Source organism: Massilia sp. CCM 8734 (genome assembly GCF_011682155.1).
GTDB lineage: Bacteria > Pseudomonadota > Gammaproteobacteria > Burkholderiales > Burkholderiaceae_D > Telluria_A > Telluria_A rubra.
This window is the reverse complement of sequence record NZ_WHJI01000023.1, coordinates 52,911-109,737: the sequence shown is the minus strand read 5'-3', so window position 1 is coordinate 109,737 and position 56,827 is coordinate 52,911. Positions and strand designations below refer to the sequence as shown.

Annotated in this window: 51 protein-coding genes (2 of these 51 only partly in view); 21 read left to right on the top strand and 30 right to left on the bottom strand. The window is 64.3% G+C overall.

Features of this window, described 5'->3' with window-relative positions; genetic code table 11:
- From F2P46_RS21000 to F2P46_RS20955, 10 genes are all read right to left on the bottom strand, one after another.
- Positions 1–578 carry the start of a peptidylprolyl isomerase gene (locus F2P46_RS21000; protein WP_166893761.1) on the bottom strand. 769 nt of this gene lie to the left of the window's left edge, so 578 of the gene's 1,347 nt are visible here — the first part of the coding sequence; it begins with the start codon at positions 576–578; its stop codon lies off the left edge, out of view.
- A gap of 13 nt (positions 579–591) precedes the next feature.
- Entirely contained in the window at positions 592–1,644 is a 1,053-nt protein-coding gene (locus F2P46_RS20995) for a hypothetical protein (RefSeq protein ID WP_229509379.1), read from the bottom strand.
- 158 nt (positions 1,645–1,802) lie between these two features.
- On the bottom strand, positions 1,803–3,344 hold the full coding sequence (nagZ, locus tag F2P46_RS20990) for a beta-N-acetylhexosaminidase (protein ID WP_166893759.1): 1,542 nt from the start codon (positions 3,342–3,344) through the stop codon (positions 1,803–1,805).
- Between the two features lie 30 nt (positions 3,345–3,374).
- A complete protein-coding gene (locus tag F2P46_RS20985) occupies positions 3,375–4,346 on the bottom strand; it encodes a phytanoyl-CoA dioxygenase family protein (protein ID WP_166893757.1) in 972 nt (323 codons plus the stop codon).
- The gene (locus tag F2P46_RS20980) at positions 4,343–4,951 is read right to left on the bottom strand and encodes a GNAT family N-acetyltransferase (protein WP_166893755.1); all 609 of its coding nucleotides are present in this window, start codon (positions 4,949–4,951) and stop codon (positions 4,343–4,345) included. Before F2P46_RS20980 ends, F2P46_RS20985 begins: the two co-directional genes overlap by 4 nt.
- Positions 4,935–6,407, bottom strand: a complete 1,473-nt coding sequence (locus tag F2P46_RS20975; protein ID WP_166893753.1) for a glycosyltransferase — start codon at positions 6,405–6,407, stop codon at positions 4,935–4,937. The genes F2P46_RS20980 and F2P46_RS20975 overlap by 17 nt, the downstream gene beginning before the upstream one ends.
- Positions 6,408–6,433: 26 nt before the next feature.
- A complete protein-coding gene (locus tag F2P46_RS20970) occupies positions 6,434–7,651 on the bottom strand; it encodes an MFS transporter (RefSeq protein WP_166893751.1) in 1,218 nt (405 codons plus the stop codon).
- Between the two features lie 446 nt (positions 7,652–8,097).
- Positions 8,098–10,254 (bottom strand): S46 family peptidase, encoded by a 2,157-nt coding sequence (locus tag F2P46_RS20965; protein ID WP_166893749.1) that lies wholly within the window; start codon positions 10,252–10,254, stop codon positions 8,098–8,100.
- A 146-nt stretch (positions 10,255–10,400) separates the two neighbouring features.
- On the bottom strand, positions 10,401–11,678 hold the full coding sequence (gene cls / locus F2P46_RS20960) for a cardiolipin synthase (RefSeq protein WP_166893747.1): 1,278 nt from the start codon (positions 11,676–11,678) through the stop codon (positions 10,401–10,403).
- A gap of 61 nt (positions 11,679–11,739) precedes the next feature.
- Positions 11,740–12,009 (bottom strand): GlsB/YeaQ/YmgE family stress response membrane protein, encoded by a 270-nt coding sequence (locus F2P46_RS20955; protein ID WP_166893745.1) that lies wholly within the window; start codon positions 12,007–12,009, stop codon positions 11,740–11,742.
- A 756-nt stretch (positions 12,010–12,765) separates the two neighbouring features.
- On the opposite strand from F2P46_RS20955, the gene F2P46_RS20950 reads away from it, so the two are divergent.
- Entirely contained in the window at positions 12,766–13,908 is a 1,143-nt protein-coding gene (locus F2P46_RS20950; RefSeq protein WP_166893743.1) for a hypothetical protein, read from the top strand.
- Positions 13,909–13,988: 80 nt separating this feature from the next.
- Here F2P46_RS20950 and F2P46_RS20945 read toward each other — a convergent pair whose 3' ends face one another.
- From F2P46_RS20945 to F2P46_RS20935, 3 genes are all read right to left on the bottom strand, one after another.
- Entirely contained in the window at positions 13,989–14,558 is a 570-nt protein-coding gene (locus F2P46_RS20945) for a YceI family protein (RefSeq protein WP_166893741.1), read from the bottom strand.
- A gap of 92 nt (positions 14,559–14,650) precedes the next feature.
- A complete protein-coding gene (locus F2P46_RS20940; protein WP_166893739.1) occupies positions 14,651–15,205 on the bottom strand; it encodes a YceI family protein in 555 nt (184 codons plus the stop codon).
- A gap of 28 nt (positions 15,206–15,233) precedes the next feature.
- Positions 15,234–15,761, bottom strand: coding sequence for a cytochrome b/b6 domain-containing protein (locus F2P46_RS20935; protein ID WP_166893737.1), 528 nt, complete (start codon positions 15,759–15,761; stop codon positions 15,234–15,236).
- Positions 15,762–15,946: 185 nt separating this feature from the next.
- Here F2P46_RS20935 and F2P46_RS20930 point away from each other — a divergent pair, with 185 nt between their 5' ends.
- Positions 15,947–17,869, top strand: a complete 1,923-nt coding sequence (locus tag F2P46_RS20930) for a TonB-dependent receptor (RefSeq protein ID WP_166893736.1) — start codon at positions 15,947–15,949, stop codon at positions 17,867–17,869.
- Complete coding sequence (locus F2P46_RS20925; protein WP_208296711.1) at positions 17,857–18,300, top strand: zinc-ribbon domain containing protein; 444 nt, start codon at positions 17,857–17,859, stop codon at positions 18,298–18,300. Before F2P46_RS20930 ends, F2P46_RS20925 begins: the two co-directional genes overlap by 13 nt.
- Before the next feature lie 170 nt (positions 18,301–18,470).
- Here F2P46_RS20925 and F2P46_RS20920 read toward each other — a convergent pair whose 3' ends face one another.
- Together F2P46_RS20920 and purB are read right to left on the bottom strand one after the other, a co-directional pair.
- Positions 18,471–19,052 carry a glycine zipper 2TM domain-containing protein gene (locus F2P46_RS20920; RefSeq protein WP_166893732.1) on the bottom strand — a complete coding sequence of 194 codons (582 nt, stop codon included), beginning with the start codon at positions 19,050–19,052 and terminating at the stop codon, positions 18,471–18,473.
- 142 nt (positions 19,053–19,194) lie between these two features.
- A complete protein-coding gene (purB, locus tag F2P46_RS20915) occupies positions 19,195–20,574 on the bottom strand; it encodes an adenylosuccinate lyase (protein ID WP_166893730.1) in 1,380 nt (459 codons plus the stop codon).
- 177 nt (positions 20,575–20,751) lie between these two features.
- Here purB and F2P46_RS20910 point away from each other — a divergent pair, with 177 nt between their 5' ends.
- The 7 genes from F2P46_RS20910 (at position 20,752) to F2P46_RS20880 (ending at position 30,136) form a co-directional block, all read left to right on the top strand.
- Complete coding sequence (locus F2P46_RS20910; protein WP_166893728.1) at positions 20,752–21,360, top strand: glutathione S-transferase C-terminal domain-containing protein; 609 nt, start codon at positions 20,752–20,754, stop codon at positions 21,358–21,360.
- A 17-nt stretch (positions 21,361–21,377) separates the two neighbouring features.
- Entirely contained in the window at positions 21,378–22,424 is a 1,047-nt protein-coding gene (locus F2P46_RS20905; protein ID WP_229509378.1) for a LacI family DNA-binding transcriptional regulator, read from the top strand.
- Between the two features lie 204 nt (positions 22,425–22,628).
- A complete protein-coding gene (locus F2P46_RS20900) occupies positions 22,629–24,911 on the top strand; it encodes a TonB-dependent receptor (protein ID WP_166893726.1) in 2,283 nt (760 codons plus the stop codon).
- Between the two features lie 58 nt (positions 24,912–24,969).
- On the top strand, positions 24,970–26,814 hold the full coding sequence (locus F2P46_RS20895) for an alpha-amylase family glycosyl hydrolase (RefSeq protein ID WP_229509377.1): 1,845 nt from the start codon (positions 24,970–24,972) through the stop codon (positions 26,812–26,814).
- 34 nt (positions 26,815–26,848) lie between these two features.
- Positions 26,849–27,802, top strand: coding sequence for a PfkB family carbohydrate kinase (locus tag F2P46_RS20890; RefSeq protein ID WP_229509376.1), 954 nt, complete (start codon positions 26,849–26,851; stop codon positions 27,800–27,802).
- A gap of 17 nt (positions 27,803–27,819) precedes the next feature.
- Positions 27,820–29,175, top strand: coding sequence for an MFS transporter (locus tag F2P46_RS20885; RefSeq protein WP_166893724.1), 1,356 nt, complete (start codon positions 27,820–27,822; stop codon positions 29,173–29,175).
- A 37-nt stretch (positions 29,176–29,212) separates the two neighbouring features.
- Entirely contained in the window at positions 29,213–30,136 is a 924-nt protein-coding gene (locus F2P46_RS20880; protein WP_166893722.1) for a PfkB family carbohydrate kinase, read from the top strand.
- 99 nt (positions 30,137–30,235) lie between these two features.
- Here F2P46_RS20880 and bfr read toward each other — a convergent pair whose 3' ends face one another.
- From bfr to F2P46_RS20865, 3 genes are all read right to left on the bottom strand, one after another.
- On the bottom strand, positions 30,236–30,712 hold the full coding sequence (bfr, locus tag F2P46_RS20875) for a bacterioferritin (RefSeq protein WP_166893720.1): 477 nt from the start codon (positions 30,710–30,712) through the stop codon (positions 30,236–30,238).
- A gap of 104 nt (positions 30,713–30,816) precedes the next feature.
- The gene (locus F2P46_RS20870) at positions 30,817–31,518 is read right to left on the bottom strand and encodes an energy transducer TonB (RefSeq protein WP_229509375.1); all 702 of its coding nucleotides are present in this window, start codon (positions 31,516–31,518) and stop codon (positions 30,817–30,819) included.
- A 7-nt stretch (positions 31,519–31,525) separates the two neighbouring features.
- Positions 31,526–31,741 (bottom strand): (2Fe-2S)-binding protein, encoded by a 216-nt coding sequence (locus F2P46_RS20865; protein WP_166893718.1) that lies wholly within the window; start codon positions 31,739–31,741, stop codon positions 31,526–31,528.
- A gap of 225 nt (positions 31,742–31,966) precedes the next feature.
- On the opposite strand from F2P46_RS20865, the gene F2P46_RS20860 reads away from it, so the two are divergent.
- The 3 genes from F2P46_RS20860 (at position 31,967) to F2P46_RS20850 (ending at position 34,436) form a co-directional block, all read left to right on the top strand.
- Positions 31,967–32,233 carry a FeoA family protein gene (locus F2P46_RS20860; RefSeq protein ID WP_166893716.1) on the top strand — a complete coding sequence of 89 codons (267 nt, stop codon included), beginning with the start codon at positions 31,967–31,969 and terminating at the stop codon, positions 32,231–32,233.
- Positions 32,234–32,299: 66 nt separating this feature from the next.
- Positions 32,300–34,204, top strand: a complete 1,905-nt coding sequence (locus tag F2P46_RS20855; protein WP_166893714.1) for a ferrous iron transporter B — start codon at positions 32,300–32,302, stop codon at positions 34,202–34,204.
- A 1-nt stretch (position 34,205) separates the two neighbouring features.
- Positions 34,206–34,436, top strand: coding sequence for a FeoB-associated Cys-rich membrane protein (locus tag F2P46_RS20850; protein WP_166893555.1), 231 nt, complete (start codon positions 34,206–34,208; stop codon positions 34,434–34,436).
- A 41-nt stretch (positions 34,437–34,477) separates the two neighbouring features.
- On the opposite strand, the gene F2P46_RS20845 is transcribed toward F2P46_RS20850, so the two are convergent.
- The 3 genes from F2P46_RS20845 to F2P46_RS20835 all read right to left on the bottom strand — a co-directional run bounded on the left by F2P46_RS20845 (position 34,478) and on the right by F2P46_RS20835 (position 40,196).
- Positions 34,478–36,376 carry an alpha/beta fold hydrolase gene (locus F2P46_RS20845; protein WP_166893712.1) on the bottom strand — a complete coding sequence of 633 codons (1,899 nt, stop codon included), beginning with the start codon at positions 36,374–36,376 and terminating at the stop codon, positions 34,478–34,480.
- Between the two features lie 76 nt (positions 36,377–36,452).
- Positions 36,453–38,375 carry a CocE/NonD family hydrolase gene (locus F2P46_RS20840; RefSeq protein WP_166893710.1) on the bottom strand — a complete coding sequence of 641 codons (1,923 nt, stop codon included), beginning with the start codon at positions 38,373–38,375 and terminating at the stop codon, positions 36,453–36,455.
- 195 nt (positions 38,376–38,570) lie between these two features.
- Positions 38,571–40,196 carry an FMN-binding glutamate synthase family protein gene (locus F2P46_RS20835; protein ID WP_166893708.1) on the bottom strand — a complete coding sequence of 542 codons (1,626 nt, stop codon included), beginning with the start codon at positions 40,194–40,196 and terminating at the stop codon, positions 38,571–38,573.
- 70 nt (positions 40,197–40,266) lie between these two features.
- Here F2P46_RS20835 and F2P46_RS20830 point away from each other — a divergent pair, with 70 nt between their 5' ends.
- Genes F2P46_RS20830 through F2P46_RS20820 form a run of 3 tightly spaced genes read left to right on the top strand, consistent with a single transcriptional unit; the run spans position 40,267 to position 42,123 of the window.
- Positions 40,267–40,938 (top strand): glutathione S-transferase, encoded by a 672-nt coding sequence (locus tag F2P46_RS20830; protein ID WP_166893706.1) that lies wholly within the window; start codon positions 40,267–40,269, stop codon positions 40,936–40,938.
- Positions 40,939–40,942: 4 nt separating this feature from the next.
- Positions 40,943–41,719, top strand: coding sequence for a 5'-3' exonuclease H3TH domain-containing protein (locus F2P46_RS20825; protein WP_166893704.1), 777 nt, complete (start codon positions 40,943–40,945; stop codon positions 41,717–41,719).
- Positions 41,720–41,739: 20 nt separating this feature from the next.
- Positions 41,740–42,123: an ANTAR domain-containing response regulator gene (locus F2P46_RS20820; RefSeq protein WP_166893702.1), complete on the top strand. Its 384-nt coding sequence runs from the start codon at positions 41,740–41,742 to the stop codon at positions 42,121–42,123.
- A gap of 161 nt (positions 42,124–42,284) precedes the next feature.
- Here the strand turns inward: F2P46_RS20820 and mnmA are convergent, their stop codons facing one another.
- The gene (gene mnmA / locus F2P46_RS20815) at positions 42,285–43,400 is read right to left on the bottom strand and encodes a tRNA 2-thiouridine(34) synthase MnmA (RefSeq protein ID WP_166893700.1); all 1,116 of its coding nucleotides are present in this window, start codon (positions 43,398–43,400) and stop codon (positions 42,285–42,287) included.
- Positions 43,401–43,415: 15 nt separating this feature from the next.
- Positions 43,416–43,901, bottom strand: a complete 486-nt coding sequence (locus F2P46_RS20810) for an NUDIX hydrolase (protein WP_166893698.1) — start codon at positions 43,899–43,901, stop codon at positions 43,416–43,418.
- Positions 43,902–44,146: 245 nt separating this feature from the next.
- Between F2P46_RS20810 and F2P46_RS20805 the strand changes: the two genes are divergently transcribed.
- The 3 genes from F2P46_RS20805 to F2P46_RS20795 all read left to right on the top strand — a co-directional run bounded on the left by F2P46_RS20805 (position 44,147) and on the right by F2P46_RS20795 (position 47,143).
- Entirely contained in the window at positions 44,147–45,259 is a 1,113-nt protein-coding gene (locus F2P46_RS20805) for a Re/Si-specific NAD(P)(+) transhydrogenase subunit alpha (protein ID WP_166893696.1), read from the top strand.
- 94 nt (positions 45,260–45,353) lie between these two features.
- Entirely contained in the window at positions 45,354–45,686 is a 333-nt protein-coding gene (locus F2P46_RS20800; protein ID WP_166893695.1) for a proton-translocating transhydrogenase family protein, read from the top strand.
- Positions 45,683–47,143: an NAD(P)(+) transhydrogenase (Re/Si-specific) subunit beta gene (locus F2P46_RS20795; protein WP_166893693.1), complete on the top strand. Its 1,461-nt coding sequence runs from the start codon at positions 45,683–45,685 to the stop codon at positions 47,141–47,143. Before F2P46_RS20800 ends, F2P46_RS20795 begins: the two co-directional genes overlap by 4 nt.
- 168 nt (positions 47,144–47,311) lie before the next feature.
- Here F2P46_RS20795 and F2P46_RS20790 read toward each other — a convergent pair whose 3' ends face one another.
- The 3 genes from F2P46_RS20790 to F2P46_RS20780 all read right to left on the bottom strand — a co-directional run bounded on the left by F2P46_RS20790 (position 47,312) and on the right by F2P46_RS20780 (position 49,946).
- On the bottom strand, positions 47,312–47,767 hold the full coding sequence (locus tag F2P46_RS20790) for an Hsp20 family protein (RefSeq protein WP_166893691.1): 456 nt from the start codon (positions 47,765–47,767) through the stop codon (positions 47,312–47,314).
- 482 nt (positions 47,768–48,249) lie between these two features.
- Entirely contained in the window at positions 48,250–48,807 is a 558-nt protein-coding gene (locus F2P46_RS20785) for a hypothetical protein (protein WP_166893689.1), read from the bottom strand.
- Positions 48,808–49,028: 221 nt separating this feature from the next.
- Positions 49,029–49,946 (bottom strand): sensor domain-containing diguanylate cyclase, encoded by a 918-nt coding sequence (locus F2P46_RS20780; RefSeq protein ID WP_166893687.1) that lies wholly within the window; start codon positions 49,944–49,946, stop codon positions 49,029–49,031.
- Positions 49,947–50,250: 304 nt separating this feature from the next.
- Here F2P46_RS20780 and F2P46_RS38580 point away from each other — a divergent pair, with 304 nt between their 5' ends.
- Positions 50,251–51,915: a methyl-accepting chemotaxis protein gene (locus tag F2P46_RS38580; RefSeq protein ID WP_166893685.1), complete on the top strand. Its 1,665-nt coding sequence runs from the start codon at positions 50,251–50,253 to the stop codon at positions 51,913–51,915.
- Positions 51,916–52,056: 141 nt separating this feature from the next.
- On the opposite strand, the gene F2P46_RS20770 is transcribed toward F2P46_RS38580, so the two are convergent.
- The 4 genes from F2P46_RS20770 to F2P46_RS20755 are packed head-to-tail and all read right to left on the bottom strand — an operon-like array spanning position 52,057 to position 56,342.
- Complete coding sequence (locus F2P46_RS20770) at positions 52,057–53,205, bottom strand: FAD-dependent monooxygenase (RefSeq protein WP_166893683.1); 1,149 nt, start codon at positions 53,203–53,205, stop codon at positions 52,057–52,059.
- The gene (pepP, locus tag F2P46_RS20765; RefSeq protein WP_166893681.1) at positions 53,205–54,554 is read right to left on the bottom strand and encodes a Xaa-Pro aminopeptidase; all 1,350 of its coding nucleotides are present in this window, start codon (positions 54,552–54,554) and stop codon (positions 53,205–53,207) included. The genes F2P46_RS20770 and pepP overlap by 1 nt, the downstream gene beginning before the upstream one ends.
- Entirely contained in the window at positions 54,551–55,273 is a 723-nt protein-coding gene (murU, locus tag F2P46_RS20760; protein ID WP_166893679.1) for an N-acetylmuramate alpha-1-phosphate uridylyltransferase MurU, read from the bottom strand. The genes pepP and murU overlap by 4 nt, the downstream gene beginning before the upstream one ends.
- Positions 55,274–55,286: 13 nt before the next feature.
- Entirely contained in the window at positions 55,287–56,342 is a 1,056-nt protein-coding gene (locus F2P46_RS20755; RefSeq protein WP_166893677.1) for a phosphotransferase, read from the bottom strand.
- A 97-nt stretch (positions 56,343–56,439) separates the two neighbouring features.
- On the opposite strand from F2P46_RS20755, the gene F2P46_RS20750 reads away from it, so the two are divergent.
- Positions 56,440–56,827 carry the 5' end (the start) of an LPS-assembly protein LptD gene (locus F2P46_RS20750; RefSeq protein ID WP_166893675.1) on the top strand. The gene runs 1,838 nt beyond the window's last position, so only the first 388 of its 2,226 coding nucleotides appear in the window; the start codon lies at positions 56,440–56,442; the stop codon falls past the right edge of the window.

The following is a 56,827-nucleotide window of genomic DNA, read 5'->3' as shown; positions in this document are numbered from 1 at the left end:
AACACGTCCAGCACGCTCAGGATGACCGGCTCTGTCTTGCCCAGGCGATAGCGCAGCAGCGGCGTGCGGGCCGCCAGCGCAGCTTGGTCGGGCGTGAAGTCGTAGCCCAGCCGCAGTGCGCCGGGCGCACCGAACAGGCGTTCGAGCATTGCCGGCGCCAGCGGGTAGCTGGCCTCGATCGCGCCGGCCAGGGCGCCGCCGGGCAGGGCGCGCAGGGCCGCTTCCAGTTCGCTGGCGTACATGCTGCGCAGCAAGCCAACCACGCGATCGTCGACTCCCACGCCCGGCGCGAAGCCCACTGTGCTGGCGGGGTACAACTGCGCCGCGCTGAAACGCTCGCGCGCCCAGCGCGCTTGCAGGCGGTCGGCGACGATCCCGGCCAGCACCGCATCGGCGGACGGGCGGCCCGGCTGGTCCCGGGCCTGGTGCAGCAGCGCGCGCAAGGTGAGCGCGTGCACGGGCGCGCCGTTGATGTGCGCCGCCGGCACGGCATCGTCCGGCGCCGCCGCCTGCGCACGGCACAGGATGCTTGCCAGGAGCAGCAGGGCGGCCAATTGCCGGCGTGGGGTCGGGATCATGGATGCTTTCGTGTCAGGCGAGGATGGCCACGCCGTGGTCGGTGCGGTCGGTGAGGATTTCGAAGGCGGCGCCATGGCGCGAGTTATACCTGCGTGGCGGCTCCCCGCGCAGGGTGACGGTCATGCTGCACGAGGCCAGCTTGGAATTGAGGCAAGTCTTGATGCCGCCGGGAGGATTCGGATAATGCAAACCGGCAAACGCGTCGCGCGGCGCCGCGATCTGGATCTCCACCCGCACACCGTCGGCGCGGGCATCGATGTCCCAGGTAAAACCGTCGATCCGGGCGCGCGTGCGCAGCGCTTGCGTAATGCTGTTGAGCGACAATTCCAGGGTGCCGATGCGCAGCACCACCAGGCTCATCTGCGGTGACCGGAGCGGACCCCATCTCAGGCGCGCCGTCGAGCATTCCAGGAACACCTCGGGCGCATCGTCGAAGCCGGCCACCTGGCCCCAGGCATAGGTATCGGTGTGGCGGCTGCCCCAGTTGTGGTTCTGGCTGCCGCGCCATTGGTTCACCGTCACGGTCTCGCCATCGATGTCGAGCTGGCCCGAAAACAGCGCGCCTGGCGCTCCCACCAGCGCTTTCGCTGACGGAAAGCGTCCGCCATACAGCGACGCCGGCATCAGCAGCAGCGGCGGATGCGGCGCGTCGTAGCCGAGCGCCCAGGCGATGCTGTGGCCAAGTCCGCTGGCGCTGCCAGCCAGGCAACTGGCGCTCAGGTGCGTATGGCCGATCAGCAGGTCCGGCGCGCCCGCCCCGATGACGCAGTCCGCCAGCGCGAACTGGTTTTTAAGCGCCACGATGCGGCGCTGTTCGCCGTCGAACCACACCGCCCAGACTTCGCCGAGCGCCAGCTGCGGCTGGCCGGCCGGGCTGAAGAAAGTGTAGCGAATCCAGAAGGCGCGCGCGCGGCCGGCCTCGTTGGCGCGCAGGAAGTAGCTTTCGTAATGCCCGGCGCGGCTACCGGGGACGAAGCGGCAGCGGTTGGCGTCGGCGCGGCTGGCGCCTGTGGCCAGGCTGCCCGGTGCTGCCATAAGATGACGACGCTTGATGCTGTCCGGCATGGTGGCTCCTCCGTGGGATGGAGCAGCCAATGTACCGGGCCGGTATGTACAGCGTCTTGTTGGAATGCGACAGGCAATGGCGCAGTTACGCCAAAGCCGCTATCGCTCACCGATCCCTGACAGTCGCCCGGTCGCCCGGCGCGTCGGGCGGCCGGGGGCTATGCCGCCTGGGTCAAGCGTTCGACTACCGGTTCCAGCGCGGCCGGACGGCAGCCGAAGGCGGCCAGGCGGCCTTGCGCTTGCGGCGCCAGGTCGAGGTCGTACGGCAGGCGGCCGGCGACGACCCACAGCTTGTCCACCGGCATGGCCGCCAGCAGGCGGCGCTGGTTTTCGACCAGCATCGCATTGTAGGTCTGCACCACAATCTGCTGCGCGCCGTCGGCGAAGGCGATCGCCGCCGCCACTTCGGCATCGGACGCCTCGGCCGACATGGCATATTCCGTCACGTCGAGCCCGGCCTGGCGCAGCGCCGGCAGCATCGAACTGCGTGCTTCGTTGTTGCGCCCGTTCGCCACTTCATCGACTTCGCTGCGCGAGCGCACCTCGACCGTGATCAGGCGCACCGGCAATGCCGGGTCGAGCGGGCGGAAAGCGCCCTGCACCAGCAGCGCCGCTTTCTGCACTTTTTTCGCCAGCGCCATCGACCCGGCTGTCATCAGGCCGCCTGGGATAGCGGCGCGCTCGCGCCAGCCGCCCACCGCGCGCGCCTGCTTCAGGCGGCGCACGCGCGCCAGCGCTTCCTCGATCCGCTGCGCAGCGATCGTCCCCTGCGCCACGGCGGCCGACACGGCCGCCAACGCCGCGCGCTGCTGCTCTTCGCGGTGCGAAATGAGCACGATGTCGCAGCCCGCCTGCAAGGTCGCCACCGCGCCCGGCGCCACGCCCACGCCGTCGGCGATCGCGCCCATTTCCAGGCAGTCCGAAATGATCGCGCCCTGGTAAGCCATCTCCTCGCGCAACAGACCGGTCAGCACGGCCCTGGACAAGGTGGCCGGCACCGCTGGATCGGGTTCGATCGCGGGAAACGCCACGTGCGCCGTCATGATGGCGTCCACGCCGGCGGCGATGGCGGCGCGGAACGGCGCCAGCTCGACCGCGCGCAGGCGCTCCAGGTCGTGCGGCACCAGCGCCATGGAATAATGCGAGTCGACCGCCGTGTCGCCATGGCCGGGGAAATGCTTGGCGGTGACGATCACGCCCGCTTCTTGCTGCCCGCGCAAGGCCGCCATGCCGTAGCGCACCACGGTGTCGGCATCTTCGCCGTAGGCGCGCACGCCGATGATCGGGTTCAGGCGGTTGTTGTTCACATCGAGTACGGGCGCGAGCAGCATGTTGATGCCGATCTGGCGCATCTCGTCGCCATTGATGAAGTTCACTTGCCGGCAGTCGTCCACCGACCCTGCCGCCTGGAAAGCCATGGCGGCGGGAATCGGCGTGACGCCCTGTTCGATGCGCATCACCATGCCGCCTTCCTGGTCGAGCGCGATCAGCAGGGGCTGGTCGCTCACTTCGGCGTTAATCTCTTGCAGCCTCTGGCACAGCCTGGACACTTGCGCCGGCGTGTGGACGTTGCGCCGGAACAGGATCACGCCGCCGATGCGGCGCTCCCGGATCAGGCCGATAATATGCTCGTTCGGCTCCAGGGCGTCGAAGCCGACCATGAATAACTGCCCGATGTTGTGCTGCATAGTCGCTTGCATCTTGAAAATCCTCGCTATCCGTAAGAAAATCTAGTCCGTATCCTGCCATGGCCGCAGGCCCAGCAGTTGTTCGCCCAGCGGGGATAATTGCGCCCGCGGGTATTTTGTTTGTTCCCATTTGCGCGGATCGCCGTGCAGGCTGTATCCGGCCGGCGCTTCGCGCTCGCGCCAGGAGCGGATGCGCCATTGTTTCAACGCCTCGTCATGCTCCCGCGCCGGCATCATCGACATATACTGCGCCATCCTCACTTTGCCGGCCGAGACATTCTGGCGGATGCCGTGGCACAGGCGGCTGTTAAAAATGAGCAGATCGCCCTTTTTCAACAATACCGGCACGTGCGGCAAGGCCGAGACATCCGGCCGGTACCAGTCCCAATCGGCCGGCTGGGTGCGGCGCCAAGCGTCGAAATCGCGGAACAGCGACGGCACGCAGACAAAGCCGCCCACCTCGATATCGGTCTGGTCGCCGATCGACAGCACGCCCTGCACATTTGGCGGCGCATTTTCGGGGTCGTAATCCCAGTGCATGAAGCTCTTGAATGCGAATCCCGGCTCGGGCGGCAGGTTCAGGTTGACGCGGTCGATCGACACCCACAGCTTGCGCGTGCCCCAGATATCGGTAAAAGCGTCGTGCACCCGCGGCATCTGGCGCGTATCCCACAGATACTGGTGGTGGTATAACTCTATCATCCCCGCGTTGAAGCTCAGCTCTGTTTTTCTCAGGCGCGATTTTTCGGGCGGATACCAGGTGCCCGGGTCGTGCGGATCGAGTTCCTCGAATTCCCAGATCAGCTGTTCCAGGCGCGCCAGTTGATCCGGGGCGACCGCGTCGGGAATGACGATATAGCCGTTTTGTATCCAGAAGTCCCAATCCGCTTCCGACAGCACGCGCAGCGGCGCGCCGTTGGAACGGTCGTTCAGGCGCGCCGTGGCGCTCGCCAGGGTCGATTGATTGCGCGTGCCGACGCTATGCTTGCCGATGGCCTCGATATTGGCGTTCATTGCGATCCTCCAGGTAGCACCAGTTCCATGAAATGCAGGCGGTCGAAAAACAGCTCGGCCGCGTAATCGAACACGGCGCACGAGCGCCATCCCTTGTGCAGGTAAATGCCGAAGGCGGCGCTGTTTTCCCACACGGTGAGCACGATGCGCGCGCTGCCCTTGCTGCGCGCCAGGGCCTCGATATGCTCCAGCATCAGGTTAAGGAGGCCGCGTCCGCGACAGCGCTCCTCCACCGCCAGGCTGGCCACGAACAGGTCGTCGGCGCGCGCGTGCAGGGCGATAAAGGCGTCGTAGGCGGCATCCATGGCGCGCATCTCGTCGCGGTAGTACGACACGGCGTTCACCCGGCCGAATTCGGCGATGGTGGCGGCCGTGTAAAAGCCGCTGAAGCGGCCGGCGCCATCGAACAGGCCACGCGCATGAGCGATATACGGATCGATATTCTGGCGCCGCTGCAAAGCGACCAGGGGCAGGCGCAGGCGATTACCGAACGAGCAGTATTCGAGATAACTGGTGGCGAACAGCAGCGCCGCCATGCGGTCGCGCTGCGCCTCGCCGATCTGCGCACCGGGCACGAAAGCGTAGGGTTCAGCGTTCGTTGGCATGGGCGCCGCGCAGTCGTGTGGTGAGGTTGGCATGGACCTTGGCATAGTTGCGCTGGTCCGGCATGGCGTGGCCGTGTGTCGTGTGCCAGAAGTTCCCGCGCCGGATGCGCTCGGCATTGATGGCCATCAGATAGGCGCCGAACAGATCGTTGACCCGGTCCAGTTGCCGGTCTTGCGACAGGAACGAATAATAGTGGCAGCCCGGCGCCGATGCGCGCAGTTGCGAGGCGTACGCCATGCGCGGCACTTCCGTGCTGGACAGGACCACGGCCACCTCGGCGAGCTCACGGACGTCGTCCAGGCGCCAGCCGCGTTGCTCGAGCGCGGCGATGCAACTGTCGTAGCCGGCCTGTTCCGACGGCGTGAGCGGCGCCGGCTGGTGCGTGAGGGCGTCGACCCGCAGGCGCATGCCGTGCAGGCCGCTGACGATGGTTTCCGGCGTATCGTCATGCAGCACGCCGTGGCGCGCCACCAGGTCGTGGTAGGCCGTCAGCGAGCGTCCGATGGTGTCGTGCCAGGCGCCGTAGGTGGCCTGGTGCAGGGTGGCGGCGTAGCGTGCGCCGTGCGGCTTGTCCTTATCGGGCACGGCTGGGCCCATCGCGTCCAGATTCGCATCGATCCGCGCGATCAGTTGCGCGATGGCCGGATTGGCCTTGCGCGCGACCAGCATGCCGTTTTCATCGTTGAACAGATTCATCCAGCAGACGAAACTGGCGTCGAGACGGTTGCTCTCCCGGTTCACCGCGAAGCTGACGTAATCGGGCACTTCCGGCTTGCACAGGAACACCGTGGCGGGGCGGTACGGCATGGTGTCCGCATCGAGATAGATGCCGCCGCAGCGGTGCAGGATCAGCAGCCTGAAATAATCGGCCAGGTTCACGAAATAGCGCTGGCGGTGCAATTGCGCCAGCAAGGCGGCGATGCCGGGGCCGCATTCGCGCGCCAGGGCGTCGAGCGCATGGACGGTGAGCAGGCGCGTGCCGCAAAGATACGTGCCGATCGCATGGTGCGCGCCCGGCGCCGGGTGAAAGCACGGATCGTCGCGCAATTGCGCGCCATTCCAGACCCACAGCGCCAGGCGGTATGGCCCGCTGTCCGGCGGGCCGATGGCGTCGAGTGCGCAATCCCACTGGCGTACCGATTCGCGCGCCATGGCCGGCAGCGTCCCGCCCAGCCAGATCCGGTGCATGATCAACTCGTCCGGCGCGAGCGGCTGGGTGGGAATGGCCAGCAGCGACGAGGCCCTGCGCGCATCGAAGTCGCTGCCATGGCGGCGCACCAGGCGCCGTAATTCGCGCAGGTGGACGTGGTAGGACGACTGCGCCGCGTGCAGGCGCGTCCGGGCATCGGCGCCGCCATGCGCATCCTGCCGGCAAAACGCTTCCCACTGTTTATACGCAAGGAATTCGGCTTTCAGATCCTTGATCAGCACTTCATACGCCAGATCGACATGCATGCTGCCTCCGTTCCGTATCCGATTGCTTATTCGGCCTGGGGCGATTGCGCCAGGGCCGGCTCTTGTCCATCGTGGTTCCTGGCAAAGCGCATCAGGCAGATGCCGAGCACCACGCCCAATGGCACGTTAAACAGCGCATACGACGCCAGCGAATAGTCAAAATACGCGCCCACCAGGTTATAGATCTCGACGCCGGCGGCGATATACACGCAATAGAGCAGGCTCATGGCGGACGAGGTGAGGTTCATCGACACGCCGGTGGCGGTCAGCGACAGGCGGATCAGGGCGCCGTTAAACAGGCCGAAGCCGGCCGAGAAGATAAACATGCAGACAATGAACAAATGCCCGTGCCGGTACACCAGCCCGGCGCCCAGCATGCCGATGACGGCCAGGGCCGCGCCCTGGCGAATCAGGCGGGTGAGCGAAAAGCCGTCACCGAGTTGTTGAATCGCCATGGTGCTGAGGATAAATCCGGAGAAAATCACGAGCTGGTACAGGATATAGGTGCCATAGGACTGGCCCATGTGCTCCATGATGATGAGCGGCGACAAGCCGATCCAGGCCGTCAGCGGCGTAATCGCCATGGCCGCGATCAGGATCCCGGACATGAATTTTTTATTCCGCACGATGGTCAGGTAACTGGCGCGGATGGCGGCCAGGTCGGCGGGCGGTTTGAGCGTTTCCGTGCGCGGCATGAATGTAAACAGGCCGAGCCAGGCGATACAGCCGAGCACAAAGCCAATCCCGAAAATCGATTGCCACGGAAACATGCTGATCACGGCGCTGCCGACCACCGGGCCGATCAGCGGCGCGAAGACGGTGGTATTGGACAGCATGGCGGTCAGCTTGACGGCGTCGGCATCATTGAACAGTTCGTGGATGGCGGCGTAGCCGATGAAAATGAAGCAAGAGCCCATGCCCTGGAAGAAGCGGGCGGTGAGGAACTGGCCGATGGTGGCCGAGAACGGCACCAGCAAGGTCGCCACCAGATACAGCGCCACGCCGGCCAGCATGACCTTGCGCTTGCCGACGCGCTCGGCGACAGGGCCGAGAAAGATCTGCAGCATGCTGCCGCCGAGGATGAACAGGCTCAACGACAGTCCGATATGCCGGTTCGACGCCTGGAATTCGCGCACGACCTGCGGCATGGCCGGCATGATCATATCGTTCGACAAATAGACGGTCAGCTCGTAGAGGATGAAAAACAGGGAAAAGTAGAGCAGATGTGTGCGTTTCTCGAACATGTTTTCCACCTGAAAAAATTTTCCGACATTCCTACGGCTGAGTTCCAAAACCCTACAACCGGGGTCAGAGCCTTAATTAGCAACAAACGCCTTGTCGATCGGTCCCCGCCGCCTCCTCATTCCCGTCTACGCGAAATGGCAGAACTGCATTGGGGCCTGACCCCGGTTTTGCACGGTTTTGCAACGAATCGGGGTCTGACTCCGGTTTTGTAACTAGCTGTTTTGCAACTGTTTCAAGTTAAAGCTCTGACCCCGGTTGGGGAATGTGGTCTTAGATTGGAATGTATAGTAACTCTACTGGTCGTAGATTGGTATTAAAAAATTGTAGAATTTTGTCATCGCTTCGCGTGTTGTTCACGCCGCCCGCAAGCGATGGACGAAAAAAATGCCTGCGTCCCGGAGGAGGCAGGCATCGGAGAAGGGCGGGCCGATAGCCCCGCCTTAGCTTATTCCACGTTCATTTCTTTGAGCAGGTTGTCGGCTTTGTCGACATGCTTCATGTTCCACAGCATGTAGCGCACGTCGACCTGGATGTCGCGCGTGTTGGCTTTGTTGAAGTCCCAGTCGGAAATGATCGAGTCCAGGGTGCCGTCGAATGCCAAGCCGATGAACTCGGCCTTGCTGTTGAGCGCCGCCGAACCGGAGTTGCCGCCGGTGATGTCCAACGTCGCCAGGTAGTTCACCGGCACGGTCTTGAGCTTCGGATCGACATATTTGCCGAAATCCTTGGCCTGGATCGCCGCCAGTTGCGCCGCAGGGGCGTTGAACTCGCCTTCGCCGGTCGCTTTCGCTACCACGCCCTTGACGGTCGTGAAGGCGGACCACGATCCGGTGCCGTCGGCGCCATGGTCGCGGCCGGCAATCTTGCCGAAGGTGACGCGCAGGGTGCCGTTGGCGTCAGGATAGACCGGCTGGCCCTTGCTGGTCATGTAGGCGATCTTGGCCTTCATGTAGGTGGCGTAGGCTTGCTGGATCTTGCCTGCCAGCTCTTCTTCTTCGGCTTCGCGCTTCATGCCGGCGTCGTACATGGCTACCGCAGCCTTGATGAAGCTGTCGTTGCTGGCTTTGAAGTCGGCCGGGGTCTTGCCGACCCAGGCTGCGCGCTCTTCCTTGGCGCCGAGTTTGGAACCGGCGTACATGGTGTCGAGCACGGCTTTGAGCTGGGGTTCGCTCATGCCGTCGTTGACGCCGACAGCGGCGTCGAAGCTGGCGTTGCGCTCGGCTTTCGGCTGGGCCGCATATTGCTTCAGGAAGTTCAGGACCAGCGCCTTGTCGACTTTTTCGTCGTAGCTGCGCTCGATTGCCGCTACGCTCGCGGTCAATGTCGGCAGGTCGCGTTCCTGGTAACCCGTTTTGCGCTCGGCGTTCGGCTTGGTGCTTTCGTTCGACAGGCGGTACAGGCGGCGCGCCACGGTCAGCAGTTGCGGCGTGGCGCGCGGCAGCAAGAAGTTGCGCTTGGTTTCGGCGTCGCGCTGGGCAATGAGCTTCTCGACCAGCTCGATGTCGGCCGCGTATTCTTTCTGGCGCGCCGGGTTGGCATTGACCCAGGCTTTCATATCAGCATGTTCGCGCGTCTTGCGGGCCAAAATGTCGCTACCTTCGTAGCTGTTCATCATGCCCTTGCGGTTCTTGTAGTAGTTGTTGACGTTGGCGACCTGGCCGGCGTATTTCAGCTTGGCGTCTTCATTGGTCTTGGTCTCGCGCGCGATAATGGCCAGCGTTTCAGCCGATACTCTCACGAAGGTCGGATAGTCCCAATCGAAGGCAGCCACCACTTCCGACGGCAGACGGTGACGGCTGGTGCGGCCCGGATAGCCGAGCGCCATGATGAAGTCGCCTTCCTTGACGCCTTCGCGGGCGATCTTCAGGTGCGTTTTCGGCACGTACGGCACGTTGTCCTTGGCGTAGGCGGCGGACTTGCCGTCCTTGCTCACGTAGGCGCGGTAAAAGCCGTAATCGCCGGTGTGGCGCGGCCACATCCAGTTGTCGGTGTCGCCGCCGAATTTGCCCACGCCGGCCGGTGGCGCGTGCACCAGGCGCACGTCGCGAATGTCGAGCTGCTTGATCAGGTAAAACTCGAGTCCGCCGTAGTAGCTGGACACGGTGCAACGGTGGCCGGCGTCTTTTTCGCACTCGGCAACCATCGACTTCATGTTCTTTTCCATCGCATCGACGCGCGCCTTGCCGGCCAGCTTGGCGACCTCAGGGCTGATGATCTTGTCGCTGACGTTGGCGACGTCCTTGGTGACGAAGATGTGGCTGCCCGGCGCGGCCGGCAGTTCTTCCGCATGGGTCTTGGCCAGGAAACCGTTGGCCAGCAGGTCGCGCTCAGGCGTCGAGTTGACCGCCACGCTGTTGTACACGCAGTGGTGGTTGGTCGCTACCAAGCCCTGCGGCGAGACGAACGATGCGGAGCAGCCGCCCAGGCTGACGATCGCATTCATCGGAAATTCGGTGAGCTTGGTCAGGCTGGCCGGATCGAGCTTGAGGCCGGCGGCTTTGAGTTGCTTGGCTACTTGTGGCAGCTGCTGCGGCATCCACATGCCTTCGTCGGCTTGTGCAACGGTGCTGAGGATGGCTAGCGTTAGGAAGGTCTTTTTCATTCGCATTTCGTCTCTTTTTGGTCAATCGGAACAGGCTTGGCTCGCTGAGCGCCCTAGAGTATCCGTATCGCCAAAATAATAGTCAATCAAATTCTGACTGGCCGCCGGCCGCGCCGGCCGCGCCGTCCTCCGCTATGCGCCGCCCCTTACAACTGCCCGCCCACCAGCGAGGCCACTTCGCCCGCCACTTTTTCGGTCCACGAACGCTGCTGCCATGCCTGCAGGGTAATCGGGCGCGACAGTTTCCAGTCCTTCTCGAAGATGGCCACCTGTTCGGCCGCGAAGGCGTGGTCGATGATGTTCAGGTTGGCCTCGTCGTTGAGGCTGAACGAGCGGTTGTCGAAGTTGGTCGAGCCGACCGAGACCATCAGCGTATCGACCACCAGCGCCTTGACGTGGAACATGGTCGGCTGGTACTCGGCGATGTCGACACCGGCTTCGAGCAGCGCGCCCCAGCGTTCGCGCGAGGCGATGCGCACCACGTCCGAATCGATGTCGTCGCCGGGCGTGATGATTTTCACCTTGACCCCGCGCTTGGCGGCCGCGACCAGGGCGTTGATGGTCAGCTCATCCGGCACGAAATACGAACTCGACAGGTGAATGGTGTCGCGCGCCGAGGTGATCGCCATCAGGTACATCAGCAGCATGCTTTCGCTGCCGCCGCTGGGCGAACTGCTGAACATCTGGGCCGCGTGGCCGCCCACGGGTTTGAGTGGAGGAAAGTAAGTCGGGCCATCGAGGACGGTGCCGGTGGCCTTGGTCCAGTTGTCGGCGAACACCGCCTGCATTTGCCCGACCACCGGGCCTTCGACCCGGAAGTGGGTGTCGCGCCAGTGCTTCTTGTCCTGGCCGGCACCGCGCCACTGGTCGGCGATGCCGACCCCGCCGGTAAAGCCGATGTGGCCGTCCACCACCAGCACCTTGCGGTGGGTACGGTTGTTCAGGCGCGTGAATTTCCACCAGACCGGCTTGTGGTAGCGCTGCAGCTGGATGCCGGCCTGTTTCATCTGGTCCATGGCGGCATTGTCCATTTTCATGCTGCCGATAAAGTCGAGCATGACGTGGACCTTGACGCCGGCACGCGCGCGTTCGATCAGCGCGTCGGAAAATTCCTTGCCGATCGATTCGGACCAGTAAATATACGTTTCCAGGGTGATCGTGTGCTTGGCTTCGCGGATGGCCTTGAGCATGGACGGGAAGATCTGGTCGCCGTTGAGCTGGACCTCGACCTGGTTACCTTCGAGAATGGGGGGACCCAGCAGCACGCCCATGGAGCGGCGGAATTGCGGGTCGTCGGTGTCGTACAGGCGATGCAGTTGCCGCTCGATTTTTTTCTCGCTCGGCATGAAATTGAAAACCAAAAACACTCCCAGCAAGGTAAGCGCACAGCTGATCAATGCTACGTAGAGGGGTTTTTTGGTCATCGGGACATCCAGGCAAAAAAAAACCAACGCCCGCAGGCGTTGGTCATGGGGAGGACTGCATTTAGCGTACTTTACCGCGACGCAGCAGGTTGACAATGGCCAGCAGGATCACGGCGCCCAGGAAGGACACGAGCAGCGACGGGACGCTGAAGTCATCGTAATTGATGGTGCCGGTGCCGAACAATGGGGCGAGCAGCCAGCCGCCCAGGGCCGCGCCGATGATGCCGACGATCACGTTCAGGATGATGCCTTGTTGCGCGTCCGTTTTCATGACCATGCTTGCGAGCCAACCCAAGATACCGCCGATGATGATCCAGATGATGAATAACATGTTGATTCCTCCAGTTGGTTAAGTGATCTACCCGGCCACGTGCAATCGCCGGGCCATGGAAAAAGAATAATGCCGGCCATCTGCACGGTCGGTGCGGCAACGAACGTAATGGACGATTCAACATCTTTTTGGATGCGGACGTTGTGAAAATGCATGCTGCGCAATGTGCCGTCTTCCAGCGCCGCCCATGCATCACCACCGGCGTCCCCGCGCCACCAGCACCGTCCCCGCGCCACCACCGCCGTCCCCGCGCCACCACCACCGTCCCCGCGCCACCACCGCCGTCCCCGCGCCACCAGCACCGTCGTCCCCGCGCAGGCGGGGACCCAAGGTCGTGCCGTAGTTACGGGCTGAACTACAGCCTTGGATCCCCGCCTTCGCGAGGATGACGTGATGGCGTGCGGGGATGACGGTGGTGGCGTGCGGGGATGACGGTGGGGCGTGCGGGCGTAACGGTGCTGTATGCAGGAATAACAGTGCTATATGCAGCAATAACGGCGCTGTATGCGGGGATGACCGTGCCGTCGCCGTCGCCGTCGGCCCCATCCATGCCTGCTGTCAGCGCGCTGCCGCGTGCGCGTCGCGAACCCACCTGCAAGCTGCGGCAGCGCATTTTCCATGCCATTTGGAAACACCGTTGTTGAGTGCGGCAACGTACGGAAGCATTGTTCAAGCGGGCTTATCGTTTCGTCACTGGCATTGATTTCCAGGTTTGCGTGCGAGCCCCGCACATCAAAAATTCGAAAGGAAATTGAAATGAGCAATTACGACACCACGACCCAAAAAAATTCCCGTATGGTCACCGGTCTGTTCCGTGACCGCGACAGTGCCGAGCGGGCTTACAACTCCCTCTCCGACCGCGGCTACAGCAAGGACGACGTCACCTTGATGATGTCGGACGATACCCGGAAAACCTATTTCAACGATACCGATACTGAACTCGGCAGCAAAGCGGCTGAAGGCGCGGGCGTTGGCGCCGGCATCGGCGGCACCATCGGCGCTGTACTGGCTGGCATTGCCGCCGTCGGCACCACCCTGGTCCTGCCTGGCATTGGCCTGGTCGTCGCCGGTCCTATCGCAGCGGCATTGGCCGGTGCTGGCGCTGGCGGTATCGCCGGCGGCCTGGTCGGCGCACTGATCGGCGCGGGCATCCCTGAAGAGCGCGTCGTGCACTACGAAGAAGGCATCAAGAACGGCGGCATACTGATGGGCGTGAACCCACGCAACGACGACGACGCCACCCACATCGAGCGCAGCTGGACTGAAAACAAAGGTGAGCACATCATCGGTACCGGCGTCGGCGCTGGCGCTGGCGCACTCACCGGCGCCGGTATCGGCGCAGCAGCCGGCCCGATCGGCATGGCCGCTGGTGCTGCCATCGGCGGTATCGCCGGCGGCCTGGCTGGCAAGGGCGCAGCCGAAGTGATCAACCCGAAAGCCGGTGACGAGCTCCATGAGCATCACTTTGCCAAGGGCATGGGCGCCGGTAGCGGCGCAGCGATGGGCGCTGCCGCTGGTGCGGTCGGTGGCCCGGTCGGCATGGCAGCCGGCGCCGCGATCGGCGCACTGGCGGGCGGCATGGCCGGTAAAGCAGCTGGCCAACTGGTCAATCCGGAAGAAGAAGCGGCCTACTGGCGCAGCTCGTACCAGACCGCTCCTTACTATTCGCCGGGCTATACCTACGACGACTACGGTCCTGCGTACGAACTCGGCTACAACAGCCGCGGCCGTTATGCCGGCACCAGCTTCGATTCGGTAGAGAACAACCTGTCGGACGAGTGGGATACCGTCAAAGGCAAGTCGCGCCTGAACTGGCAGCAAGCCAAGTCGGCTACCCGCGCAGCGTGGGATAAAGTCGAGCGCGCCATGCCGGGCGACTTCGACCGCGATGGCCGTTAATCCGGGCGTCTCAAGCTGGTGAGCACGTAAAAAAGCCTCGCTTCCGTCACCGGAAGCGAGGCTTTTTCACGTTTGCGGACTTAGTTCTTGACCGCTTCGACCTGGATAGCCAGTTTGACTTCCGGTGCGAACGGCGGCACGGCGTAGCTGATGCCGAAATCGGTGCGCAGGAATTGAGCCGATGCATCGGCGCCGCAGACTTCCTTCTTGTGCATCGGGTGGATGATGCACTTGAACTTGTTGATCGTCAGCGTCACAGGTTTGCTCACGCCGTGCAAGGTCAGGGTGCCTTCGGCCGATACCGGCACGTCGCCCTTGAAGGTGATCGATTTCGACTTGTAGGTCACGTCCTTGAACTTGGCGACGTCGAACATGTCTTCGTTCTTGGCGTGCTTGTTCAGTTTTTCGTTACCGAAATCGAGCGAATCGGCATCGATGGTGATGTCGATCGAGCCGGTTTTGGCAGCGCGGTCGAGCACGACGGTGCCTTCGGTCCTGGTGAACTTGCCGCGCAGGATGGAGATACCCATGTGATCGGCTTCGAAGCTCGGGAAGGTGTGGGTCGGGTCGATCTTGTAGGTGTCGGCGGCGAAGCTGGCGGTGGCGGTCGCGGCGGCGGCCATGGCGATGATCAGGTGCTTGATTTTCATGTTGTGTCCCTTGAATGACGTTTAAGTTTCGTTTGAATTACGTTTGAATTACGTTTGAATTAAGTGCTTCTCAATGCGTAACGGTACTGCGTTTACTGCGCCGCGCTGACGCGGAATTTGATGATGACTTCATCGGCGACCATGCTCGTGTCTTTCCATTCGCCATCGCCAATGTTGTAAGTGAGGCGCTTGATGGGCAGGGCGCCATCGAAGGTGTGCTTGCCGGCCTCGCTCTTCACGGTCAGCGGAAAGCTGACATCGGTGGTCTTGCCCTTGATCGACAGCTTGCCGGTGACCGTCATCTTGCCCGGGCCGGCAGCCTTGATTCCCGAAGAGACAAACGTCGCTTTGGGAAACTGTGCGGAATTGAACCAATCCTTCTTGGCCACTTCCTTGTTCATCAGCGGATCGCCCAGGTCCAGGCTGGCCGTGTCGATGTCGACGGTGGCCTTGGCGGCGTCCGGCTTGGCCGCGTCGTAATCGATGCTGGCCGCAAACTTGGTGAACTTGGCGTCGACCGGCACGTTCATCTGCTTGAACGAGGCCGACACCATGCTCTTGGCCGGATCGGTCTTCAGCGGGGCGGCGACGGCAACGACCGCCACGGCCAGCAGGGAGGCAAGCAAAGTGCCATTGGTAAACTTCATACAATCTCCTTGGAATCGATAGGGTGACTTACGGCAGCATGCGCTTGAGCACGCCGTCGCGCTCGATGAACTGGTGTTTCAGGGCGGCCGCCAGGTGCAGGGCGACGGCGCCGGCCAGGCCCATGTTGAGCCAGTAGTGGACGGCTTTCAGGACCGGCTTGAGGTCGGGATCGGCGGCGATGATGACCGGCAACTGGAACAGGCCGAAGTACACCACGGGAATACCGGCCGACAAGGTGTAGAAGTAGCCCGACAGCGGCACCGCGAACATCAGCAGGTACAGCAGGCCGTGCAGGCCGTGCGCCGCGCCTTTTTGCCAGGCTGGCATCGCGGCCGCATAGGGCGGGGCGGCGTGGGTCAGGCGCCACAGCAGGCGCAGGGCGGCCAGCGCCAGCACCGTCACGCCGGCCCATTTATGCCAGGAATAGTATTTGAGTTTGGTGGGCGTGATGCCAGCAATGTCGGTCATCACCAGGCCCATGATGAAGGCGCCCACGATCAGCACGGCGATGAGCCAGTGGAAAACGATCGCGGTGATGGTATAGCGTTCCTGCATGGACCTGCTCCTGGAAATAGTACTGATTAGGACTAATATACCAAATAAACAGCATTGTCGCTTGCGAAGGGCAGATTACCATAGTGCGCGCCTTGTGCAGACGTATCCGTATTGTAAAATTGCTTGAGGCCCAGTTCATTCATTGAGCATGGGAATGGCCGCTGCATTGATTAGCCTGGAATGCCATGAAGATGACCCCGTTACGCTGGATCGCCCTTGCTGCGCTGTTGCTGGCCCTGCCTGCGGCCGCCCAGCTGTCGGTCGTCGCGGCCAAGGCCATGGCCGACATGTCGATCGAGGAACTGGCCAATATCGAGGTGACGTCGGTGTCGAAAAAGCCGGAACGCCTGGCCGCCGCTGCCGCTTCCGTGTTCGTGATCACCGCCGACGATATCCGCCGCTCCGGCGCGGCCACCTTGCCCGAAGCGTTGCGCCTGGCGCCCAACCTGCAAGTGGCGCAAAGCAGCGGCTACGGCTACGCCATCAGCGCGCGCGGTTTTAACAGCAGCCGCAACACCGTTCCCAACAAGTTGCTGGTGCTGATCGACGGGCGCTCGGTGTACTCGCCCTTCTTTTCCGGCGTGACCTGGGACGCCCAGCAAGTCATGCTCGAAGACATCGAGCGGATCGAAGTCATCAGCGGGCCCGGCGGCACGTTGTGGGGTGTCAATGCCGTCAACGGCGTCATCAACATCAGCACGCGCGCCGCCGGCGCCACCCGGAGCAGCCTGGTGGCGCTGCGCGCCGGCCAGCGCGGCAATCATGTGGCGGTGCGCCAGGGTGCGGGCGACTGGCGGGTGCAGGCCAGCTATCTCAACGAGCGCCATACCGCGCTGGCCAGCGGCGCGCCCGTCAACGATGCGCGCCACCAGTGGCAGGCCGGGATGCGGCGCGACTGGGGCGCCGGCGCCGACCTGTTCAGCGTGGTCGGCAACGCGTATCGCGGCGCACTGGACCAGCCGGAACCGGGCGCCATTACCACCGGTACCAAGCTCGACCTGGGCACGGTGCAGTCGTCCGGCGCCAGCCTGACGGCGCAATGGACCCATGCCCTGGCCGGCGGCGGCAGCCTGATGCTGCAAGGCTACATCGACCACAGCGAGCGCGACGTGCCGCCGACGTATGCCGAGCGCATCCAGGTGGCCGACCTGCAATTCCAGCACAGTTTACCCGCCGGCAGTGTGGGGCAACTGGTGTGGGGCGCCAATGTGCGCCACACCTGGGATGCGGTGACCAACAGCCCAACGGTCGCCTTCTTGCCGGCCAAGGTCGAGCAGGACTGGTACAGCCTGTTCGCGCAGGATGAGCTTGCCTTGCGCGAGAACCTGCGCCTGGTCCTCGGCGCGCGGGTCGAGCACAATGATTACACCGGCGTCGAGTTTTTGCCCAGCATGCGCCTGGCGTGGCAGGTGGCGCCGCAGCATGCGCTGTGGAGCGGCATCTCGCGCACGGTGCGCGCGCCATCGCGGCTCGACGCCGACACCTTTGTTCCCGGCAAGCCTCCGTATCTCCTGCGCGGCGGGCCGCAGGTGCGCTCCGAAGTGGCCAAGGTGTTCGAGCTCGGCTATCGCGGCCAGCCGCTGGCGCAGCTGTCGTACTCGGCCACCGTGTTTCACAACCGCTACGACTATTTGCGTACCCAGGAATACAACGTGGCCGGCGGTTTTTTGACCTTCGACAGCAAAATGGAAGGCAAGTCGAGCGGCATCGAGATGTGGGGCAGCTACCAGGCCACGCCCTGGTGGCGCTTGAATGCCGGCTGGATGGCGCTGCACCAGCGCTTTGCCCTCAAGGCGGGCAGCAACGACGCGCCCGCGCCGCGCACCAGCGGACGCGATCCGTCGCACACGGCGCAACTGCGATCGACCTTCACCTTACCGGGCGACAAGGAACTGGAAGTGGCGGTGCGCAAGGTGGCGCGGCTCGCCAGCGACAAGGTGCCCGGCTACCGCGCGCTCGACGCACGCTTGGCCTGGCGCATGCGGCGCGATATGGAGCTGTCGGTGTCGGGGAATAACCTGAACGGCGCGCATGCCGAATACGGGCCGCTGGCCACCCGCAGCGAAGTGCCGCGCGAAATCGCCGTCAAGCTGGTGTGGATGAATTGAAGAAGAAAAAAGTGGCGTTGCCGCCAGCGACCGCGCCGGCCGCTCCGCGCCAGTGGTCGGAAAAAAGCCAGGGATCGGTGGCGGCGTCGTTCCGCACGCACTATACCGATCGGGCTTACCGTTGCCATACCTGCCGCAAGGATGTCGTGTTCACGGCGGCCGAGCAGAAAATCGCGTACGAAGTCAAGAAGACCCACATCGCCGTGCGGCGCGTGCTGTGCGAAGCGTGCTGGAACGAGAGCCATGTGGTGGCGCAGAAAATTGCCGCATGCGAGGTGCGCTGGGCTGGGTCGAAGCAAGTGTTGGCGCGCGATACGGAATTTCTGTCGGCGTGGAGCGGGTTGCTGCTGGAACATCAGCACTACGGCGCCAGGGAGAACAGCGCGGCAAAAAATATGTTGCGCAAATTACTCGACCGGGCCGTCGGCTAGGTCGCGCAGAATGAATAACGCGCCCCCGGTGTCAGGTCTGACATTCAGACACGAGCTAAGCTGTAAGTGCCGTTTTTACAGCCGAGGTCGTGTCCGAATGTCAGACCTGACACCGGCTTCGACACCGGCTTCTGCTGACACCGGTTGGAGATGCTTGAGGCGCCGCCGGATTACTTGTTGCGGTTGGCGATTTCGTTGCCCAGGAAGCCGCCACCGATCACACCGGCCACCGTGGCAATTTTCTTGCCTTTGCCGCCGCCAATCTGGTTACCGATCAGGCCGCCGATGACCGCGCCGGTGCCGATGCCCACGTAGTTAGGGCCGCTGGCTTGCTGGACCGGTTCGCGATAGGCCGGCTGGGCGCGGTAGGTCGGCTCCTGGCGCTGGGCGACGCGGGTGTGCTGCGGCGCGCGGTGCACCACTTTCTTCACGGCCGGTTTCTGGTACACCCGCTCCGGTTCAGGCTGCGCCTGTGCGACCGGCGGCGAGTATTTCGCTACTAGCATTTGCGCATCGGCCAGTTGCTGCGCGGTCGGCGCCGGCTGGGCCACCAGCACCGCTGGTGCGACCGGCGCCGCCAGCGCTTGCGGAGCGACCAGTGCTTGCGGCGCCGTCGCCACGCTGCTGTCGGCCTTGGAACTTGGAAGCAGGCCGGTGATTGCCGCCGTGCCCGCCACGCTGACCGCGATGACCGACAGCGCCGCTGCCGCCATTAATGGATGAATACGCGAGAGAGTGTTGACCTGTTCCATGATAGTGCTCCTGTTCGTTTGATCTTGAGTAAAAGATTAACGCAGGGAAGCTCCGCCAGATAGACGGAAACCCGTATCAATCGTAAGTGAATGTAAAACGGGCCCGCAGGCCCGTTTTGCAACTTAGCGTGAAACGCGGCGCTTAAATGGCCTTGGCCAGCTTGGCGGCAATGCCCACGTAGTTCGATGGCGTCATCGCCAGCAGCAAGTCTTTGGCGTCTTGCGGAATCGCCAGGGTCAGCACGAATTCACGCAGCGCCATTTTCGAAATGCCCTTGCCGCGCGTCAGTTCCTTGAGCTGCTCGTACGGGTTTTCGATGCCATAGCGACGCATCACGGTCTGCACCGGCTCGGCCAGCACTTCCCAGTTCGCGTCCAGATCCTGCTCCAGGCGCGCCGCGTTTACTTCCAGCTTGTTCAGGCCGCGCAGGCAGCTGTCGTAGGCCAGCAGGGCGTAACCGAAACCGACGCCGATATTGCGCAGCACGGTCGAGTCGGTCAGGTCGCGCTGCATGCGCGAGACCGGCAGCTTTTCCGCCATGTGCTTGAGCACGGCATTGGCCAGGCCCAGGTTGCCTTCGGAGTTTTCGAAGTCGATCGGGTTGACCTTGTGCGGCATGGTCGACGAACCGATCTCGCCAGCCTTGGTGGTTTGCTTGAAGTAACCGAGCGAAATGTAGGCCCAGATATCGCGGTTCAGGTCCAGCAAAATGGTGTTGGTGCGCGCGATTGCATCGAACAGCTCGGCCATGTAGTCGTGCGGCTCGATCTGGATGGTGTACGGGTTGAAGGTCAAGCCGAGGCGCTGCTCGATCACGTTCTTCGAGAAAGTTTCCCAGTCAAAATCAGGATAGGCCGCCAGGTGGGCGTTGTAATTGCCGACGGCGCCGTTCATCTTGCCCAGGATTTCCACGTCGGCGATGCGCTGCACTGCGCGTTTCAGGCGTGCGACGACGTTCGCCATTTCCTTGCCCAGGGTGGTCGGGCTGGCCGTCTGGCCGTGCGTGCGCGAGAGCATCGGCAGCTCGGCGTTGGCATGCGCGATCTGGGTCAGCCTGCCGATCAGGCCCTGCAGCGCCGGCAGCATCACGCCGTCGCGCGCGGCCTTGAGCATCATCCCGTGCGAGGTGTTGTTGATATCTTCCGAGGTGCACGCAAAGTGGATGAACTCGGTCGCCGCGACCAGTTCCGGCACGTCCTTGACCTGGGCCTTGAGCCAGTACTCGACCGCCTTGACGTCATGGTTGGTGACCGCTTCCTCTTTCTTGATGGCGGCCGCGTCGGCTTCGCTGAAATCGCTGGCCAGCTTGTCGAGCAAGGCCGTCGCCTCAAGCGAGAACGGCTTGAGTTCGGCGAAGCCCGCTTGCGACAGTGCTTGCAACCAGGAAATTTCAACCTTGACCCGGTGGTGCATGAAGCCGGCTTCGGACAGGATCGGGCGCAGTTTGTCGGTCTTGGCGGCGTAGCGGCCGTCCAGCGGGGACAGGGCCGACAGCGTGGAGTAAGGAGCGGTAGAGGTCATGGGAGAGGGCGCTTATGGCGGAGTAGAGGAGTGGTGTGCATTGCAGCAAAGACCGTCATTTTACCACTGGCGGCCTTGTCAAGCCGGTGTTGCTGGCATGTTGCCGGGCCGGTTTGGAGGCCATCGCAGGGCGGGCGCGATGCTATACTGTCAGCCAATCGTTCACTCTAAGCATCTATGAAACTCATCGGTTCCACCGCCAGTCCGTTTGTCCGCAAGGTTCGTGTCGTCATGGCCGAGAAAAAGCTCGACTATGATTTCGAGCTCGAAAACGTCTGGACGGCCGAAACCCGGATTCATCTGTCCAATCCGCTGGGCAAGGTGCCGTGCCTGATCATGGAAGACGGCAGCTCGATGTACGATTCGCGCGTCATTGTCGAGTACATCGACACCCTCACGCCGGTCTGCAAGCTGCTCCCGCCGAACGGGCGCGACCGCTCCGACATCAAGGTCTGGGAAGCGCTGGCCGACGGCGTGCTCGATGCGGCCGTGCTGGTGCGCCTGGAAAAAACCCTGCGCCCGGAAGCGCAGCAGAGCGCGGCCTGGATCGAACGCCAGATGGGCAAGGTGCATGCCGGCCTGGCGATGCTCTCGACCAACCTGGGCGAGTCGCCTTTCTGCAAGGGCAACCATTACACCCTGGCCGACGTCGCCGTTGGCTGCGCGCTCGGCTGGATCGCCTTCCGCTTCCCCGAGATCGACTGGCGCACCGACTACCCGAACCTGGCCAAGCTGTTCGACAAGCTCTCCGAGCGCCAGTCGTTCAAAGACACGGTGCCGTTCTAAACGCGCACTGCGGGGCAATGGGTACTTCTCCACCGGACCACGCTGCAGGCAGCGCGGCACAAAAGCGTTTGCAGATGGCCGACATCGCGCGCCTTGCCGGCGTGTCGAAAGCGACCGTGTCGCGCGCGTTGAACCGCAGCCCGCTGGTCAACGAGGAAACCCGCACCCGCATCCTGGAGCTGGCCAGTTCCCTCAAGTACACCATCAATATCGGCGCGCAGAACCTGCGGCTCAAGCAGAACCGCACGATCGGCGTGGTGGTTCCCTACGATTCGGCGACGCGCCAGCATTTGTCCGATCCGTTTTTCCTGAGCATGCTCGGCAGCCTGGCCGATGCACTGACCGAGCGCGGTTTCGACATGCTGCTCTCGCGCGTGGACGCCGAGCAGCTCGACGCGGCCGCCATGCCTTTCGATACCGGGCGCGTGATCGGCCTGATCCTGATCGGCCAGTGGCGCCATCACGACCAGCTCAACGGGCTGGCGGCGCGTCACGTGCCGATCGTCGTGTGGGGCGCGCAGCTGCCGCAGCAGCTCTACACCACCGTCGGCGGCGACAACCTCAGCGGCGGCATGCTGGCCACCGAACACTTGATCGCGGCGGGGCGCAGGCGCATCGCGTTTTTTGGCGATATCAAGCTGCCTGAAGTCGCGCAGCGCTACAGCGGCTATTGCAACGCGCTGGCCAGGCATGGCTTGCCGCTTGACCCGCAACTGCGGGTGTCGGTGTCGTTCCTGCCCGAGGGCGGCGACCAGGCGGTGCGCGAGATCGAGCGCCGCGCCGTGCCGTACGATGCAGCGTTCGCCTGCAGCGACTTGCTGGCGATGACCGCGATTAACACCCTGCGCGCGCTCGGCAAGCAGGTGCCCGATGATGTCGCCGTGGTCGGTTATGACGACATCGAACTGTCCACTTACTTCCATCCACCGCTGACTACGATCCGCCAGCCGATCCGCGCCGCCGGACAGGCCTTGGTGGGGGCGCTGCTGGCGATCATCGACAGCAAGCCGGCCGGCTCCTTGCAATTGCCGACCGAGCTGATCGTCCGCGCGACATCCGCCTGATCTTCCATTCGCATCTTCCCTGCAGCGCCTGTCCGAGGAAGATGTAATCGGTTGCATTAATCCGCAATATTGTGGAAAAAATGCCTCATTTCTTTGCATTGAACAGAAATGCAATCGATTGCATTAAAAAATTGCATGAGTCATAATCTGCTCGCACACACCAATAAGCGCCGGTCTACGGCGCATCCCCTACCGGAGGAGACTATGAAATTCCAGACCACCCGCATGGCCGCGGCCGTGTCCATCGCGGTGCTTCATATCGGCGCCGCCGCCCAGCAAACCCCGTCCACCGAGGCGCTCGCCACCGATGGCCTGAACATGGAGCGCGTCGTCGTCACCGGCACCAGCGGCGGCGCGTCGAAAATGAAGTCGAGCGTTTCGGTCAGCACCATGGAGCTCGACGCCGTCCTCAAGACCGCGCCCACCAGCGCGGCTGACGTGCTGCGCTCGATCCCTGGCGTGCGCTCGGAGTCATCCGGGGGCGAAGGCAATGCCAACATCTCGGTGCGCGGCGTGCCGGTGTCGGCCGGCGGCGCGCGCTACGTGCAGATCCAGGAAGACGGCCTGCCGGTGCTGCAATCGGGCGACTTCAACTTCATCACGCCCGACAGCTACGTCAAGATCGACGGCGGCCTCGATCACCTGGAAGTGGTGCGCGGCGGTTCCGCATCGACCCTGGCCAGCAACGCGCCGGGCGGCATCATCAACTTCATCAGCAAGACCGGGGTGGAGAAGGGCGGCAGCGTCGCCCTGACCAAGGGCCTCGATTACGACACCACCCGGGTCGACTTCGACTACGGCGCGCCCTTGTCGGACAAGACGCGCTTCTTCGTGGGCGGCTTTTACCGGTACGGCGAAGGCATCCGCAAGACCGGCATGCACACCGAGCAGGGTGGCCAGATCCGCGCCAATGTCACCCATGAACTCGAGCATGGCTTCATCCGCTTGTCGTTCAAGCACGTCAACGACAAGACGCCGGCCGGCATGCCTGTGCCGGTCCAGGTGAGCAACAAGGTCATCTCCGAGATCCCCGGCATCGATCCGCGCGAGGTGAGCTTCTATTCGCCGCACTGGGTGCGCGACGTCACGCTTGCCAAGGATAACGGCAAGGTAGCTAGCGATGTGAACGATGGCCTGGCGGTCAAGAGCACCGCCATCGGCCTGGAAGCGCGCTTCACCCTGGGCGACGCCTGGAGCCTGAGCGAAAACCTGCGCTGGTCGGATAACACGGGCCGCTTTATCGGCGTCTTCGCAGGCAACAACGGCAGCATTGGCGACTACACTTTCGCCACCGGGCCGAACGCCGGCAAGGCCTACAGCGGCCGGGCCTTTTCCGCGGTGGTATTGAATACCTCGATCGACGACGCCGGCGCCGTGTTCAACGACACCCGGCTGTCGAAGACCTTTACCCTGGACCAGGGCACCAGGCTGACCGCCACGGGCGGCCTTTACTTATCCGTGCAAAACCTCGGGCTGACCTGGAACTTCAACGAGTACCTGATGCAGGCCAGCGGCGACCAGCCGGCGCTGCTGGGCACCGCCAGCGCCACCCCGGGCCTGGTCGGACCGGCGTTCGGCGCCTGTTGTTCGCGCGCGGTCGACATGCAATACAAGCTGACCTCTCCCTACGTGAACCTGGGCCTCGAGCGCGGCGCATTGAATGTCGACGCCAGCCTGCGGCGCGACATGCAAAGCGCCAGCGGCAGCGCCAACATCGCCACCGGCGCCGCGCGCTACGACCCGGCGACGGCGCAGCGGGTCGACTATGACGTTGCGCGCACCTCGTATTCGGTGGGCGGCAACTACAAGCTGGGCACCGGCCTGGCGGTGTTCGCGCGCGCCAGCGACGGCGTCGCCTTCAATGCCGACCGCATCCTGTTCGGCTCTCCGCTGGACGGCAGCGCGCCGGTCAGCATCAACACGGTCAAGCAGCTCGAAGGCGGCGTCAAATGGCGCAAGGGCGGCATCAGTACCTTCGCCACGGTGTTCCAGGCAAAGACGCGCGAATCGAATTACGAGGCGACGACGCAGCGCAGCACCGCCAACAGCTACGACGCCAAGGGCGTCGAGCTGGAAGCGGCTTACAACGGCGGCGCGCTGCGCGTGGCCGGCGGCCTGACCTACACCCATGCCAGGATCACCGCCACCGCGCCCGGCGCCGAGGCCATTATCGGCAATACCCCGCGGCGCCAGGCCAAGGTGGTGTACCAGCTCACGCCGAGCTACGCCATGGGGGACGCCAGCTTCGGCGTGAGCGCGATCGGCACCGGAAAATCGTGGGCCGACGACGCGCACACCATCATCATGCCAGCCTATGCGGTCGTGCATGGCTTTTTCAATTACCAGTTGGGCGAGCGTACCCAGCTCGCGCTGAGCGCGAACAACCTGTTCAACAAGATCGGCTACACCGAAGTCGAAGGCGACGGCCATGCCGCCCGTTCGATCAGCGGCCGTGCGATCAAGGCCAGCATCAGGTACGCATTCTAAGCCCCGCCGCGGCCGGCGCGTCCACCCTGCGCCGGCCGCGGCCTTTTTTTTGGCCACCATGACCACTTTCTCACCGCAGCAGCGCATGCTCGACGCGCTGCCTCTTCACCTGCGCGAGCAGGCGGCGCAGCGCTACGCCCGGCACGAACCGGTACTGCTGGACCGCCTGCAGCGGCTGTACGGCCATCGCGCCGATTTTCACGCGTGGTACGCGGACCTGATGGGCGCCGTCGGCGCGCTGCACGGCGCGCGTTCGCCGGAACTGCTGGCGCAAGATGCCCGGCGCGCCGCCGATCCCGCCTGGTTCACCAGCGAGCACATGCTCGGCTACAGCGCCTACGTGCGGCAGTTCGGCGGCAGCCTGCGCGGCGTGATCGGGCGCATCGCCCACCTGCGCGAGATGGGTGTGACTTACCTGCACCTGCTGCCGTTCCTGCGCCCGCGCGCCGGCGACAGCGACGGCGGCTTTGCCGTGGCCAGCTTCGACGAGGTCGATCCGGCCCTCGGCAGCGCGGCCGACCTGCTGGACCTGACGGCGGCGCTGCGCGGCGCCGGCATCAGCCTGTGCTGCGACCTGGTGCTCAATCACGTGGCCGACGATCACGCCTGGGCGCTTGGCGCCAAGGATGGCGACGCGGCGTTGCGCGACTACTTCCATGTTTTCCCCGGGCGCGAACAGCCGGACCGCTACGAACAGACGGTAGGCCAGATTTTCCCGGAGACGGCGCCCGGCAACTTCACCTGGGTCGATCCGATGCAGGCTTGGGTCTGGACCACCTTCTATCCCTTCCAGTGGGACCTGAACTATGCCAATCCGCACGTGCTGGCGGCGATGGTCCGCAGCCTGCTGGGCCTTGCCAACCGTGGCGTGGAAGTGTTCCGGCTCGATTCGACCGCCTTCCTGTGGAAGCGCGAGGGCAGCGACTGCATGAACCAGCCGGAGGCGCACGAACTGCTGCAGGTGCTGCGCGCGATCGTGGAGATCGCGGCGCCCGGGGTGCTGCTCAAGGCCGAAGCCATCGTACCCACGCGCGACCTGCCCGCCTACTTCGGCGACGCCGGCGGCGCGGCGCGCGAATGCCACCTGGCCTACCACAGCACCTTGATGGCGGCCGGCTGGGCCGCGCTGGCCGAGCAGGACGCCGGCCTGCTGCGCGCCGTCGCCGCCGCCACGCCGGCACTGCCGCCGGCCGCCAGCTGGCTGACCTATGTGCGCTGCCACGACGACATCGGCTGGAACGTGCTGCGCGCGGAGGCCCAGTCGCCGCGGCGGCTGGCCGCGATCGCCCATTTTTACGGGGGCGGCGACAGTGCCAGCTTCGCCGCCGGCGTGGCGTTCCAGACCAGCGCCGGGCGCGCCGTGCATGGCACCAATGGCAGCGCCGCCGCGCTGGCGGGCCTGGAGACGGCCCGCAGCCCGCAGCAGGAGGCATGCGCGCTGCGCCGCCTGATGCTGCTGCATGGCCTGGCGCTGGTCTTCGGCGGCATGCCGATGCTGTACATGGGCGATGAACTGGGCATGGAAAACGATTACGCGTATCTCGACGATACCGAGCGCGCGCGCGACACGCGCTGGGTGCAGCGCGCACCGTTCGACCAGCTGCGTTACGCGCAGCGCCACGATCCATCGACACCAGCCGGGCGTGTGTTTGGCGCCTTGCGCGCGCTGCTTGAACGGCGGCGCAGCTTGCCGGTGCTGGCCGCCGATGCGCCGCGCGCGCTGCTCGACACACAATACCCCGCCTTGCTGGCGCTGGCGCGCGGTGAGCGTTTTTTGAGCCTGTCGAATTTTTCGGCGCAGCCGCTTTCGCTGCGCCTGTCCGATATCGGCGCGGGGCAGTGGCCGGGCGCGGGCGACGTCATCGCGCTGGCGCCCTGGGACATGCTGTGGCTGGAGCGCTGAGCGTAGTATGATTTTTAACGATGGATCAAGTTCAATGAGGGCGGCGGACATGGAGCTGGCGACAGGATCGACCGTGCTGTTCGGGGAGGCGCTGGTGGACGACTTCGTTACCGGGCAAGTGGTGGGCGGCGCGCCCTTCAACGTGGCGCGCCACCTGGCGGCGTTCGGCAGCGCGCCCTTGATGATCACGCGGATCGGCGACGACCAGGCTGGCGCGCTGCTGCGCGCGCAATTCGAACGTTTCGGCCTGGCGCAGCAGGGTTTGCAGCGCGACCCCACCGAGCCGACCGGACGCGTGCTGGTCGAACGCGGCGACAACGGTCATCGCTTCACCATCCTGCCCGAGCAGGCCTATGACCGCATCGACAGCGCCGCCGCGCTGGCCGCGGTAGGAGGATGCACCCCATCGACCGTGTATTTCGGCACGCTGGCGCAGCGCCGCCCGACCTCGCGCGCGGCGCTGCGCGCGCTGTTGCACTCCTGCGACGCAGTGCGCTACCTGGACCTGAATGTGCGCGAAGGCCAGGTCAGCGAGCGCTGCGTGTTCGAGTCGCTGCACGAGGCCGACATCGTCAAGGTCAATGAAGAGGAACTGCGCGACCTGTTCGGCTGGTATACCCACACGCGCCAGGACACCGGCGACATGGGCGGCAGCGGCGTGCGCGGCGCCTGCGCGGCCCTGATCCGCATCTTCGCGCTCGAAGCCCTGATCGTCACGCTCGGGCCGCGCGGCTCGGTGTACTTCGGCGCCGACGGCGCCATCGTGGTCCATGCCGATACCGTCAAGCCGGCGCGCATGGTCGACACGGTCGGCGCCGGCGACGCCTTTTCCGCGCTCTTCTTGCTGGGGCGCGAGCGCGGCTGGCCGCTCGAGCTCACCCTGGCGCGCGCCAACGAGTTTGCCGGCGCCGTCTGCGCCATTGCCGGCGCGGTGCCGGCCGAACGCGCCTTTTACGCGCCCTACGTCGCGCGCTGGCGCGCCGACTGACCCCACGAAAGAGCACCATGTCGACCACCAAACCCACCTTGTCGTTCTGGCAGATCGTGAACATGAATGTCGGATTCTTCGGCATCCAGTTCAGCTTCGGCCTGCAGCAAAGCAGCATGAGCCCGATCTACAACTACCTCGGCGCCGACGAGGCCAGCCTGCCCTATCTGTGGCTGGCCGGCCCGGTGACGGGGCTGATCGTCCAACCCATCGTGGGCGCCATGAGCGACCGCACCGTCACGCGCTGGGGGCGGCGCACGCCGTACTTCCTGCTCGGCGCGATCCTGTGCAGTATCGGCCTGCTGTGCATGCCGTTCAGTCCCACCCTGTGGATGGCCGCCAGCCTGCTGTGGATTCTCGACGCGGCCAACAATGTGACGATGGAACCGTACCGCGCTTTTGTGAGCGACAAGCTCGATCCCGCCCAGCATTCGCTGGGCTTCATGACCCAGAGCGCGTTCACGGGACTGGGGCAGACCCTGGCCTACCTCACGCCGTCGCTGCTGGTGCTGGCGGGGATGAACAAGGATGCCGTCAACGCCAGCCAGATCCCGCACATCGTCATCGCCGCGTTCTTGATCGGCGCGGTGTTTTCGATCGCGTCGGTGCTGTGGACGGTCAAGACCACCGGGGAGCATCCCTTGAGCGCGCGCGAGGTGATGGCGCTGCGCGACCGGCCGCGTGGCTTCATGCATACCCTGCGCGAGATCGGCAGCGCAATGCGCGAGATGCCGCCGACGATGAAGCAGCTGGCGCTGGTCAAGCTGTTCCAGTGGTACGCCATGTTTTGCTACTGGCAATACATCACGCTGTCGCTGGCCACCACCCTCTACGGCACCACCGACCCGGCCTCGCAGGGCTTTCGCGACGCCGGGCTACTCAATGGCAAGGTCGGCGCGTTCTATAACTTCGTTGCCTTTATCGGCGCCTTCGCACTGGTGCCGTACACGCGCCGCTACGGACCGAAGGCTACGCATTGCGTGTGCCTGGCGCTGGCCGGGATCGGCATGCTGGCGATTCCCCAGATTCAGTCGCCGGCGCTGCTGTTGATACCGATGGTGGGCATTGGCCTGGCCTGGGCCAGTATCATGGGCAACCCGTACATCATGCTGGCCGGGAGCATTCCGCCCGAGCGCACCGGCGTCTACATGGGCATCTTTAACATGTTCATCGTGATCCCGATGATCATCCAGATTGTCACGCTGCCGCTGTACTACCGCAGTTGGCTTGGCGGCAATCCCGAGAACGTTATAATGCTGGCCGGCGCCCTCATGCTGTGCGCGGCGGCGGCTGTGCTGCGCGTGAAGGTCGATCGAGCGGGGCGCGCCGGTGTGCCGCCCGCGCCATCCGCGCTCGCCGGCGCCAAGCCATAGGCGTTGCCGGCGCCGCAACGCGCAAGGAACGAAGAAGATGACAACCGTAGTGTATGGCGAGGCGCTGGTCGACGACTTCCTCAGCGAGCAGGCGGTAGGTGGCGCGCCGTTCAACGTGGCGCGCCACCTGGCGGCCTTCATGTCGCCGCAACTGGCGATCACCCGCATCGGCGACGACAGGAACGGCGCCATCGTGCGCGCAGAATTCGAGCGCTTCGCCATGTCCGACGCCGGTTTGCAGTTCGATCCGATCGAAGAAACCGGGCGCGTGGTGGCCGAGCGCAACGTGCGCGGCCACCGTTTCGTGATCCTGCCGGGCCAGGCGTACGACTACATCAATCCCGAGCAAGCCTTGGGCGCGCTGGAATCGGTGGAGGCGTCGGCGATCTATTTCGGCACCCTGGCGCAGCGCTGCCCGCGTTCGCGCGACACCCTGTATGCGCTGCTCGACGCCAGCAACGCCACGCGCTACCTCGACTTGAACCTGCGCGAAGGCCAGTTCGACGAGCGCTGCGTGTTCCACTCCCTGCACGCGGCCGATATCGTCAAGGTCAACGAGGAAGAATTGCAGTCGCTGTTCGCGTGGTATGTGGATATCCATCCGACCGCGCCGCCGCTTGATGGCGACGAGGTGCGCGCGGCGTGCGCGGTGCTGGTGCAGATGTTTGGCCTGGAAGCGCTGATCGTGACCCTGGGTCATCGCGGTTCGGTGTACTTCGGCGCCGATGGCGCGGTGATCGTCCATCGCGACAATCCGCTGCCGCCGTTCGTGATCGATTCGGTGGGGGCGGGGGACGCGTTTTCGGCGCTGTTCCTGCTCGGCCGCGTGCGCGGCTGGGCGCTGGAAACGACCCTGGCGCGCGCCAATGAATTCGCCGGCGCGCTGTGCGCGATTCCGGGGGCGATACCGAGGAGCCTCGGCTTTTACGACAAATGGGTGGCGCGCTGGCGCAGTGGGTAACGCTCCGCCCTGTTCGTCTACTTGGGCTCCGTCATTCACGCGCCGAGAGCCGCCTTGGCGCGGGAATGACGGAGCTTAAGCGAAAGCCTTAGTACTTGATCAAGCGTGCTCGCCCATCTGGCTCTGCAGGTAGTTCTGAATCCCGACCTTGACGATCAGGTCCAGCTGCGTTTCCAGCCAGTCGATGTGTTCCTCGGTGTCTTCCAGGATCATCAAAAACAAATCGCGGGTGACGTAATCGGCTGCCAGTTCGGCTGCGGCGATGCCTTCCTTGACCGTCACGTGCGCGGCTTGCTCAAGTTTCAGGTCGCATTCGATCATTTCCTGGGTCGATTCGCCGATCAGCAGCTTGTGCAGCGCTTGCAGGTTCGGCAAGCCGTCGAGCATCAGGATGCGGTCGATCAGCTTGTCGGCGTGCTTCATTTCGCCGATCGATTCTTCGTATTCTTTCTTGGCCAGCTTCTCCAGGCCCCAGTGGCGGTACATGCGCGCATGCAGGAAATACTGGTTGATCGCGGACAGCTCATTGGTCAGCTGCGCATTGAGCAGCCGGATGACATTCTTGTCGCCCTTCATGGGAGGCTTTCTTTAGTGATGGAGAGTTTCTCCATGATAGCAAAAATCGCGCTACAACGACGAAAAGGGCCGCGTGGCCCTTGCTTTTGTTGCGCGCAAACCGATCAGCTGGCGAGCTGGAAGGTCAGCGGAACGATCACATACACCGACACCGGGTGGCCATCTTCCACGTGCGGCTTGAATACCGCGCGCAGGGCCGCCTGGCGGCCGGCTTCGTCAAGCCGCGACGAACCGGACGAGGATTGCACCTTGACCTGGTCGGGCATGCCTTTTTCATTGACCAAAATCAGCAGTACGACCTTGCCCTGTTCGCCCATGCGCTTGGACATGGTCGGGTACACCGGCTGCGGCGCCTGGATGTATTCCACGCCCGAGCTGATGGTCTTGGGACCGGTCGCCGGCGGCGCCGGCGGCGCGGCCACGACCACCGGGGCGGCCGGCGCTTCGCTCACCACCGGCGCCGACGGGGGCGAGGCGGTAATGGTGTTCTGGACTGGCACCTGCACGATCGGCGTGGGCGGCACCACCACCCGCGGGGGCGGGCGCAACGTGGCCACGGAAACGATTTTCGGCGCGCTCGGGGCGGCCGGCTTGGGCGGCGGCGGCGGGGCCACGAAGGTGACCATGATCGCCTGCGGCAGCGCCACTTCGGCCATGCGGTGCAGCAGGCCGCTCGAAATCAGGTAGAACAGTGCGGCGTGAATGGCGATGACGACCGCGAAGGGGCCGAACTTGGCGCGCAGCTTCGCCACCACGGCAGTGGGATCGCCCATGCCGGGGTCGGTGGAAAAGGTCATTGCGCTCATAGTGGACTCAGGCTGTTTGCGCCGAGCGGAACGACAACTCGGTGGCGTGGATGGTTTTGCTCTCAAGGTGCTGGTTCAGGACTTGCTTGGCGCAACTGGCGCATTTGCCGCAGCAGGTGGCCACGCCCAGGTCGCGGCGCAGCTCGGCCATCGACGACAAGCCGAGATCGACCGCCTGACGAATTTCGCGGTCGGAAATGTTATTGCAAACACAGACGATCATCGAAGCACCTTCCTTTAATCAGGGTCGGCGGACAAAATTGCCGCTTTCACCATAATGAGAATCATTATCATTAAGATTTGTATTCTGTCGGAACTCCAGATCGATTGCAAGTGGTTTACGCAAAAAAGGCCCAACTCCAAATGGAAATAGTTCGCATTTACGTTTATGATGCTAGTATCCAACACGATGTAGCGCGAATTCCACTTATCTTAGTGAACTGACAATATGACTCTTGCCCCCACCTTGATCACGCTCGATGCCCTCGTCCCCGGCCAGAGCGGCACTGTGATCCATATCGCGCCCTGCGCGGCGGACGCGGGTGCCGGCGTGGATGTCACGCGCCGCCTGATGGAGCTCGGCTTCGTGCCGGGCGAATCGATCCGCATGCTCAAGCGCTTGCCGGGCGGCGATCCGGTCGCGGTCAAGGTGGGCGACTCCACCTTCGCGCTGCGCCGCTTCGAGGCGTCGCTGGTGTCGGTCAAACCGGATTAAACGACAACACGACGACAACACGACGACAACACGACGACAACACGACGGAAACAACGGAAGCGGAAAATGGGTGCTGTAGAACCACAAGTCCAGGCAGTGACGCGCACGCCGCTCATTGCGCTGTTGGGCAATCCGAACTGCGGCAAGACTGCCCTGTTCAACCGTCTCACCGGCGCGCGCCAGAAGGTCGCCAACTACGCCGGCGTGACCATCGAGCGCAAGGAAGGCAGCTTCACTTCTCCCCTCGGGCGCGTCTTTAAAGTACTCGACCTGCCGGGCGCCTACAGCCTGTCGGCCACCACGCCCGACGAAGCGATCACGCGCGACGTCGTTGGCGGCCTGCGCGCCGGCGAACAGGCGCCCGACGCCATCGTCTGCGTGGTCAACGCCACCAACCTGCGCCTGAACCTGCGCCTGGTCCTCGAAATCCGCCGCCTCGGCCTGCCGATGGTGCTGGCGCTGAACATGGTCGACGTGGCCAACAAGCGCGGCATCAAGATCGACAGCGCCAGGCTGGCGCGCGAACTGGGCATGCCCGTGGTCGACACCGTGGCCGTGCAGAGCGGCGGCGAAATCGCCCTGCTCAAGGCGCTCGACCTGATGCCCGAATGTGGTACCGACGGCGCCCCGGTCAAGGCCGCGCCGCTGTCGGCCATCGACGCCGTGCCGGTCGAAGAAACCCAGCGCGAAGTGCGCCGCATCCTGGACGCCTGCGTGAGCTTCGCCAACGATACCGGCAACCTGTCCGAAAAAATCGACGACGTGGTGCTGCACCCGATCGCCGGCCCGCTCATCCTGGCGGCCTTGATGTTCCTGGTGTTCCAGGCCGTGTTCAGCTGGGCCGCGCTGCCGATGGAAATGATCAGCGGCGGCGTCGAGGCGCTCGGCGCCTGGCTTGGCGGAATGATGCACGAGGGCGTGCTGCGCAGCCTGCTGGTCGAGGGCATCCTCGGCGGCGTCGGCAGCGTGCTGGTGTTCCTGCCGCAGATCTTGATTCTGTTCTTCTTCATTTTGGTGCTGGAAGACTGCGGCTACCTGCCGCGCGCCGCCTTCTTATTGGATCGCATCATGGGCGGGGTCGGGCTGTCGGGGCGCGCCTTCATTCCACTGCTGTCGAGCTTTGCCTGCGCGATTCCGGGCGTGATGGCCGCGCGCACCATTCAAAATCCGCGCGACCGCCTGGTGACGATCATGATCGCGCCGCTGATGACCTGCTCGGCGCGCCTGCCGGTGTACGCGCTGATCATCGCCGCCTTCATTCCCAACCGCGATGTCGGCGCTGGATTCATCAACCTGCAGGGCCTGGTGCTGTTCATCCTCTATTTCGCCGGCATTTTCAGCGCCATGGCGGTGGCCTGGGTGATCAAGCGCTTCATGGGCGCCAACACGCACCAGCCGCTGATGCTGGAACTGCCAAGCTACCACTGGCCGCACCTGCGCAACCTGGCCATGGGCCTGTGGGAGCGCGCCAAGATCTTCCTGGTGCGGGTCGGTACCGTGATCCTGGCGCTGATGGTGCTGCTGTGGTTACTGTCGAGTTTTCCCGGCGCCCCGGAAGGCGCCACCCACCCGCCGATCTATTACAGTATCGCGGGCATGCTGGGCCGCGCGCTGGCCGTGGTGTTCGAACCGATCGGCTTCGGCTGGCAGATCTGCATCGCGCTGGTGCCGGGCATGGCCGCGCGCGAAGTGGCCGTCGGCGCCCTGGGCACCGTGTATGCGCTCTCGCAGACCGGCGACGAACTGGCCACCACGCTCGCTCCCCTCATTTCGCAGTCGTGGTCGATGCCGACCGCGCTGTCCTTGCTGGCCTGGTATGTGTTCGCGCCGCAGTGCATCGCCACCCTGTCGGTGGTGCGCAGGGAGACCGGCAGCGCGCGTTACGCCTTCATCATGGCCGGCTACATGTTCGCGCTGGCTTACGCCGCCTCGTTCATCACTTACCGCGTCGCCATTGCGATGGGAGCCTGAGATGCTTGACTATCTGATTGTGGGACTGATCGTCGCCGTGGCCGCGTGGTATGCGGCATCGAAGTATCTGCCGACAAGCTTGCGCAACAAGCTGTTCGGCAAGAAGAAGGCATCCGGCGGCTGCGGCAGCGGATGCAGCAGCTGCGGCACCTGTGAGGATGCGCCGGCGGCCCCTCGAACCGGTGCCGATACGCCACCGTCGCAGCGGGTGATCCAGCTTCACCTGAAGTAAGTTGCCGCCACTGGCGCGCGCTTGGCGTGCCGGCGCGCGGTCTATTCCGGCGCGCCCAGGTCGATCGCGGTCAGGTAACCGGTTTGTCCGGGCACCACGTGGTAGGTACGCCGGTACGGCGCATGACCGGCCACCTTGATGGTCAGGTCATACGCGCCTTCCTTCAGGCCGACGAAGGAAAAAAACGTCTTGAATACATGGTCCTGGCCGGCCTGGTAGGCGTCCAGGGTGCGGTCGCTGGTGTCGCCATTGGGCCGGATCTCGCGCCGCTCGCTGGCGCTGGCCAGCACGATGGAGTCGATGACGATGTCGTGCCGGTCGGCGCGCAGGCTGCCGGCCGGGTTGTCGGTGGAGCTGACATCGGCCCCGATGTAGCCCGACAAGGTGCCTTGCGGCGCGAGCGCGAAGGCCAGCTCGGGGACAAGGCCGGGGCCGATGTTGGCCTGCACGGCGGCCGGCGTGGTCTTGAATCCGCGCGCCAACAGGCTCACATGGTAGGCGCCAGGCGGAAAGGGACCGAGTTCGCGCCCGCTGTCGCGCGCGCCGACCGGCACCACGATGCGCTCGCGCGTGGTGTCGACCGGTTGCAGCACCAGCACCGGCGCCGACGCCGGCGTGGCGTCGCTCTGCGCGGAGAACGTCACGCGCAGCTTGCCCTTGCCCGCCGCCGGGGCGTCGCTGTCGCGCTGGTCGGCCGCCTTGAGCAGCGCCGCGTACTGCGCGAACACCTCGGGCGAGGACAGGATGCCGACGTGGCCCGCGTCGTAGCCGAACACGCGCCTGGCCTCGGACTGGGCGTCGGCGCGCAACTGGCTGGCCAGGGTGATGACGCCGTCGTTGCTGGCGGGGCGCAGCAGGCTGTAACGGCCGCCATGGCCGAACATCAGGTAGTAGTCGATCTCGCGCGGCAGCGGCTTGCGGAACAGCGTTTGCACGAAGCGCCCGCCGGCCCGCACATCGCGCCATGACGGGACCACCGCCGGCGAATAGGCGATGCCCTGGTCGGCCAGCGCATCGCCGCCCCACGGCGTGGACAGGCTGACGAACAGGGTCGCGGCCGGGAACTGGTCGCCGTAGTCGGCCAGGAACGAGCGCACCACCAGCCCGCCCATGCTGTGCGCGGTCAGGTACAGCTTGTCGTAGTGGTAGCGCCGCTGCAGATTGCTCAGCTTCCAGTACAGCAGGTAAGACATCGAATCGAGCGAAGACCCGGACGGGTAGTAGAAGATCCACGGCTGGTAGCGGCTGCGGTCCAGGTGCGCGATAAAGTAGCGCCAGTCCTGGGGCGAGCCGGCCGCGCCGTGCACGAACAGCACCGGCGTCTTGCGCGGATCGTACGCTTCCAGGAAGTAGATATTGCCGCCCACCTCCCTGAAAAAATCGACCGGCGCCCAGTAGCCGCGCTGCCCGGCCTGGGCCGAAAAGAGCGGGTCGTCGAGCGCCATGAGCGCGCCGACCTGGGTGCTGTGGGTTTTTGCGGGCAAACGCGCGGCGACCGAGGTGCCGGGCGGGATGGCGCTTTGCGGCGTGGCCGAGATCACCACATCGAGGCTGACCAGCGAACCGCTGCCGCTGGCGCGCACCGGCGCCGACGCGTAATGGCCGACCGGTTCGCCGGCGTCGAGCGCCAGGTTGCCGTTGGCGTCGCCGAAGGCAAACAGTGTGTACTCGCCCTTGGGCACGATCAGTTCATAGCCGCCCGCTTCATGCAGGACGGTGTAGTGCGCGATGTTGATCCGTCCGCCTTGCATGGTGCCGGCGGCGACGACGACCGGCCCGTCCCAGGCCTGGGCTCCTGTCACGTGCCCGGCCAGCACGGTCGATGAATAGAAGGTGGCCGATTCTTCCTTGAGCTTGACCAGCGCGCAGCCGCCCAGGCCAAAACAAACGCCCAGCCAGGAACAAAGAGTGAGCAATACCGTGCCGGATCGATTTCGCAAGAGACGCCTATTAACGCAGACCAAAGGAACTCCCCTTATACACAATATCGGCGCTGCCCGCTGGCCGGGCCTTGAATTATTTCGCGACCGGCACCACCGGCAGTTCGACCGCGCTTTCCATGCCCGGCGCGTGGAACACCTTGTGCGTGGCCTTGCGGTAGTCGCCCGGCTTGGCGAAGAAAATATTCGGCACGAAGGTTTGCGGATTGCGGTCGTACAGCGGGAACCAGCTTGACTGCACCTGCACCATGATCCTGTGGCCCTTGAGGAACACGTGGTCCGCGTTCGGCAGGGCGAAGCGGTAGCGCTCCACCTTGTTCGGCACGATCGCGGCCGGCTTGTCCAGGCCCGTGCGATAGCGCCCGCGGAAGATATCCATCGCGATGCCCAGCTGGTAGCCGCCCAGTTCCGGCTGCGAGGCCACTTCGTCCGGGTACACATCGATCAGTTTCACAACCCAGTCGGCGTCGCTGCCGGTGGTCGAGGCGAACAGGTTGACCATCGCCTGGCCCGAGATCTGCAAGGGCGCCTCGAGCTTGTCGCTCACGTAGGCCAGCACGTCCGGGCGGTCGGAGAATGCGCGCTGGTCGCTGGCCAGCCACGGCTTCCAGACCGCGCCGTCGAACATGCGCACCGGGCGCGCGATGAACGGCACCGGCTTGGCCGGGTCGGAGACGTAGTCGTCGGCCTGCGCATTGGCGGCGCCGGCGGCCGGCTTGTCGAAGTCCAGGCGCGCGCCGGCTTTCAGGTACAGCGGCTGCATGACGTCGGTCAGCGGCCACTTGTCGAGGCGCTGCCACTTGTTCGCGCCGGTGCGGTACGACAGCACCGGCGGCGTGTCGGCCTTGGGCGCGCCGTCCTGCAGGTACTGGTTAAAGAAGGGCAGCATCACTTCGCGCCGGAATTCGGCGGCGGTGTCGCCGGTGAAGCGGATCGCCCCCAGGGTCGAGCCGTCGTAATTGACCCCGCTGTGACGCCACGGGCCGACCACCAGGTGGTTCATGGTGTTGGTGGTGTCGAGTTTTTCGGTGGCGGCGTAGGCGGCGTACGGGCCGTAGATGTCTTCCTGGTCCCAGCGCCCCACCACGTGCATGGTCGGCACCTTGAGCGCGCGCGCGCCGAGCACGCGGTCGAGCGCCTGGTTCTGCCAGAAGCTGTCGTAGGCCGGGTGTTCGAAGATCTTTTTGGTAAAGGTCAGCTGGTCGATGCCGAAGCGCTTGGCGTAGTCGGACGCGGAACCGGCGCGCAGCGCGAATTCGTAGTCGTCGTAGACGCCGGTGGCGATGTTCGGCCCATTGCCGCGCGCGGCGGTCTGGCCGGCGATGTACGACAGGTTATTGACGCGGAAGGCGCCGTTGTGGAACCAGTCGTCGCCGCGCCAGCCGTCCACCATGGCGCTCATCGGCACCGCGGCCTTGAGCGCCGGGTGCGGATCGGCCAGCGCCATGAGCACCGTGAAGCCCTCGTACGAAGAGCCCACCATGCCGACCTTGCCGTTACTTTGCGCGATATTCTTGACCAGCCAGTCGATCGTGTCCCAAGCGTCGGTGGCATGGTCGACGGCGCTGGTGTTGAGCGGGCCGCGCAAGGGGCGCGTCATCACGTAGTCGCCTTCGGAGCCGTACTTGCCGCGCACATCCTGGTACACGCGGATGTAGCCGTTGGCCACATAGCCGTCGTCGCCTTCGGCCAGCATCGAGGCCATGTGCGGGCTCACATTGCGCTCGCTGCGCTTGGCCGCGTTATAGGGCGTGCGCGACAGGATCATCGGCGCGCGCGTGGCGCCCTTGGGAATGGTGATCACGGTGTGCAGCCTGACGCCGTCGCGCATCGGAATCATGACGATGCGCTTGACGTAGTCGGCGCCGTGAGCGGGCATCTCGAACGGGGTGGCGACGATGTCCGGCGCCATCGGCGCGGTCTGCGCGGCGAGCGGCGGGGAGCCGGCCAACAGGATCATTGAAAGGGCGGACAGGCGGATGGTGCGTTGGCGCGGCATGCATTATCTCCAGGATGGTCTTGTCGTTACAGCAATTCATTATTGCAATATTGCTTGATAGTACCTAACCATGCGCGCCTATGCAATCCGCATTGGCGCAAATTGACAGCGAATGAGCAATTGGTGGTCATTGTGACAAACCGCGCTTTTTGGGCCGGATAAAACCTGTATCCTCGCGGCCCCGGCCGGGTGGCCTCACGCCAGCGGCTGGAATGATTCGGCTTGCGCAATCGGCCAGTACAGCCCGAACACGGGCGGCAGGCGCTCGATCTGGTCCGGGTCGAGCAGTTCGCCTTCGGAGAGGTAGGGAATCAGGGTCGAGACCTGCTTGACCTGGTTGGGCGAGACGCGCCGCACCAGGTGATGGGGATTCAACTGGTCGGGGTGGGTCAGCCCGGCGGCGGCGATCAGGTGCGCCAGCGCCTTCATCGTACTCTGATGGAAGTTGGCCACGCGCGCGGTTTTGTCGGGCACGTCGAGCGCTTTCTGGCGCTGCTCGTCCTGGGTCGCCACGCCGGTCGGGCAGCGGTCGGTGTGGCAGCTCTGCGACTGCACGCAGCCGAGCGCGAACATGAAGCCACGCGCCGAATTGCACCAGTCGGCGCCGAGCGCGATGGTGCGCGCGATATCGAACGCGGTGATGATCTTGCCCGAGGCGCCGATCTTGATCTTCTCGCGCAGGCGCGCGCCCACCAGGGTGTTATGCACCAGCACCAGCGCTTCCTGCAAGGGCGTGCCGACATGGTCCGAAAATTCGACGGGCGCCGCACCGGTGCCGCCTTCGCCGCCATCGACCACGATAAAGTCGGGCACGATGCCGGTCGCCAGCATGGCCTTGACGATGCCGAAGAACTCCCACGGGTGGCCGATCGCCAGCTTGAAGCCGGTCGGCTTGCCGCCCGAGAGGGTGCGCAGGCGCTCGATGAAATGCAGCATCCCGATCGGGGTCGAAAAGGCCGCATGGCTGGCCGGCGACAGGCAATCGACGCCCACCGTGACGCCGCGCGCGGCGGCGATTTCGATGCTCACCTTGGCGCCCGGCAGGATGCCGCCCTGACCGGGCTTGGCGCCCTGCGACAGTTTGAGTTCGATCATCTTCACCTGCGGCTGCGTGGCGTTGGCGGCGAAGTTCGCTTCCGAGAAGCTGCCGTCCGGGTTGCGGCAGCCGAAGTAGCCCGAGCCGATTTCCCACACCAGGTCGCCGCCGTGCTGGCGGTGATAGCGGCTGATGCTGCCTTCGCCGGTGTCGTGCATGAAGCCGCCCAGGCGCGCGCCGCCGTTCAGGGCCAGGATGGCGTTGGCCGAGAGCGAGCCGAAACTCATGGCCGAGATGTTAAAGACGCTGGCGGTATAGGGCTGCGCGCGCGGGCACGATGGGTGGTTGCCGATCTCGATGCGAAAGTCATGGTCGCCCATGGGCGCCGGCGCCATCGAGTGGTTGATCCACTCGTAGCCGGCTTCGTAGACATCGAGCTGGGTGCCGAACGGGCGCTTGTCGGTTTCCATCTTGGCGCGCTGGTAGACGATGCTGCGCTGGTTGCGCGAGAACGGCTTGGCCTCGGTATCGTCTTCCAGGAAGTACTGGCGGATTTCGGGGCGGATCGACTCGAAGAAAAAGCGGAAGTGCGCCAGGATCGGGTAATTGCGGCGCAGCGCGCGCCGGGTCTGGGCCAGGTCGGCCACGCCGAGCGCGCTCAAGGCGCCGCTGAGGACCGCCAGCCACCATCCGGGGCCATCGCCCCTGAACGCAAGGATGGCCGACCATCCGAAGACGAGCAGGGAAATCAGGAAGGGCAGGTAGCGCGGCGAGACAAAGCTCATGGGGACTCCGTGGTCAACAGGCTGTAACAATGCTAAGCTAGCGCCGATTCAACACCGGCGAAAGAACCCAATGATCATTGTCCACCATTTGAATAATTCGCGCTCCCAGCGTATTTTGTGGCTGCTGGAGGAATTGGGCCTGGCGTACGAGATCAAGAAGTACCAGCGCGACCCCAAAACCATGCTCGCGCCGCCCGAACTGCGCGCGGTGCACCCGCTGGGCAAGTCGCCGGTCATCACCGACGACGGCAACACGGTGGCCGAATCGGGCGCCATCATCGACTACCTGCTCGAACGCTACGGCAACGGCAAATTCGTCCCGCCCGCCGGCACCCCGGACAAGCTGCGCTACACCTACTTCATGCACTACGCCGAAGGTTCGGCCATGACGCCGCTGTTGATGAAGCTCGTGTTCGACCGCGTCGAAACGAGCCCGATGCCGTTCTTCGCCAAGCCGATCGCGCGCGCCATTGCGCAAAAGGTCAAGGGCACCTACATCCTGCCGCAGATCGCGCAGCACCTGGCCTACCTCGAAGCCGAACTGGCCACCTCGAACTGGTTCGCCGGCCCGGAGTTCAGCGGCGCCGACATCCAGATCAGCTTCGTGCTGGAAGCGGCCGCCTCGCGCGGCGGCCTGGGCGACAAGTATCCGAAGCTGATGGACTTCCTGAACCGCATCCACGCCCGTCCGGCCTACCAGCGCGCGCTGGAACGCGGCGGCCTGTACGAACTGCTCAAGTAAGGCCGTGGGCAAGCTGCTGGCCATCGACGGGCTCAATATCGTACGGCGCGTGTACGAGGCCAGTCCCGAACCCGATTCGGCCGAGAAGGCCGACATCGCGCTGCGTCACGCGCTCTCGTCGTTCCGCAAGCTGTTGGGCGCGCACGCGCCGACCCATGTGCTGGCCGCTTTCGACCATGGCGGGCCGACCTGGCGCCACCAACTGTATCTGCGCTACCGCGAGCAGCGCGCGCCCATGCCATCGTTCCTGCGCGACGCGCTTCCCGGGTTTCATGCGAAGCTGGCGGGCGAGGGCCTGCACGTGCTCATGCTGCCCGGCGTGGAAGCCGACGATGTGATCGGCACCGGGGTGCTGCGCTGGCTGGCCGAAGGGCGCGGCGAAGCGATTGTGGCGTCCACCGACAAGGACTTGCACGGCCTGATTGCACACGGGGCGCTGGTGTGGGACCATTTCAAGGGCGAGTGGCATGATGACGCCTGGGTGCGCAACAAGTTCGGCGTGGCGCCCGAGCTGCTGGTGGACTTGCTGGCGCTGATGGGGGACGTGACCGACGGCGTCCCGGGCGTGTCCAAGGTTGGCATGAAGACGGCGGCCAAGCTGCTTAACGCGTACGGCAACCTGGACGCGGTGATGGCCGGCGCCGGCATTCTCAAGACGCCGGTGGGCGAGCGCCTGCGCGCCGAACGCGAGGTGTTGTATTTGTCGCGCCAACTGGTGCAACTGAAGACCGACGTGCGCCTGGGCGTGACCTGGAACATGCTGGCATTCGAAACGTTCTGACCAAAAAAGGAAACGACGCGATGTTAAAAGCAGTGATCGTCGATGGGAATGCGATTTCGCGCGGCTTGTTGAGCAGCGTGTTGACGGAGGGCGGCTACAACGTGGTCGGCGACACGCATACGGGGCTCAAGGGTTACCTGATGGTGCAGAAGTACCATCCCCAGATCGTGTGCGTGGCGTTGGAGCAGGTCGAGGATGGCGGCGAGATCGTCGAGCAGATCCGCGCGCACCAGCCCAAGACGCTGATCTTCATGGTCTCCGGCACGCTCGACGCGCCCACCGTGCAGGCGGCGGTGGCGCGCGGGGTGCAGGGGTTTATCGTCAAGCCGTTCAAGGCCGACGCGGTGCTCAACACGATCAGGAATACGGTGCTGGCGGTGATCAAGAAACAGAAGGCTGGCTGACGCACGGCGCCGTTCCGGCCGCCACTTCCGTCGTTCCCGCGAAGGCGGGAACCCAAGTTTGTGCCGACGCCGCTAGCTGCGCAATAAACTTGGGTTCCCGCCTTCGCGGGAACGACGCGTAGGGGCGGAACGACGCAAGTCAGCATCGCCAACGACGTCACTTACCCCGCCGTCGATCCCGCGATAATCCCGCCGCCCAGGCACACGTCGCCGTCATACAGCACGGCCGACTGCCCGGGCGTGACCGCCCACTGCGGATCGGTGAACCCCAGGCCGAAATTGCCCATGCCGTCGGGCGTGAGCACGCATGGGACGTCGGCCTGGCGGTAGCGCGTCTTGGCCGACATGGCGCGCGCCTCGGGCGCCTTGCCCGCCACCCAGCTGGCCTGGTCGGCGTGCAGGGTGCTAGATAACAGCCACGGGTGGTTATGCCCCTGCACGATGTACAGGGTGTTGTTCTCGATATCCTTGCGCGCCACGTACCAGGCGTCGCTCGATCCGTCGTCGTTCTTGTACTTCTTCATGCCGCCCACCCCGATGCCCTTGCGCTGGCCCAGGGTATAGAACGACAGTCCCACATGCTCGCCCACCACGGTGCCGTCGTCGGTCTTCATCGGCCCCGGCTTGTACGACAGGTAGCGGTTCAGGAAATCGCGGAACGGCCGCTCGCCGATGAAGCAGATGCCGGTCGAATCCTTCTTGGCGGCGTTCGGCAGCGCCAGCTTCTCGGCGATCTTGCGCACTTCCGTCTTCGGGATTTCACCGAGCGGGAACAGGGTGCGCGACAACTGCGCCTGGTTCAGGCGATGCAAAAAATAGCTCTGGTCCTTGGTATGGTCGAAGGCCTTGAGCAGCTCGAAGCTGCCGGCGTTTTCGCGCACGCGCGCATAGTGGCCGGTGGCGATCAGGTCGGCGCCCAGGTGCATTGCATGGTCGAGGAATGCCTTGAACTTGATCTCGGCGTTGCACAGCACATCCGGATTCGGGGTGCGCCCGGCCTGGTATTCGCGCAGGAAGTCGGCGAACACGCGGTCCTTGTATTCGGCCGCGAAATTGACCGCCTCGATGTCCACGCCCACCACGTCGGCCACGCTGGCCGCGTCGATCCAGTCCTGGCGCGTCGAGCAGTATTCGGAATCGTCGTCGTCTTCCCAGTTTTTCATGAACAGGCCGACCACGTCGTAGCCCTGTTCCTTGAGCATCCACGCCGCGACCGAGGAATCGACTCCGCCCGACATGCCGATCACGACTTTCTGCTTCTTCCCTGCGTTTGCCATTGCATTACATCCGTCTCAAGTTAATCCACCCTCGAACACCGAGGCGTGGGTGTGCAGCATTTCCAGTGGCATGCGGCGGCCACCGAGGTAGTCGTCCACGCACTGCAGCATCAGCGGGCTGCGGTGGCGCTCCTGGCAAGCGGCCATTTCGTCGCGCGTCATCCACAAGGTGCGGATGATGCCGTCGTCGAGCGGCTGGTCATGCTCTTGCCCGGCCTGGCCGCAAAAGGTGAAGCGCAGGTACGTCACGTCGGTGCCGCGCCGCTTGGAGGTGTAGCGCGACATGTACACGCCCACCAGCGCCTCGGGCATGAAGTCGTACGCCGTCTCTTCCAGCACCTCGCGCACCACCGCCTGGGCCAGCGTTTCGAGCGGGTCGAGGTGGCCCGCCGGCTGGTTCAGGCGGATGCCTTCGCTGGTTTCTTCTTCAATCAGGAGGAACTTGCCATCACGCTCGATGATGGCGGCAACGGTAACGGAGGGTTTCCAGATATGCGGCATGCGTGTCCTTCAAAATGAGCCATCATTTTACCTTCATGCAGCATCGCTTGCCGATCCGGCATCGAACACAAGCCTGAAACACGGATGCGGGTATTGATCTGATACAAGAAAACGCTGGATTTTGCGCATTGCGCAGTGCAACCGGTTTGGATGTGGAAGACTTCATCTAGAAAAAACGGATGGTCGTGCTATTTTTGGGTTTGCGTGTACTATCGTGAGCAGTTTATTAATTCTATGGAGGCGTCATGAGAATAGGCATACCGGCCGAAACGCGGTCGGGTGAAACCCGTGTTGCAGCAACTCCCGAAACGGTCAAGAAGCTCGCCGCCAAGCACCAGGTGGTGGTCCAGGCGGGCGCCGGCCTGATGGCATCCGTTACCGATGAAGCGTATGCCGCCGCCGGCGCGACCATCGGCAGCGCGCTTGACGCGTTTGGCTGCGACGTGGTGCTCAAGGTACGCGCACCGAACGCCGCCGAACGCCCTCTCATGCAAGCCGATGCCGTGTTGATCGGCATGCTCAACCCTTTCGACACCGACAATATCGCCGCCATGGCGGCCGCCCGCCTGCGCGCCTTTGCGCTCGAAGCGGTGCCGCGCATCACGCGTGCGCAGTCGATGGACGTGCTCTCGTCGCAGGCCAACATCGCCGGCTACAAGGCCGTGATGATGGCCGCCAACACCTACCAGCGCTTCATGCCGATGCTGATGACCGCCGCCGGCACCGTGAAAGCGGCGCGCGTGCTGATCATGGGCGTGGGCGTGGCCGGCCTGCAGGCCATCGCCACCGCCAAGCGCCTGGGCGCGGTGATCGAAGCGTCCGACGTGCGCCCGCCCGTCAAGGAGCAGGTCGAGTCGCTCGGCGCCAAGTTCATCGACGTGCCCTACCTCACCGACGAAGAGAAGGAAATCGCCAAGGGCTCGGGCGGCTATGCGCGCTCGATGCCGGCCGACTGGATGCGGCGCCAGGGCGAACTGGTTCACGAACGCGCCAAGCTGGCCGACATCATCATCACCACCGCCTTGATTCCCGGCCGCGCCGCGCCGGTCCTCATTTCCGAAGAAACGGTCAAGGCCATGAAGCCCGGCTCCGTGATCGTCGACCTGGCTGTCTCGCAAGGCGGCAATTGCCCGCTGTCGGAACTGAACAAAACGGTCACCAAATACGGCGTCCACATCATCGGCGAGCCGGACCTGGCGACCCTGGTGGCGGCCGACGCCTCGGCCCTGTATGCGCGCAATGTGCTCGATTTCCTCAAGCTGGTCATCGACAAGGATGAACAGCTGGTGATCGACCGCGAAGACGAGATCCTCAAGGCCACCCTGGTGTGCGCCGACGGCGAGGTACTGCGCAAGTAGAACGCGGGGCGCCACACCGCTACAGCAACGATCACACAAGCAAGGCAGGACGGGCCGCGGCCCGTTGTCACATCAACGTCAAGAGGGAGGCAACATGGAAGTCAGTCACACCATCATCAATCTCATCATCTTCGTGCTGGCCATTTACGTCGGCTACCACGTCGTCTGGACCGTCACACCCGCACTGCACACGCCCCTGATGGCGGTCACCAACGCCATCTCGGCGATCATCATCGTCGGCGCCATGCTGGCCGCCGGTCTGACCACCGGCATCGTCGGCCAGGTCTCCGGCACCCTGGCGGTGGCGCTGGCGGCGGTCAATGTGTTCGGCGGCTTCATGGTCACCCAGCGCATGCTCGAGATGTTCCGGAAAAAGGAACCGAAAGCGAAGGCCGCGCCAGCAGCCAAGGCGGGGGAGCACGCATGAGCTACATCAGCATGAACCTGGTGACGATGTTCTACCTGATCGCGTCGGTGTGCTTCATCCAGGCGCTCAAGGGCTTGTCGTCGCCGGCCACCGCGCGTACCGGTAACGCCTTCGGCATGAGCGGCATGGCCATTGCCACCATTACCACCGTGGCGCTGATCTTCAAGCTGCAGGCGCAAGCGGCCAGCACCGGGGGCCTCGGCTTCACGCTGGTGCTGATCGGCGTGGTGGTGGGCGGCGGCATCGGCGCCTTTGCCGCCAAAAAGGTCGAGATGACCAAGATGCCGGAACTGGTCGCGGCGATGCACTCGCTGATCGGCCTGGCCGCGGTCTGCATCGCGATCGCCGTGGTGGCCGAACCGTGGGTGTTCCAGATCACGACGCAGGGCGTGGCGCTGCCGTTCGGTAACCGCCTGGAACTGTTCATCGGCACCTTTGTCGGCGCGGTGACCTTTTCGGGTTCCGTGATCGCCTTCGGCAAGCTGTCGGGCAAATACAAGTTCCGCCTGTTCCAGGGCGCGCCGGTCAGCTTCCCGGGCCAGCACATGCTCAACCTGGGCATCGCGGTCGCGCTGGTCGCGCTCGGCCTGGTGTTCTGCTTCGCGCCTGGCGTGGAGCCGGCCTGGACCCCGTTCATCATCATGGCGGTGCTGGCGTTCATTCTCGGCGTGTTGATCATCATTCCGATCGGCGGGGCCGACATGCCGGTGGTGGTGTCGATGTTGAACAGCTATTCCGGCTGGGCGGCGGCGGGCATTGGTTTTTCGCTCAATAACTCGATGCTGATCATCGCCGGTTCGCTGGTCGGTTCGTCCGGCGCGATCCTGTCGTACATCATGTGCAAGGCGATGAACCGCTCGTTCTTCAACGTGATCCTGGGCGGCTTCGGGGGCGACCCGGCGGCCGCCGCTGTTGGCGGTGCGCAGGAACAGCGTCCGGTCAAGTCGGGTTCCGCCGATGACGCGGCCTTCATCATGAGCAATGCCGAAACCGTGATCATCGTGCCGGGCTACGGCCTGGCCGTGGCGCGCGCCCAGCACTCGCTCAAGGAACTGGTCGAAAAACTCACCCACAAGGGCGTGATCGTCAAGTACGCGATCCACCCGGTGGCGGGACGCATGCCGGGCCACATGAACGTGCTGCTGGCCGAAGCCGAGGTGCCGTACGACCAGGTGTTCGAGATGGAAGACATCAACGGCGAATTCGGCCAGACCGACGTGGTGCTGGTGCTGGGCGCGAACGACGTGGTCAACCCGGCGGCCAAGGATCCCAAGTCGCCGATCGCCGGCATGCCGATCCTGGAGGCGTACAAGGCCAAGAGCATCATCGTCAACAAGCGTTCGATGGCGTCCGGCTATGCGGGGCTCGATAACGACCTGTTCTACCAGGCCAACACGATGATGGTGTTCGGCGACGCCAAGAAGGTGATCGAGGCGATGGTCAAGGCGGTCGATTAGGCATCAGCAGCAAGCAATCAGCAGCAAGCAATCAGCAGCAAGCAATCAGCAGCAAGCAATCAGCAGCAAGCAATCAGCAGCAAGCAATCAGCAGCAAGCAATCAGCAGCAAAAAAACGCCGCCCGGTAACATAGGGCGGCGTTTTTTTATGGGGCCGGCAGGCCCCGATCAGGCGGCCTGGCGCTGTTCCAGCGCCTGCACGTTGTCGCCGCCGTCGATGAGGATACGGCGCGGCTTGAGGGCCTCGGGCACTTCGCGCACCAGTTCGATGGTCAGCATGCCGTTGTCGAACGAGGCCGTGGTGACCTTGACGTGGTTCGCCAGCTGGAAGCGCTGCTCGAAATCGCGTGCCGCGATGCCTCGGTGCAGGTAGGTAGGCTGCGTGTCCTCTTTCTGCTTGCGGCCGGTGATCTGCAGGCTGTCGCGCTCGGTGATGATCTCGACTTCCGACCGGTCGAAGCCGGCCAGCGCCATCACGATGCGGTACTTGTCGTCGCTGACCAGTTCAATGTTGTACGGTGGATAGCTGGGCTGCGCGTCGGCGCGCTGCGATTCCAGCAGGTTGGCCAGGCGGTCGAAGCCGATAGCGGAACGATAGAGAGGAGCAAGGTCGAATGTGCGCATGATAAGTATCCTTTTAGAAGTTAAGCGATAGGTTGACGGACCTCCGTGGAGCATCCGTTGAATCCAATCTAAAGGCGGATGCGACAGTTTTCAAGGCCTTGAAAAAGTCGTTTTTTTGCCCAATGCGCCGAAAAATATCCTGAAAATTTTTTGATCGGGCAAAAATGATTCAGCGGGATCGTCCGCGCCGCCGCTCGTCTTGCTGTCGCCGCGCGCATGCAATCAGGAAACTAAATGCACGAGTGTTGTACCTGTTGCCGCAGCAGGGCGTCCGGCAATAGGGACAACGCTCCGCCGTTTGCGTAACGGTTTGCAACTCAGAGCCAGGATACGGGCACGGCATGCCGCAGCGGGCCCTGGGGCGCCGCGTACATGCCAGCGGACCTTGAAAGAACCGTCGCGAGTGGTGTAAGTTCAGCCGGCCACGTGCAAGGGCGCGGCTGGCGCGTTCTCTCGCCGCTCGCGACGGTTTTTCGAGGCCCCTACAGCGTGCGGGTATAGATCAGCGTGTAGGTATCGACACGCTCGAGCTGCCCCTTTGAGGGATCGAGAGGAAGTACCTGCAAGGTGGCCGCGACGTACACATTGGCGGTGCGGTCATCGTACTCGACGACGATGGTGGGATCGCCCAGGAATGGCGCCTTGGCGTACACCCGTTCCGGGTGGGCGTACGGAATGCGAGGATCGGGAATTTCCTTGTTGAGGTCCACGGTGTGGCTCAACTGCGTGCCGTCGCGCGCGCGCCACTTCATTTCCATCAGCCCGGTGAACGCCTTGTAGTAACCCGCTGTTGAGCCGGGGACCCGGTTGACGTCGGACGCCAGTTTTTCGCGGGCGACCTGGGTTACGCATAGCTGGCTGACCAGGCCCGCATATTTCAGCCAGGCGTTGGTGACGCCACTGTAGCAAGTCAGTCCAATGTTGTGCGTCGAATAGCCGATCCCCTTGTCGTTCAATGTCGCGGCGCATCCTTGCAGCAGTAAAAGTCCAGCTAACAAAGGAATGAGCGCTTTTGTTGCTAACGGTTTTGGTATGTTCATGCCGGATTTCCTTTGATTGTCAGGCGCGCGGCAGCGATCGGCCCAGGCATCGGGTCGATGAGAATGCCTGTCACAGCGTGCGGGTGTGGATCAGTGTGTACGTGCGCGCGAAAAGTCTATTTTGTATCATTTCAGAGTTTGCGCAACATCATTTTTTGTTGCTTACTACTCAAACAGGATCATTGCGGGCCATGCAGCTTCGCAGGGAACGAGGCGATGCCTCAGCCGCCGCGCACCCGATTGCGGCCCGCGTTCTTTGCCTCGTACAGCGCCGCGTCCGCGCGCGTGAGCGCCTCGTTGAACGGCATCCCCGGCGCCAGTTGCGCCAGCCCGATGCTGATCGTCACGCGCACCTGCTCGCCCTGCGGCGTGACGATGGCGCCGTTTTCCACCGCCCCGCGAATACGGTCCGCCACCACGTTGGCGGTAGCGCCGTCCAGCCCCGGAAACAGCAGGGAGAATTCCTCCCCGCCGGTGCGCGCGACAAAGTCGGTGGCGCGCGAGGCCATGCCGATCAGGCCCGCCACCGCAACGAGCACCGTGTCGCCGGCGGCGTGGCCATACTGGTCGTTGATCTTCTTGAAGAAATCGATATCGGCGATGCCCACGCAGGTCAGCGCGCCGCTGCGGGCCGCCCGTGCGCAGGTGAGCAGCGCTTCGGCATCGAAGGCGCGCCGGTTCGGCAGGCCGGTCAGCGCATCGCTCAGCGCCTGCTTTTCCAGCCGCGCCAGCAGCGCGTCGCGCTCGGCCTCCATGCGGCGGCGCGCGCGCAAGTCTTCGAGAAAGGCGCCGAAGTAGCGCTTGCCCTCGTGGACGCCGAGGTCGATCGCCTTCATTGCGATCGGGACCATCTCGCCGGTGCGGTGCCGGATCGCGAATTCGCGCACCTGCCCGAGCACCGTCGACTCCTTGCAGCTGTCCAGGTAGGCGCGCACGTAGCGCGCGTGCTGGCCCGCCAGGTTGGCTGGCAGCAGGCCGGTCAGCGGCTGTCCCAGCGCCTCGCCCGGCGCGTAACCCGACAAGGTCTGCATCGCGCCGTTCTGGTAGCGAATGGCGCCGTCTTCATCGATGACGACGATGGCGTCGAGCGCGTTCTCGAGCAGGCGCAGGGAGACAGTGCAGGGCAGGGTGTCGAGCATGATCGAAAGCCGCAGGGACGGGGGACTGTACCGACCTTAGCATATAAGTTTCTGAATATCATGAAGAATTGCCGGGATTTCGCGCAGCTTGACCCTTGGCGACAGCAATGAATACAAGCACACAACATTGTTGTTCCGCTTGTCGCATCACAAACACAAGACGGGCTGAATTTGTCCTATGTTGATATTGCGCCATTTAACTCGCCGGGCAAGTTCGGTATATTTCTTTGGAGATAGTATTTCTCATGTCGCATTACGCCATGTGCAACCGGCCCGGCAACCGACAACTGAAAGGTCAACGACCATGTTTAAGAACGTGACGATCAAGGCACGGCTCATTTTTGTCATCGGGGTAATCAGCGCCATTTCGCTGGTGATCGGATTGATCGGTTTGCGCAACCTGAGCGTGACCAACGCCTCGCTCAAAACGGTGTACGAGGATCGCCTGGTGGCGGCGGGCATGCTGGCCGAAGTGCTCACGCAGATCCAGCAAAACCAGAACACGCTGGCGTTGGCGGTCAGCGGCGACCCGGCCAAGCTGCCCGAGGCCAGTAGCGATGTCGAGCAGCGTGTACAGAGCAATACGGCGCTCTGGGGCAAGTACATGGAAACCTATCTGACGGAGGAAGAGAAGATCCTCGCCGCCAAATTCACGGCCAGCAGGGAAACCTTTGTGACGCAGGGGATCAAGCCGACGCTGGCGGCGTTCAAGGCCAAGGACGTGCCGGGCGCCGTCGCGCTGGTGCAAGGTGCGCTCACTCAGAACTTCCAGCCGGTGCGCGACAATATGCGCAACCTGATCAACTACCAGCTTACCGTCGGCAAGTCCGAGTACGAGCAGGCTACGGCGCGCTTCGAGACGGCGCGCGCGCTGGCCATCGGCCTGATTGTGCTCAGCATCGCGCTGGGCCTGATGATGGGCGCCGCGCTCATTCGCGGCATCTCGCGCTCGATCGCCGAGGCGCTGCGCTTCGCCAACAACATCGCCGGCGGTAACCTGACCGACACCATCAAAATCGAATCGAACGATGAAATCGGGCAGTTGCTGGCGGCGCTGCAAAAGATGAACGACAGCCTGGTGGAAGTGGTGCGCCGGGTGCGCAGCGGCACCGAAACGATTTCGGTGGCGTCCTCCGAAATCGCGGCCGGCAACCAGGATCTGTCGAGCCGCACCGAGGAGCAGGCCAGCTCGCTGGAGGAAACCGCGTCGTCGATGGAGCAACTGACCTCCACCGTCAAGGCGAGCGCCGACAACGCGCGCCAGGCCAGCACCTTGGCCGAGACGGCGTCGAACGTGGCCACCAAGGGCGGCAACGTGATCGGCAATGTGGTCGATACGATGGGGCGCATCAATGAGGCCAGCAACAAGATCGTCGACATCATCGGCGTGATCGACGGGATCGCGTTCCAGACCAATATCCTGGCCCTGAATGCGGCGGTGGAAGCGGCGCGCGCGGGCGAGCAGGGACGCGGGTTTGCGGTGGTGGCGAGCGAAGTGCGCAACCTGGCGCAGCGCTCGGCGCAGGCGGCCAAGGAGATCAAGGGCCTGATCGGCAGTTCGGTCGAGCAGGTCGAAGCGGGCAGTAAACTCGTGAACGAGGCGGGCAGCACGATGAACGATATCGTCCAGAGCATCCGCCGCGTGACCGACATCATGGGCGACATTGCGGCGGCCAGCGCCGAGCAGACCCTGGGGATCGATCAGATTAACCAGGCCGTCACGCAGATGGACCAGGTGACGCAGCAGAACGCGGCGCTGGTGGAAGAAGCGGCGGCGGCGTCGGAAGCGATGCAGGACCAGGCGCGCCAGCTGGCCGAGGTGGTCAGCGTGTTCAAGTTGAGTGCGGGTGTGGTAGCGGCGGCGCCGCGGCAGATGGCGGCCAGGCCGGCGCCGAAAGCGGTGGCGCGCGCGCCGGTGAAGAAACAGTTGTCGAGCACCGCGCCGACCGAGGATTGGGAAGAATTCTAAGCGCGTCGCTCCCTCCCCCTCCGCGTCGTTCCCGCGCAGGCGGGAACCCAAGTTCGTCGAGTCGTCTGAGGCTGCCGCCCAGAATGGGGTTCCCGCCTGCGCGGGAACGACGGGCTACAGGTAAACGATCAGACTATCGGCTCAGCGCCGTCCGAACATCATCCACTCCCCCAGCAAATTCTTGGCCGGGTTGAAGGTATCGAGCAAGCCCAGCGACAACCCCAGCAACGCCTGTCCCGGCCCCTGATGCGCGAACGCGCGCGCCATGGTGTCGGTCAGCTCCACCACCAGCTTGCGGTCCGTCCGGCGCTCCCGCGCAAACGCGCTCAGCGCCGCCGGACCGGCCTCGCGCGCCAGCAAGCGCGCCAGCACCGCCGCGTCGCGCAGCCCCAGGTTCAAACCCTGCCCGGCCACCGGATGCAAGGTTTGCGCCGCATTCCCGATCGCCACCGTGCGCCCGGTCGCGCCCGGATCGGCATTCAGGCCGAGCGGATACGCAACGCGCGCGGTCGTTCCGGTCATCCGTCCCAAACGCTGGCCGAACGCCTCGCCCAGCTGCGCCAGGAAGCGCGCGTCGTCCAGCGCCAGCAGCGCTTGTGCGCGCTCCGGCCGCACGCACCATACCAGCGCATATTGATGGCCGTCCGGGCCGTCCTGCGGCAGCATGGCCAGCGGCCCTTCTTCGGTAAAGCGCTCGTACGCCCGATGCGCAAGCGGCGCGCTGGTGCTCACGCGCGCAATGAGCGCCGTCTGCCGGTAATCGTGCGTGCGCGAGCGGGCATCCTGTTCGCCGAACACGCCGCCTTCGGCCTGCACCACCACCGCCGCCTGCAGTGCGCGCCCATCGTCGAGCGTGAGCGCGACGTTCTGCGCATGCTCCGCATGCCCGGCCACGCGCGCCGGCCGCAGCACCGCCACCCCGGCGCGCTCGCACGCCCCCGACAGCGCCGCCACCAGGTCGCCGTAACGCGCCACGTAACCGAGCGCCTCGACGCCGTGCTCGCCCCGGTCGATCACGCTGCGTCCGAACTGCCCGCGCCGCGACACGTGCACCTGGTGGATGGCCGTCGAAGGCAGCGGCCAGGCGCCGATTTCTTCGAGCAGCATGCGGCTGCCGTACGACAGCGCGATCGAGCGCGGGTCGGAGAGCGCCACGCCGAGCGCCTTGGCGTCGATCAGGCCGATGCGCGTGCGGTCCATGCCGCGCCGCGCCAGCAGGGCGGCCAGCGCCATGCCAACCGGCCCGGCGCCGCAGATTGCCACGTCAAACTTGGTAAGTGTTGTATCCATCAGGGTCGCATCAGTTGTTCGATATCGTCGGCCAGCTTGGGCGCCGCTGCGCTCAGGATGGTGTGGCCGCCTTGCGTGGCCGGCGTGACCAGCACGTCGTCTTCGATGCGGATGCCGATGTGCCAGAACTGTTCCGGCACGCCTTCGGCGGGACGCACGTAGATGCCCGGTTCGACCGTCAGCACCATGCCGGGCTGCAGCGGGCGCGATGGCTTGTCGTCGAGCGTGACGTCGCGGTAGGCGCCGGCGTCGTGTACGTCCAGGCCCAGCCAGTGGCCGGTGCCGTGCATGTAGAACTGCTGGTGCGCGCGCTCGGCGATGACGTCGTCGACGCCGCCGAATTTGTCCTTCGCCAGCAATCCCAGGTCGAGCATGCCCTGCGCCAGCACGCGCGTGGCGGCGTCGTGGATGTCGCTGTATTTTTGGCCCGGCCGCACCACGTCCAGCGCGGCGTTCTGCGCGGCCAGCACCAGCTCGTAGAGCGTGCGCTGCGGTCCGCTGAAGCGGCCGTTGACCGGGTAGGTGCGGGTGATGTCGGCGGCGTAGCTGTCGAGCTCACAGCCGGCGTCGATCAGCACCAGGTCGCCGTCGCGCGTCTGCGCGTTGTTGGCGTTGTAGTGCAGTACGCAGGCGTTCGCGCCAGAGGCCACGATCGGCGTGTAGGCCGGATACTGGGCGCCGTTGCGGCGGAACTCGTGCAGCAGTTCGGCCTCGATTTCGTATTCGAACATGCCCGGCTTCGACGCCCTCATCGCGCGTGCGTGCGCGATGCCCGAGACGGTCGCCGCGCGCAGCATCACGGCTTGCTCGGCGTCGTCCTTGAACAGGCGCATCTCGTCGAGGATCGCCAGCAGGTCGTGCGCCACCGCCGGCGCGGTGACGCCGCCGCGCGCCTGGCGCCGCACCGCCAGCAGCCAGTTCTTCATTTGCATGTCGAGCGCTGCGCTGTGCCCGAGCGCGTAATACGCGGCCGGGGCGTTGGCCAGCAGCCTGGCCATTTCGCTATCGAGTTCGTCGATCGGAAAGGCGGCGTCAAAAGCGAAGGCGATGCGCGCGCCGTCGGGACCGTGGCGAAAGCCATCCCAGATTTCGCGCTCCACGTTCTTCTGGCGGCAGAACAAGATGGCCTGCGCCGGCTTGTCGGCGTGGGCGGCCACCAGTACCAGCACGCTGTCCGGTTCGGTAAAACCGGTCAGGTAGTAAAAATAGCTGTCGTGGCGATACGGGTAGTCGCTGTCGCTGTTGCGCGGCACTTCGGGCGCGGTCGGCAAAATGGCCACGGCGCCCGGCTGCATGGCCGCGCACAGGCGCGCGCGCCGGGCCGCGAACGGTGAAAGCGCCGTGCTCATGATTGCGCCTTGCGCGCGCCCAGCGGCGCGTTCAGCTCTTCCAGTTGCGCCACGGTGCCGACGTTGACCCAGTCGCCCTCGTAGATTTCGCCGCCCACCTGGCCCAGGTCCGCGTACTGGCGGATCAGGGCGCCCAGGCGCGCATGCGTGCCCGGACGAATAGCCTTGAACATCTCCGGCCGGTACACCCCGATGTTCGAAAAATTCCACTTCGGCTCGCCGTCGTTGGCCACCTGGTACATGGTCAGCCCGAAGTCGCCCTCGGGATTATGGAAGGGGTTCGGGGTCAAGTAGATCCAGCAGGCGTCGCGCTTCTCGGGCGGGTAGGGATTGCCCCACATGTCTTCGTCGACCAGCACGTCGGTGACCTGGGCAAAATCGAAGTACGGGCAGTAGATGTCGGCCGAGAGCACCAGGAACGGCGCCTCGCCCAGCAGGTGCAGCGCGTTGGCGATGCCGCCGGCCGTTTCCAGCGCCACCGTTTCGGGCGAGTAGACGATGCGCGCGCCGTATTTGCCGCCGTCGCCCAGTTCACGCTCGATCGCCTCGCCCATGTAGGCGTGGTTGATGACGATCTCGGTGATCCCGGCGCGCACCAGGTTCAGGATGTGCCAGACGATCAGCGCCCGCCCGCGCACCTTCAGCAGCGGCTTGGGGCACTCGTCCGTCAATGGGCGCATGCGTTCGCCGCGGCCGGCGGCCAGGATCATCGCTTTCATGATTGGCTCCCCATCAGAAGGTGTAGCCCACTTGCGGCACCTTGTCTTCGAAGGCGTCGAGCAGGCGCGCCAGCGGCTTGAGGACGATGTAGCGGTTGCAGGTCTTGCGCACGTAGTCGATCACGGTCGGCAGGTCGCCCAGGTACACGCTCTTGCCGTCGCGGTAGTTCAGGCGGCAGAAGATGCCGAGGATTTTCAGGTGCCGCTGCAAGGCCATGAATTCGAAGTCCTGGTAGAACGCGTCGATGTCCGGATTGACCGGCAGCCCGACCGCCTTGGCGCGCTGCCAGTAGCGTACCACCCAGTCGAGCACGATTTCTTCGTCCCACTGCACGTAGGCGTCGCGCAGCAGCGAGGCCAGGTCGTAGGTGACCGGGCCGAACACGGCATCCTGGAAGTCGAGCACGCCCGGGTTGCCCTGGTCCATGAACATCAGGTTGCGCGAATGGAAATCGCGGTGCATGAAGACTTGCTGCTGGGCCAGGTTGTTGGCAATGATCGCGTCGAATACCTTGGCCAGGGTGGCGCTCTGGGCGTCGGTCATGGTCACGCCCAAATGCTTGCCGACGAACCATTCCGGGAACAGGTTCAGCTCGCGTTCGATGAAGGCGCGGTCGTACTCAGGCAGCACGCCCGGCTCGCTGGCGAGCTGGAACTTGACCAGCGCGTCGACCGCGTCCGAGTACATGTTGGGCGCGTTGTCGACGTCGAGCCGTTGCAGATAGGTGGTGCTGCCGAGGTCCGACAGCAGCAGGAAACCGTTGGCCACGTCCTGCGCCACGATGGCGGGCACGCTCACGCTGGCGGCCAGCAGCAAGCCTTGCACATGGATAAAGGCCGGCACGTTTTCGCGCTCGGGCGGGGCATCCATGGCGATCAGGGTCTGGCCCAGTTTGGCGCGCAGTTCAGGGGCGACGTCGAGCCGGAAGTAGCGGCGGAAGCTCGCGTCGGCCGAGGCCGGACGGCGTGATTCGACCTGGACCAGGCCGAGCGTGGCGAGCCAGGTGGTGAGCTGCGTCAGGCGGGTGTCCGACGATGTTGCGGGGGTGGTGGGGAGCGATGAGGACATGTTGCAGCCTGAGAATCCGATTGAAGGTGAAGATTCCCATATAATAAGGGATTAACCTCAAAAAATCGCCTGCCATGGTGTTTGCACACGTCATTTCATGAGCTTGAAAAAACCGGCAGCTCCCCCCTCGCAGCGTTGGGCCTATGCCCTGACGGCGCTCGTCACCGCCACCGCGGTGCCGCTGCACGCCCAAACCGTCCAAAAGCGCGAACGTACCGAAGATCCCAACCTGCCCGTCACCGTGCGCGCAGAAGAAATCTCCGGCCGCCCCGAACGCGAACTCATTCTTGAGCGCAAAGTTGAACTGAGCCGGGGGCAAACCCGGATGAAAGCCGACCGCGCCTGCTTCAAGAACGTCGAGAATGAAGTCACCGCGAACGGCAATGTCTGGATGGAACGCTTCGGCGATACCTACAAGGGCGAGGAGTTGCAGCTGAACCTGTCTTCGGGCAAGGGCTGGGTGCTTCATCCCGAGTACCGCATGG

Coding starts and splice junctions, on each gene's coding strand:
- F2P46_RS20995 (WP_229509379.1), bottom strand. CDS start 1,644: ATGCCGGACAGCATCAAGCGTCGTCATCTTATGGCAGCACCGGGCAGC.
- nagZ (WP_166893759.1), bottom strand. CDS start 3,344: ATGCAAGCGACTATGCAGCACAACATCGGGCAGTTATTCATGGTCGGC.
- F2P46_RS20985 (WP_166893757.1), bottom strand. CDS start 4,346: ATGAACGCCAATATCGAGGCCATCGGCAAGCATAGCGTCGGCACGCGC.
- F2P46_RS20980 (WP_166893755.1), bottom strand. CDS start 4,951: ATGCCAACGAACGCTGAACCCTACGCTTTCGTGCCCGGTGCGCAGATC.
- F2P46_RS20975 (WP_166893753.1), bottom strand. CDS start 6,407: ATGCATGTCGATCTGGCGTATGAAGTGCTGATCAAGGATCTGAAAGCC.
- F2P46_RS20970 (WP_166893751.1), bottom strand. CDS start 7,651: ATGTTCGAGAAACGCACACATCTGCTCTACTTTTCCCTGTTTTTCATC.
- F2P46_RS20965 (WP_166893749.1), bottom strand. CDS start 10,254: ATGAAAAAGACCTTCCTAACGCTAGCCATCCTCAGCACCGTTGCACAA.
- cls (WP_166893747.1), bottom strand. CDS start 11,678: ATGACCAAAAAACCCCTCTACGTAGCATTGATCAGCTGTGCGCTTACC.
- F2P46_RS20955 (WP_166893745.1), bottom strand. CDS start 12,009: ATGTTATTCATCATCTGGATCATCATCGGCGGTATCTTGGGTTGGCTC.
- F2P46_RS20950 (WP_166893743.1), top strand. CDS start 12,766: ATGAGCAATTACGACACCACGACCCAAAAAAATTCCCGTATGGTCACC.
- F2P46_RS20945 (WP_166893741.1), bottom strand. CDS start 14,558: ATGAAAATCAAGCACCTGATCATCGCCATGGCCGCCGCCGCGACCGCC.
- F2P46_RS20940 (WP_166893739.1), bottom strand. CDS start 15,205: ATGAAGTTTACCAATGGCACTTTGCTTGCCTCCCTGCTGGCCGTGGCG.
- F2P46_RS20935 (WP_166893737.1), bottom strand. CDS start 15,761: ATGCAGGAACGCTATACCATCACCGCGATCGTTTTCCACTGGCTCATC.
- F2P46_RS20930 (WP_166893736.1), top strand. CDS start 15,947: ATGAAGATGACCCCGTTACGCTGGATCGCCCTTGCTGCGCTGTTGCTG.
- F2P46_RS20920 (WP_166893732.1), bottom strand. CDS start 19,052: ATGGAACAGGTCAACACTCTCTCGCGTATTCATCCATTAATGGCGGCA.
- purB (WP_166893730.1), bottom strand. CDS start 20,574: ATGACCTCTACCGCTCCTTACTCCACGCTGTCGGCCCTGTCCCCGCTG.
- F2P46_RS20910 (WP_166893728.1), top strand. CDS start 20,752: ATGAAACTCATCGGTTCCACCGCCAGTCCGTTTGTCCGCAAGGTTCGT.
- F2P46_RS20905 (WP_229509378.1), top strand. CDS start 21,378: ATGGGTACTTCTCCACCGGACCACGCTGCAGGCAGCGCGGCACAAAAG.
- F2P46_RS20900 (WP_166893726.1), top strand. CDS start 22,629: ATGAAATTCCAGACCACCCGCATGGCCGCGGCCGTGTCCATCGCGGTG.
- F2P46_RS20895 (WP_229509377.1), top strand. CDS start 24,970: ATGACCACTTTCTCACCGCAGCAGCGCATGCTCGACGCGCTGCCTCTT.
- F2P46_RS20890 (WP_229509376.1), top strand. CDS start 26,849: ATGAGGGCGGCGGACATGGAGCTGGCGACAGGATCGACCGTGCTGTTC.
- F2P46_RS20885 (WP_166893724.1), top strand. CDS start 27,820: ATGTCGACCACCAAACCCACCTTGTCGTTCTGGCAGATCGTGAACATG.
- F2P46_RS20880 (WP_166893722.1), top strand. CDS start 29,213: ATGACAACCGTAGTGTATGGCGAGGCGCTGGTCGACGACTTCCTCAGC.
- bfr (WP_166893720.1), bottom strand. CDS start 30,712: ATGAAGGGCGACAAGAATGTCATCCGGCTGCTCAATGCGCAGCTGACC.
- F2P46_RS20870 (WP_229509375.1), bottom strand. CDS start 31,518: ATGAGCGCAATGACCTTTTCCACCGACCCCGGCATGGGCGATCCCACT.
- F2P46_RS20865 (WP_166893718.1), bottom strand. CDS start 31,741: ATGATCGTCTGTGTTTGCAATAACATTTCCGACCGCGAAATTCGTCAG.
- F2P46_RS20860 (WP_166893716.1), top strand. CDS start 31,967: ATGACTCTTGCCCCCACCTTGATCACGCTCGATGCCCTCGTCCCCGGC.
- F2P46_RS20855 (WP_166893714.1), top strand. CDS start 32,300: ATGGGTGCTGTAGAACCACAAGTCCAGGCAGTGACGCGCACGCCGCTC.
- F2P46_RS20850 (WP_166893555.1), top strand. CDS start 34,206: ATGCTTGACTATCTGATTGTGGGACTGATCGTCGCCGTGGCCGCGTGG.
- F2P46_RS20840 (WP_166893710.1), bottom strand. CDS start 38,375: ATGCCGCGCCAACGCACCATCCGCCTGTCCGCCCTTTCAATGATCCTG.
- F2P46_RS20835 (WP_166893708.1), bottom strand. CDS start 40,196: ATGAGCTTTGTCTCGCCGCGCTACCTGCCCTTCCTGATTTCCCTGCTC.
- F2P46_RS20830 (WP_166893706.1), top strand. CDS start 40,267: ATGATCATTGTCCACCATTTGAATAATTCGCGCTCCCAGCGTATTTTG.
- F2P46_RS20820 (WP_166893702.1), top strand. CDS start 41,740: ATGTTAAAAGCAGTGATCGTCGATGGGAATGCGATTTCGCGCGGCTTG.
- mnmA (WP_166893700.1), bottom strand. CDS start 43,400: ATGGCAAACGCAGGGAAGAAGCAGAAAGTCGTGATCGGCATGTCGGGC.
- F2P46_RS20810 (WP_166893698.1), bottom strand. CDS start 43,901: ATGCCGCATATCTGGAAACCCTCCGTTACCGTTGCCGCCATCATCGAG.
- F2P46_RS20805 (WP_166893696.1), top strand. CDS start 44,147: ATGAGAATAGGCATACCGGCCGAAACGCGGTCGGGTGAAACCCGTGTT.
- F2P46_RS20800 (WP_166893695.1), top strand. CDS start 45,354: ATGGAAGTCAGTCACACCATCATCAATCTCATCATCTTCGTGCTGGCC.
- F2P46_RS20795 (WP_166893693.1), top strand. CDS start 45,683: ATGAGCTACATCAGCATGAACCTGGTGACGATGTTCTACCTGATCGCG.
- F2P46_RS20790 (WP_166893691.1), bottom strand. CDS start 47,767: ATGCGCACATTCGACCTTGCTCCTCTCTATCGTTCCGCTATCGGCTTC.
- F2P46_RS20785 (WP_166893689.1), bottom strand. CDS start 48,807: ATGAACATACCAAAACCGTTAGCAACAAAAGCGCTCATTCCTTTGTTA.
- F2P46_RS20780 (WP_166893687.1), bottom strand. CDS start 49,946: ATGCTCGACACCCTGCCCTGCACTGTCTCCCTGCGCCTGCTCGAGAAC.
- F2P46_RS38580 (WP_166893685.1), top strand. CDS start 50,251: ATGTTTAAGAACGTGACGATCAAGGCACGGCTCATTTTTGTCATCGGG.
- F2P46_RS20770 (WP_166893683.1), bottom strand. CDS start 53,205: ATGGATACAACACTTACCAAGTTTGACGTGGCAATCTGCGGCGCCGGG.
- pepP (WP_166893681.1), bottom strand. CDS start 54,554: ATGAGCACGGCGCTTTCACCGTTCGCGGCCCGGCGCGCGCGCCTGTGC.
- murU (WP_166893679.1), bottom strand. CDS start 55,273: ATGAAAGCGATGATCCTGGCCGCCGGCCGCGGCGAACGCATGCGCCCA.
- F2P46_RS20755 (WP_166893677.1), bottom strand. CDS start 56,342: ATGTCCTCATCGCTCCCCACCACCCCCGCAACATCGTCGGACACCCGC.